Origin of the sequence: Pseudomonas sp. Pseusp16, from assembly GCF_047324915.1 — a bacterium.
GTDB lineage: Bacteria > Pseudomonadota > Gammaproteobacteria > Pseudomonadales > Pseudomonadaceae > Aquipseudomonas > Aquipseudomonas fluorescens_CD.
The window spans coordinates 4,723,259-4,780,183 of the sequence record NZ_CP168522.1 but is presented as its reverse complement, the minus strand read 5'-3'; the positions used below and the strand labels follow the sequence as shown (position 1 = coordinate 4,780,183).

Below are 56,925 nucleotides of genomic sequence, written 5' to 3'. Positions count from 1 at the left end.
CCCACATTGGATTCCGGGTGACTGTTTACTAGTCTGAATCACCGGATATGCCCTGATTCAGGGCCGCTTAGGGATATCGACCATGCAATGGATTTTCATGCTGACAGGGCTGGTGCTCGGCTGGATGCTCGACGAGTCATTCAGTGATGCACTGCTGGGCGCATTACTCGGATTGGGTATCGGCCAGGCCATTCGCATTGCTCGCCTGGACCTTCGGGCAGTCGAGCAACAGCGTGTGCTACAGGCGGTCGAACAACGGCTGGCAGCGCTCGAAGCATCGGGCGTCAAGGCGCCGGAAAGCCGCGAACCGCTGGTATCACCTGAAATCCTCCTTGAAGAAGCCCCTGCGGCTACCCCGGAATTGATCTGGGAGCTGCCACCCGAACTCGAGCCGATCCCCGCAGCGGCCAGCGAAATCAGTCGTCCGACTATCGATGCCTGGAAATCCGAGACGACCGCTCGCCAAGCGCAACCGCCTGTCACACCGCGTGGCCCGAATCTCATCGAGCGCGCGATCAGCTGCGCCCGGGCCTGGCTGTTCGGCGGCAATACCGTGTTGCGGGTCGGCGTGGTGTTGCTGTTCCTCGGCCTGGCCTTTCTGCTGCGCTACGCCACCGAAGGCATGGTGGTGCCGCTTGAATTGCGTTACGCCGGCGTAGCGGCCGCAGCATTGGGCTTGCTCGGATTGGGCTGGTGGTTGAGGGCCCGCAACGGCAGTTACGCATTGATCCTGCAAGGCGCCGGGATTGCCGTGTTGTACCTGACGGTGTTTGCCGCGATGCGCCTGCATCCGCTACTCGATCCTTCGGCGGCGTTCGGCCTGCTGGTGGCGGTGACCGTCTGTTCGGCGATCCTCGCCATTACCCAGGACTCCCTGGGGCTGGCCGCAGCTGCCGCACTGGGTGGATTCGCCGCGCCCATCCTGGCCTCCACCGGTGCCGGCAGCCACGTCGCGCTTTTCAGCTACTTTGTCCTGCTTGACGCCGGCATCCTCGTCATCGCCTGGTTCAAGGCCTGGCGGCTGTTGAATGTCATCGGGTTCACCGGCACCTTCGGCATCGGTTTCGCCTGGGGCCTGCGTTCCTACTCGCCCGAGTTGCTCTGGAGCACCGAGCCGTTCCTGATTGTGTTTTTCCTGATGTACCTGGCCATTGGTCTGCTGTTCGCCCGGCGCAAGCTGATGGAGCTGAGCGATCCGCCGGCAGAGGGCAGTCGTGAAGCGCTGCTGCAGTGGTCGGCGCGCAAGGGTGACTACGTCGACGGCACGCTGCTGTTCGGCCCGCCGCTAGTGGGTTTCGGCTTGCAGTTCGCACTGGTACAGCATCTGGAGTTCGCTGCGGCGTTCAGTGCCTTGGCGCTGGGCATGATCTACATGGGGCTCGCCCGTTGGCTGATGGTCGGTCGCACCGTGTTATTGGGGGAAACCTGCCTGGCCTTGGGCGTGATCTTCGCCAGCCTGGCGATTCCGCTGGGGCTCGATGCACGCTGGACGACGGCGGCGTGGGCGGTGGAAGGCGCGGGGATCTTCTGGCTCGGTCTGCGCCAGCAAAGGCCCTTGGCCCGGGTCTTTGCCTTGCTGCTGCAATTGGGGGCGGCGCTGGCATTTCTCGGCGAGTTGCACAGCAGCGAGAACAGCCTGCTTGGCGGTGTTCCGTTAGGCGCGCTGCTGTTGGGCGTCGCGTTGCTGTTCAGCTTCTACCAATTGCGTAAAGCCTTGCCGGAACAGATCAGGCCTTGGGAGCTGAAAGGCCTGCCAGTCCTGGCTTGCCTCGGGCTGGCGTTTCTCTATTTGCTGGCACCGTTGTTTTTCTTCAGTCACGGTACGGTGATCAGTTGGGCCTTGGCCGGGGCGCTGACGTTGCTTGCGGGATTGCACCTGGCATCGCGCACGTTCGTGTACACCGCGCTTGCTGTGCAATTGTTGGGTGGCGCGCTGTTCCTGACGACAGGACCGTTGTTCAGTGACGACCCGCGCGCCCTGGCCCATGGCGGGTTCTGGGCGCCGCTGATGCTGGGGCTGGCTGCGATGGTCGGGGCCTGGCGTTTGCAGGTGGGGCATGCGCGTGGAGCGCTGGCGGGGCCGAGTCTGTCGCTGTTGTCCCAGGCGCTGCTGGTGTGGGGCGCAGGCTGGTGGGCGTTGGCCTGGGTCATCGACGTGCTGCATTTTGCGCCGTTGCCGGTGCAGGCGACCTTGTTGTTGAGCATCGCCGCCGCGAGTGTTGCGCTGTGGACGGTATTGGCGCTGCGCCTGAGTTGGCCGTCATTGGGAGTGCTCTGCACGGTGTTGATTCCAGCGGCGGCGCTGGTGCTGCTCGCGGCCTGGCACCCGCGTTATCACCCGGCGGCCAACTTCGGCTGGCTGGCGTGGGCTGCGGTGTTCGTTGTGCATTTCATGTCCCTGCGACGCCTGGCGACCATGCTGCCGGCGCTCGTGCCAAGCGTCGCCCATGTGCTCGGCTGCTGGCTGTTGATGGGGGTGCTGGCTCTGGAATTGCGTTATGGCTTGCTGGTGTTGTCCGAGCAATACAACGCCTGGCGCTGGCTGGGCTGGGCGATTCTGCCAAGCCTTTATCTGGTTTTGGCGGCGGCACCTCGTGCGTGGCCGTGGCCAGTGTCGACGTATTCGCGGCAATACCGTGTATACGCTGGCGCACCGCTGGCTTTGCTGATGCTCGGCTGGTTCTGGCTGGCGAATGTCGCCAGTGACGGCAACGCCGAGCCACTGCCCTACGTGCCATTGATCAACCCGCTGGAACTGGGCCTGTTGTTTGCGTTGTTCGGTGTCTATGTCTGGTCCCGCAGCGCAATGACACAACTGGCGGTCCCCGAGCATTACGCCACTAAAATCACGCAAGGGGTCGCTGGTGCCTCGCTGTTCCTGTTCTTTACCGCCTTGGTCATGCGTACGGCGCACCACTGGAGCGGGGTGCCGTTCGAGTTGGGTCCGTTGCTGGAGTCGATGCGTGTGCAGGCCGGCCTGTCCATCGTCTGGACCTTGATGGCCCTGAGCCTGATGATCGGCGGCCATTTGCGTCGCCGCCGTGAAGTCTGGCTGATCGGTGCTGCCTTGATCGGTGTGGTCGTGGCCAAGCTGTTCTTTATTGAATTGAGCAATCGCGGCGGGCTGGCGCGAATCGTGTCGTTTATCGGAGTCGGCGTGTTGCTGCTGGTGGTGGGCTATTTCGCCCCGCTGCCACCCAAACGCGCCGAAGCTGTGCCGGATACCGAGAAACCGGCCCCGGAATCCGAAGGAGTGTCGTCTTGAGTCAGAAGCTGAAGCTGAAGCTGGGTTGGCTGGGCGTTGTTGCAATGGGTGTTGTGTTGTCAGCGGTTGCCCAGGAAAAACCGGCGGACTTCACCTCCCAGGTGCCCTTGGCGGTGGCGGGCGAAGGCCCTTGGTATCGCCTTGAACTGCCCCTGAGCGTACAACTGAATGCACGGCAGGCTGACCTGAGCGATGTGCGTGTGTTCAATGCCGTGGGCGATGTTCAGGCTTATGCCTTGGCCCGGGAGTCGGCGCAGAGCCGCGAAACCCGCACCTTGAACGAGGTGAAATGGTTTCCGTTGTACAGCTCGGTGGATGCGCCTGAAACTGCGCCGGGCGTGCGGGTGCAATCGAACACCAATGGCACCTTGGTCGAGGTGCAGCCCTCCAGCCAGCTGGAGCCGGGTGAGGAGGAGTTGCGCGGCTGGTTGCTCGACGCGTCCGCGATCAAGGCGCCGTTGCAGCAATTGATTCTCGACTGGACCAGCGAGCGCGACGGCTTCCAGCGTTTCACACTCGAAGCCAGCGACGATTTGCAGCATTGGCAATCCTGGGGCGAAGGGCAGGTGGCGCGCCTGAGTTTTTCCGACGAGCGGGTCGAGCAGCATGAAATCGGCCTGCCGGGCCAGCCGGCGCGCTACTTGCGATTGCTGTGGATCACGCCGCATTCGGCACCGACACTGACCTCGGCGCAACTGCAAAGCAGCAGTACCCGCAGCCTGCCGTTGCCGTTGGTCTGGTCCCAGGCGTTGGCCGGCAGCAGCGTGAAGGCGGGTGAATACACCTGGCAGTTGCCGATGGGGCTGAACGTCGAGCGAGTGCAGATCGAGTTGAGTCAGCCCAACAGCCTGGCGCCGGTGAGCCTGGCCGGTCGGCGCGACAGCAGCCTGCCATGGCAGTCGCTGGGCAACGGTCTGCTCTATCGCCTGACCCAGAACGGTCAGGATGTGGTGCAAAACGAATTGCAGTTGTCAGGGCAAATCGTCCAGCAATTGAAACTGACCGTGGACGAACGCGGCGGCGGCCTGGGTGATCAGGCACCGATGCTGAAGTTTGCCGTGCGCGCCACGCAATTGGTGTTTCTGGCGCGTGGGCCAGGGCCTTACACCCTGGTCGTGGGGAGTTCGACGGCGAAGGCGGCGAACTTGCCGCTGTCGACGCTGATTCCGGATTACAGCCCGGCGAAGCTCGCGACCCTGGGCCGGGCCATGGTGGATGTCGGGGCGGTGGCTGCGAAGCCGTCGACAGGCACCACGACTGCGCCGATCGACACCAACTGGAAAAAATTCGGCTTGTGGGCGGTGTTGTTGCTCTGCGTGGTGTTCCTGGTGGCGATGGCGTTCAGCTTGCTGCGCAAGCCGCCGGTCAAACCCTAGGCTTGCCCGCGATAGCGGTATATCAGTCAGTAAAAAATGCTGATATGACCGCTACTTTCCGGCTCGCACCCAGCCCTTTTCCATCTACGCTCATCCCCGCACATGAACTCTCTTCAGTCGATCACGTCTGATAGGAGGAAATGCGCCCCGACTCGCGCTAAACTGCGCGGGTTTTTAGCCCCCCCATTCCACCGGAGCCGTCCATGTCCCGCGTTACCTTGAGTCGCTATTTGATTGAGCAGACCCGCAGCAACAACACTCCTGCCGATCTGCGCTTCCTGATCGAAGTGGTGGCGCGTGCCTGCAAGGAGATCAACCACGCCGTGTCCAAAGGCGCCCTGGGTGGCGTTCTGGGCAGCATGGGCACTGAAAACGTCCAGGGCGAAGTGCAGAAGAAGCTCGACGTGATCTCCAACGAGATCCTGCTCGAAGCCAACGAATGGGGCGGTCACCTGGCCGGCATGGCGTCCGAAGAAATGGACAACGCCTACCAGATCCCGGGCAAATACCCGAAAGGCGCCTACCTGCTGGTATTCGACCCGCTGGACGGTTCGTCGAACATCGACATCAACGCCCCGGTCGGCACCATCTTCTCTGTGCTGCGTTGCCCGAACGAATACCTGAGCCAGAACGAGCCCTTGAATGAAAAGGCCTTCCTGCAGCCAGGTACCCAGCAAGTAGCCGCCGGTTACGCGATCTACGGTCCGCAGACCATGTTGATCCTGACCCTGGGCGACGGCGTGAAAGGTTTCACCCTGGACCGTGAAATGGGCAGCTTCGTACTGACTCACGAAAACATCACCATTCCTGAAGCCACCCAGGAATTTGCCATCAACGCATCCAACCAGCGTCACTGGGAAGCACCGGTACAGCGCTACGTCGGCGAATTGCTGGCAGGCGATGAAGGCCCGCTGAAAAAGAACTACAACATGCGCTGGGTCGCTGCGATGGTCGCCGACGTGCACCGCATCCTGACCCGCGGCGGTCTGTTCATGTACCCACGCGACAGCCGCGAGCCATCCAAGCCGGGCAAACTGCGCCTGATGTACGAAGCCAACCCGATGTCGTTCCTGGTGGAACAGGCGGGCGGCGCATCCACCGACGGTCACCAGCGCATCCTCGACATCCAGCCGGAAGGCCTGCACCAGCGTGTTGCGGTGTTCCTCGGTTCGAAAGAAGAAGTTGCCCGCGTCACGGCTTACCACAAGGAATAAACCATGACCGCGCCCTGGCAGCCGTTGCTTGATTGGTGGTTCGGAAGCTCCGGATCGGCGAGCGAAGTGGCGGCGCAGAAGGGCAGGTTATGGTTCGGCAAGCGCGACAGCCAGGACCTCGAAGCGCGCGAGCGTTTCGGGGACTGGACCGAGCAGGCACTGGCCGGCGGATTGACCGAGTGGATGCAACGTCCCGAAGGTTGGCTGGCCCTGGTGCTGTTGCTCGATCAAATCCCGCGAATGATCTTTCGCGATACTCCCAAAGCCTTTGCAGGCGACCTCCGGGCGCAGAAGCTGGTAGCCCAAGGCATTGCCGCAGATTTCGACCGGCAATTGCAGCCGATTCAGCGGGTATTCATCTTCCTGGTGTTCGAGCACAGCGAAAACCTCGCGGTGCAGAACGAAGGCGTCTCGCGCTACCTCGAACTGGTGGAGCGGCAGCCGGAGGCTGATCGGGCACTGTTCAGCGATTACCTGGACTATGCCGAGCGGCATCAGAAAGTGATTGCGCAGTTTGGACGGTTTCCGCATCGCAATGCGGTGTTGGGGCGGGAGTCTACGGCTGAGGAATTGGAGTTTCTGTCGAAACCCGGTTCAAGGTTCTAGCTCTTCTTTGCGGCCGATGCCGTCTTCGCGAGCAAGTCCGCTCCCACAAGGGATTCGTGAACGACACAGATCCACTGTGGGAGCGGGCTTGCTCGCGAAGAGGCCCGAGAGAGCAATCAGATCCTGAAACTACCCACCAACTGCTTCAACCGCGCCGCCTGCTGCTCAAGATCGGCACACGCTCGCAAGGTCGACTGCAGGTTCTCCACACCCTCCTGGTTCAGCGTGTTGATCTCGGTGATGTCGACGTTGATCGACTCCACCACGGCCGTCTGTTCTTCAGTCGCGGTGGCGACCGACTGGTTCATGCCATCGATCTCACCGATGCGCTGGGTCACGCTGCCCAGGCGCTCACCAGCCTGGTTGGCGATACCAACGCTGCTTTCGCTCTGACGCTGGCTGTCGGTCATGATGCCCACCGCTGCCCGGGCGCCGACTTGCAGCTCTTCGATCATCGTCTGCACTTGCTGCGCCGAGTCCTGGGTGCGGTGAGCGAGGTTGCGCACCTCATCGGCCACCACGGCAAAACCACGACCGGCTTCACCGGCCCGCGCTGCTTCGATGGCGGCGTTGAGTGCCAGCAAGTTGGTTTGCTGGGAGATGCTGGTAATCACTTCCAGAATCTGTCCGATGTTGACCGTGTTGCTGTTGAGGGTTTCGATGTTGCCGCACGAATCGCTGATCTTGGCCGAAAGCTGCTGCATCGCCGCGATGGTTTTATCCACCACCTGTTGGCCGTCTTCGGCCAGGCTGCGGGCATCGCTGGAATGTTGCGAAGCCAGGGCGGCGTTCTGGGCGATTTCCTGGGCGGCGGCCCCGAGCTGGTTGATGGCCGCTGCCACGCTGCTGGTGCGCGAGGCTTGCTGGTCGGAGTTGTACATCGACGAGTTGGAGGCTGCGACCACGCGCAACGCCACCTCGTTGACCTGGCCGGTGGCCGAGGACACTTCGATGATCGAGGCATGGATGCGCTCGACGAAGCGGTTGAAGGACAGTCCCAGCGCACCGAATTCGTCGTGGCCGTGAATGGTCAGGCGTTTGGTCAGGTCACCTTCGCCTTCGGCGATGTCGTGCATGGCGCGGCCCATGGTCAGCAGCGGCTGCATCAGCAGGCTGATCAGCATGCCCAGCAAGGCGATGATGATCACCACGGCAATCACCATGGCGATGATTGCCGAGGTGCGGAATTCGCTGAGCATCGAGAACGCCGTTTCCTGGTCGAGCACCAGCGCCACATACCAGTCCGCCGATGGCACGCCGTTGACGTGGGTGAAAGAGATGAACTGGCGCTTGCCGTCGATCTCGACTTCTTTCATGCCCGCGCTGACTTTGGGTGTGTCGCCCGGATAGGCCTCGGCCAGGCTCTTGAGCACCAGCTTGCTGTCGGGGTGAATCAGGATCTTGCCGTCGGCACCGACGATGAACGCATGACCGTGGCCGCCGAAGTTCAACGAATTGATGATCGCGCTGACGCTGGACAGGTCGATGTCGGCGCCGGCGACGCCGATCATCTGGCCCTGGTGCTGCACCGGGGTGGCCACGGTGATGACCAGCTTGCCGGAAGACGCGGCAATGTACGGTTCGGTGACGATGCTCTGTTGGGCGCTATTGGCCGCCTTGTACCAGCCACGGGCGCGTGGGTCGTAGTCCGCCGCGCGGTTGCCCGCCGGGACCGAGAACATTACGCCGTCGGCGCCACCGAAGTAGCTCAGCTGGAAATTGCCGGTGTAGGCGGGCAGGTCGATGATCCGTTTCAGGCCAGCGGGAGCATTACCATCGGCGGTGATCTGTTGGGCCATCGACTGTAGCAATTGCATGCGGCTTTCCAGCCAGGTCTTGATGTTGCTGGTGGTCAGGCTGCCGAGTTCCTGCATCGAGGCTTCGGTGCTGTTGCGCAAGGTTTCGCGCTGGCGATAGTCGTTGAACAGGATGAAACAAGCGAATGCGACAGCCACCACGAGGGCGGCAGCCAACAAGATCTTGTGGCTGAACTTCATGTTTCTGGTCATGGGTGAGCTACCGCAGAGGGTCAGGTCTACAAAAGGGGGGAGCAAATGCCAACGACGTGGCTTTGCGTTGCATGTATGTCGACTGAACGGCGCCAAAGATTAGGCAGATTTGCTGAAAAACGACGAAATGCTCGATTAACAAGGGAATTGGTTGATTTTCGGCAAAAGGTAGACGAGTGGCCCGATAAATAGCCTGCCGGGCACGGAACCACACAGGGGTTTTCTCTTCTAAGCTTCAGCTTGGCAGCCATGCCAATCCCTTACGCCCCCCCGGAGTTTCACCATGTCGTTGCGTTCCATCGCCCTGCTTTCGTTCTGTGTGTTGCTGGCTGCCTGCAGCAAGGTCAATCAGGAAAACTACTCGAAGCTCTCGTCCGGCATGGCCAAGGCCGATGTGGAAACCCTGTTGGGCAAACCCGCCGATTGTTCAGGCGCGCTCGGCATGTCCAGTTGCACCTGGGGCGACAAGAACAGCTTTATCAGCGTGCAGTTCGCCGGTGACAAAGTGCTGATGTTTTCCGGCCAAGGCCTGAAGTAAACCGGGGCGTTTGCCCGCGGGAGAAAAATAATGAAGCAGTTATTGATCATCCTTTTCGCCGGCCTGATGTTGGCCGGTTGTGCCACGCCTGGCCAGGATCCATTGGCCCCCAAGACTGTCAAAAGCGTCAACCTCAAGCGCTACCAGGGCACCTGGTACGAGCTGGCCCGCATGCCGATGTACTTCCAGCGCGACTGCGCGCAATCCGAAGCCCATTACACGCTCAAGCCTGACGGCAACATTGCCGTGTTGAACCGCTGCCTGACGGCGCAGTGGCAATGGGAAGAGGTCAAGGGCACGGCTTATCCACAGGAGCCCGGCAAGAACGACAAGCTGTGGGTCGAATTCGATACCTGGTTCTCCAGGCTGATTCCGGGTACGGCGAAGGGTGAATACTGGGTGCTGTACGTCAGCGATGACTACAAGACCGCCATTGTCGGGGATCCAAGCCGCAAGTATTTGTGGTTGTTGTCGCGCAGCCCGACCGTGAACGGTGTGGTGCGTGAGGAGTTGCTGAGCAAGGCGCGTCAGCAGGGTTACGACACCACGCGGCTGATCTGGCGGGCGTCGGAACAGCAGATGGCCAAGACCTCGGACTGACCGTACAAACCCTTGTAGGAGCGAGCTTGCTCGCGATGGAGTGTCAGTCGACGCCAAGGCGCCTGATACACCATCGCGAGCAAGCTCGCTCCTACAGTATTGTTTCGGTGTCAGCCTAGAAGGTCGTGCAGTACCTGGGTGAACGCACGGCTGCTTTCTTCTTCGCCGGCATGCCGCCCATCCCGCACCACCCACTGGCCATTGACCAACACATCCCGCACCTGACGATCGCCGCCGGCAAACAGCCAACGATTGAGAATTCCGTCGCCGCTGGCTGTCGCCAGATACGGATCGTTGCCGTCGAGCACCAGCCAGTCGGCGCGCTTGCCGACTTCCAGTGCACCAATCGGCTGACCCAGCGCCTGAGCACCGCCGTCCAGCGCTGCATCGAACAACGTGCGGCCGACCATTGGCTGATCCGCGCCATACAAACGATTACGCCGCTGGTCGCGCAGACGCTGGCCGTATTCCAGCCAGCGCAATTCTTCCACCACGCTCAATGACACATGGCTGTCGGAACCGATACCCATGCGGCCGCCCTGGGCGAGGAAATCCACCGCCGGGAAAATCCCGTCCCCCAGGTTGGCTTCGGTGGTCAGGCACAGGCCGGCGATGGCGCGACTCTTGGCCATCGAGGTGACTTCTTCCGGGTTGGCGTGAGTCGCGTGGACCAGGCACCAGCGCTGATCGACGTCGATGTTTTCGTACAGCCATTGCAGCGGGCGACGACCGCTCCAGGTCAGGCAGTCGTCGACTTCTTTCTGCTGTTCGGCGATGTGGATGTGCACCGGGCATTGCTTGTCGCTGGCCGCCAGCACTTCGCTGATCTGCTGCGGCGTGACCGCGCGCAGCGAATGGAAGCACAGGCCCAGGGCCTGCGCCGGCTGTTGCGCCAGGACCGGTTGCAGGCGCGATTGCAGCTTCAGGTAGTTTTCCGTGCTGTTGATAAAACGGCGCTGACCGTCGTTCGGCGCCTGGCCACCGAAACCGGAGTGACTGTAGAGCACCGGCAGCAGGGTCAATCCGATACCGGCGGAACTGGCAGCCTGGCTGATACGCAGGGCCAGCTCGGCCGGATCCGCGTAAGGCTGACCATTGCTGTCGTGATGCACATAGTGAAATTCTGCGACCGAGGTGTAACCGGCCTTGAGCATTTCGATGTACAGCTGACGAGCGATGACGCCGAGTTGCTCCGGGCTGATTTTTCCGACGAGACGATACATCAGGTCGCGCCAGGTCCAGAAACTGTCGTTCGGATTGCCTGCCACTTCCGCCAGCCCGGCCATGGCCCGCTGGAAGGCGTGGGAGTGCAGATTCGGCATGCCCGGCAGCAGCGGGCCGCTCAACCGCTCGGCGCCATCTGCATGGGAATCGGCCTGGATATGGGTCAATACGCCGTCGGCGTTGACCTCAAGACGTACATTGTTGGCCCATCCACTAGGCAGCAGCGCGCGTTCGGCAAAGAAGGCGGACATGGTTCAGCACCCCATCGTGTGTTATTTGTATATACATATACAGACGTTTGCCTGCCCGGTAAACTCCGGCAAGCTAGCAATCTCTTTTCAACGAACAAGGATTAACCGTGCCGACTCCGCCTCCAGTCTCTCCGTTGGCCGCGAACATGGGCGACAGTCCGGCGCCCTTGTACGCCCGCGTCAAACAGATGATCACCCAGCAAATCGACAGTGGAAACTGGCCGCCGCACTACCGCGTGCCGTCGGAAAGCGAGCTGGTCAGCCAGCTGGGCTTCAGTCGCATGACCATCAACCGCGCGCTGCGCGAGATGACTGCCGACGGTCTGTTGGTGCGCATGCAAGGCGTCGGCACATTCGTCGCCGAGCCGAAAAGCCAGTCCGCACTGTTCGAAGTGCACAACATCGCCGACGAAATCGCCTCTCGCGGTCATCGCCACACCTGCAAGGTCATCACCCTTGAAGAAGAGGCCGCCGGTTCCGAGCGCGCCCTGGCCCTGGACATGCGCGAAGGGCAAAAGGTGTTCCACTCGCTGATCGTGCATTTCGAAAACGATATTCCGGTGCAAATCGAAGACCGTTTCGTCAATGCGCTGGTGGCGCCGGACTACCTCAAGCAGGACTTCACCCTGCAAACGCCATACGCCTATCTGAACCAGGTCGCGCCACTGACCGAAGGCGAGCACGTGGTCGAGGCGATCCTGGCCGAGCCGTCCGAGTGCAAGTTGTTGCAGATTGAAAAGGGCGAGCCGTGCCTGCTGATCCGTCGCCGCACCTGGTCCGGTCGCCAGCCGGTGACCGCCGCCCGCTTGATCCACCCCGGTTCCCGTCATCGTCTGGAAGGTCGGTTTCACAAATGAATGAGCTGAAAGTTTTACGCGCCAAGGATTACCCGCGCATGCCGTGGAAAAACGGCGGCGGCAGCACCGAAGAAATCACCCGCGATGCCGGCACCGGCCTGGATGGCTTCGGCTGGCGCCTGTCGATTGCCGACATCGGTGAATCGGGCGGGTTTTCCACGTTCGCCGGTTACGAGCGGATCATCACCGTGTTGCAGGGCGACGGCATGACCTTGTCGGTTGACGGCCAGAGCACGCGGCCACTGTTACCGCTGGACCCGTTTGCCTTCAGTGGTGAAAGCAAGGTTTCCTGTACGTTGCTCGGCGGTCCGATTCGTGACTTCAACCTGATCTACGCACCGCAGCGTTACAGCACGCGGTTGCAATGGCTGAGCGGTGAGCAGCGGTTTTTCAGCGAGGCCGGGACTGTGCTGGTATTCAGTGTCAGCGATTCGCTTGAAGTGAAGGTCGGTAACAGTGCTTCACAACTGGGTCGCCATGATTGCCTGCAACTTGTCGGTAACACTGGCCTGCTGGAAGTCACCAGCAATGCTGCCTGCTGCGTGATTGAACTTTCTGCACGCTGATACACCATCCCTGTAGGAGCGAGCTCGCTCGCGAAAAAACCAAATTCGCCGCTGGGCATCTGGTTCTACGCGTTATCGTTCACGACCATCGCGAGCAAGCTCGCTCCTACAGGGAGCGTGGTTTGCCCGCGATGTTGTTTTATCCCTCAGATCGTTTCCCTCCGCGCACCACTTTGTTACCGAACGCCCCAGCGTGGCGCAAAACCACGCTCAAGTAACAACCCGCCTATCCTCCAAAAAAACCCCTCGAAAAATTTCATCTACGCCAAAACCCTTGTTCCAGGCGCTCTGCAGCCATTTCAGAATTTTTCTTGAATGCTCATCCAGCAAGTTGGCCGCTTGATTGCATATGCTTGTATGTACAAGTAAAGACGTATGTGTATGAGTCGCGAGGACTCAACCATCGTCCACTGATTCGCCGGTGTGCACTGATGCCCATTGGCTTGCTCGCCCACTGCCTGGGTTGGTTTGGATTGATTGCTGAGGAGTTCTTTTCGTGACTGACAATAAACCTACTAAGTTTCGTGACGTTGAAATCCGTGCTGCCCGCGGTAACAAGCTGACCGCCAAGAGCTGGCTGACCGAAGCGCCGCTGCGCATGCTGATGAACAACCTCGATCCGGAAGTTGCCGAGAACCCTAAAGAACTGGTGGTTTACGGTGGTATCGGTCGTGCGGCACGTAACTGGGAATGCTACGACAAGATCGTCGAAAGCCTGACCAACCTGAACGACGACGAGACCCTGCTGGTGCAATCCGGCAAGCCGGTCGGCGTGTTCAAGACCCACAGCAACGCCCCGCGCGTGCTGATCGCCAACTCCAACCTGGTACCGCACTGGGCGAGCTGGGAACACTTCAACGAACTGGACGCCAAAGGCCTGGCCATGTACGGCCAGATGACCGCCGGCAGCTGGATCTACATCGGCAGCCAGGGCATCGTCCAGGGCACCTACGAAACCTTCGTCGAAGCCGGTCGCCAGCACTACAACGACAACCTGACCGGCAAGTGGGTACTGACCGCTGGCTTGGGCGGCATGGGTGGCGCTCAGCCACTGGCTGCAACCCTGGCCGGCGCTTGCTCGCTGAACATCGAATGCCAGCAGGTCAGCATCGATTTCCGTCTGAAAAGCCGTTATGTCGACGAACAAGCCAAAGACCTCGACGACGCGCTGGCCCGCATCGCCAAATACACCAAAGAAGGCAAAGCGATTTCCATCGCCCTGCTGGGCAACGCGGCAGAAATCCTGCCGGAACTGGTCCGTCGCGGTGTGCGTCCGGACATGGTCACCGACCAGACCAGCGCCCACGACCCGCTCAACGGCTACCTGCCGGCTGGCTGGACCTGGGAAGAGTACCGCGCTCGTGCCAAGACCGAGCCGGCAGCTGTGATCAAAGCAGCCAAGCAATCGATGGCCGTGCACGTCAAGGCGATGCTGGAATTCCAGAAGCAAGGCATCCCGACCTTCGACTACGGCAACAACATCCGCCAGATGGCGCAAGAAGAAGGCGTCGAAAACGCATTCGACTTCCCTGGCTTCGTACCGGCCTATATCCGTCCACTGTTCTGCCGCGGCATCGGTCCGTTCCGTTGGGCGGCACTGTCGGGCAACGCTGAAGACATCTACAAGACTGACGCGAAAGTAAAAGAACTGATCCCGGACGACGCCCACCTGCACAACTGGCTGGACATGGCTCGCGAGCGCATCAGCTTCCAGGGTCTGCCGGCACGTATCTGCTGGGTTGGCCTGGGCCTGCGTGCCAAGCTGGGTCTGGCGTTCAACGAAATGGTGCGCAGCGGTGAATTGTCTGCGCCAATCGTGATCGGTCGCGACCACCTGGACTCCGGTTCGGTATCGAGCCCGAACCGTGAAACCGAATCGATGCAGGACGGTTCCGACGCCGTGTCCGACTGGCCACTGCTCAACGCCCTGCTCAACACCGCGAGCGGCGCGACCTGGGTATCCCTGCACCACGGCGGCGGCGTCGGCATGGGCTTCTCCCAGCACTCGGGCATGGTGATTGTCTGCGACGGTACTGACGAGGCGGCCGAGCGTATCGCTCGCGTTCTGCACAACGACCCGGCTACCGGTGTCATGCGTCACGCCGATGCTGGTTACCAGATCGCCATCGACTGCGCCAAGGAACAAGGGCTGAACCTGCCGATGATTACTGGCAAATAACGCCAAACCTGTGGCACCGCTTTACCTGTGGGAGCGGGCTTGCTCGCGAAGAGGCCGGCACATTCAACATCTGTGCTGGCTGATACATCGCTTTCGCGAGCAAGCCCGCTCCCACAAAAAAGCAGTTCCACACAAAGCGGTTTCACAGCAAATACCAATAACAATCCACAGAGGTTGAACCATGGCTGTTAACAGCGAACGTGCAGGCAGCAAACCGTTGATCGAGAAACGCTCGATCGACTACATCCCGGAAGCGGAAAGACACGGTCGTCTGTTTAGCCAGTTCACCCTGTGGATGGGTGCCAACCTGCAAATCACCGCGATTGTCACCGGGGCCTTGGCCGTGGTGCTGGGCGGTGACGTGTTCTGGTCGTTGATCGGACTGTTGATCGGGCAACTGCTCGGCGGTGGCGTCATGGCGCTGCATGCCGCGCAAGGTCCAAAGCTTGGCCTGCCGCAGATGATCTCCAGCCGTGTGCAGTTCGGCGTTTATGGCGCGGCCATCCCGATCGTGCTGGTCTGTCTGATGTACCTCGGTTTCACTGCAACGGGCACCGTGCTTTCCGGCCAGGCGCTGGGCCAATTGTTTGGCGTCAGTGACACCGTCGGCATCCTCCTTTTCGCCAGTGTCATCGTGCTGGTCACGGTGCTCGGTTATCGGGTGATCCATTGGATCGGCCGTGTTGCCAGTGTCATTGGCGTGATTGCCTTTGTTTATCTGTTCAGCCGTCTGATGAGCCAGGTTGACGTTGGCGCACTGTTGCAAATCCGCCACTTCAGCTGGAGCAGTTTCTTGCTCGCGGTGTCGCTCGCGGCATCCTGGCAGATCGCCTTCGGCCCTTATGTGGCTGACTATTCTCGCTACCTGCCGAGCAAGATTTCCGCGGTGAAAACTTTTTTTGCCGCGGGCGCAGGTTCGGTCATTGGTGCGCAGGTGGCAATGGTCCTCGGCGTGTTCGCTGCCGCTTCGGCCAACGGGCAATACGCCGGCCACGAAGTGGCCTACATCGTTGGTCTGGGTGGTACCGGTGCCACCGCTGCGCTGCTGTACTTCAGCATCGCGTTCGGCAAGGTCACCATCTCCACGCTGAACTCCTATGGCAGCTTCATGTGCATTGCGACCATCATCAGCGGTTTCCGTGGTGACCTGAAGGTAACGCGCTTGCAGCGTCTGGTCTTCGTGCTGGTCATCGTCGGTGCTGCGACCCTGATGGCGTTGCTCGGACAGCACTCGTTCCTCGGCGCGTTCAAGTCTTTCATCCTGTTCCTGCTGGCGTTCTTTACCCCTTGGAGCGCGATCAACCTGGTGGACTACTACTGCATCACTCGCGAGCGCTATGACGTACCGGCTCTGGCCGATCCGAATGGTCGCTACGGTCGTTGGAACCTTCTCGGTATCAGCGTCTATGTGTTCGGTGTGCTGGTGCAACTGCCGTTCATTTCCACCAAGTTCTATACCGGTCCGCTGGTGGCGGCCCTGGGTGATGTGGATATTTCCTGGGTCATCGGTCTGGTGCTTCCCGCCGCCCTGTATTACGTATGCGCAAAAAAATGGCACGGCACAGTGCCTGATCGTTTGATCCTGCCGGTCGAGCAGGGCGCGATCACCGAACAAAAGCTGAATGTGGGTCGCGCTGCGGCGCAGGCCTGATTGGACGTGGACAGGGCTGGATGCCTCTTGACTGCCGTAAGCCAATTCATGATTAGGAGCGTCACTACAATGAAATCGAACAAGACCCTGCTGACCACATTGCTTTCCATGGGCCTGCTGGCCAGCGCTGGCGCCACTCAGGCGGCGGGTTGGTGCGAGTCGGGCAAACCGGTGAAATTTGCCGGCCTGAACTGGGAAAGCGCCATGCTCCTGACCGACGTGCTGCAAGTCGTGCTGGAGAAAGGCTACGACTGCAAGACCGACAGCCTGCCGGGCAACTCCATCACCATGGAAAACGCCCTGAGCAGCAACGACATCCAGGTGTTTGCCGAAGAGTGGGTCGGCCGCAGCGAAGTCTGGAACAAGGCTGAGAAGGCCGGCAAAGTCGTCGGTGTCGGCGCGCCAGTGGTGGGTGCCGTCGAAGGCTGGTACGTACCGCGCTACGTGATCGAAGGCGATGCCAAGCGCAAGCTGGAAGCCAAGGCGCCAGACCTGAAAAACATTGCTGACCTGGGCAAGTACTCGGCGATTTTCAAGGACGCCGAAGAGCCCTCCAAGGGCCGTTTCTACAACTGCCCGGCTGGCTGGACCTGTGAGCTGGACAACAGCGAAATGCTGAAAAGCTACGGTCTGGAAAGCACCTACACCAACTTCCGCCCAGGCACCGGCCCGGCGCTGGATGCCGCCGTACTGTCGAGCTACAAGCGTGGCGAGCCGATCCTGTTCTACTACTGGTCGCCAACCCCGCTGATGGGCCAGGTCGACGTGGTGAAACTCGAAGAGAAGCCGGGCGTGGACAAGACCGTGACCATCAAGGTCGGCCTGTCCAAGACCTTCCACGACGAAGCCCCGGAACTGGTGGCCGTGCTGGAAAAGGTCAACCTGCCGATCGACCTGCTGAACCAGAACCTGGGACGCATGACCAAAGAGCGGATCGAGTCGCCAAAACTGGCCAAGATCTTCTTGAAGGAACATCCTGAAGTCTGGCACGCATGGGTGAGCGACGACGCAGCCAAGAAAATCGACGCGGCCTTGTAGGTTGGGCCTCTCCGACTGCCGGTAGCGGCAGTCGGATGCTTGATCGCAACCCCTTGATTGAGAGTCTCTTATGTTTCCCGAAAGCTTTACCTTTTCCATCGCCGACTGGGTCAACAGTTGGGTCGATTCGCTGGTCACCAACTACGGCGACGTGTTCCGGCACATCTCCGACACCCTGTTGTGGGCAATCGTCAATCTTGAAGGCCTGCTGCGCGCAGCGCCCTGGTGGCTGATGCTGGCTATCGTGGCGGGCGTGGCCTGGCACGCGACCCGCAAGGTCGTGACCACGGCGGTTATCGTCGGCCTGCTGTTCCTGGTGGGTGCGGTCGGCCTCTGGGACAAGCTGATGCAGACCCTGGCGCTGATGATGGTGGCGACGATCATCTCGGTGCTGATCGGCATTCCGCTGGGCATTCTCTCGGCACGCAGCAATCGCCTGCGTTCGGTGCTGATGCCTTTGCTGGACATCATGCAGACCATGCCGAGCTTCGTGTACCTGATCCCGGTGCTGATGCTGTTTGGCCTGGGCAAGGTCCCGGCGATTTTCGCCACGGTGATCTACGCCGCACCACCGCTGATCCGCCTGACCGATCTGGGCATTCGCCAGGTCGACGGTGAAGTGATGGAAGCGATCAACGCCTTCGGTGCCAACCGCTGGCAGCAACTGTTCGGCGTGCAACTGCCGCTGGCCCTGCCGAGCATCATGGCCGGGATCAACCAGACCACCATGATGGCCCTGTCGATGGTGGTGATCGCCTCGATGATCGGTGCCCGTGGTTTGGGTGAAGACGTGCTGGTGGGGATTCAGACCCTCAACGTCGGACGTGGTCTTGAAGCCGGTCTGGCGATCGTGATTCTGGCTGTGGTGATCGACCGCATTACACAGGCGTATGGTCGCGCACGGCATGAGGTGAGCAAATGAACAACGCAACCGTGAGCAAGATCGAAGTCAAGAACGTCTTCAAGATTTTCGGCAACCGCGCCAAGGATGCGCTGGCCATGGTCGGCCAGGGCAAGACCAAGGACCAGGTACTGGCCGAAACCGGCTGCGTGGTCGGCGTGAACGACCTGTCGCTGAGCATCGGTAGCGGCGAGATCTTCGTGATCATGGGCCTGTCCGGCTCCGGCAAGTCGACCCTGGTGCGCCACTTCAACCGCCTGATCGACCCGACCAGTGGCGCGATCCTGGTGGACGGCGTGGACATCCTGCAATACGACATGGAAGCCCTGCGCGAATTTCGTCGGCGCAAGATCAGCATGGTGTTCCAGAGCTTCGGCCTGTTGCCGCACAAGACTGTGGTGGAGAACGTCGCCTACGGCCTGAAAATCCGTGGCGAAAGCAAAGCCATGTGCGCCGAGCGTGCTCTGCACTGGATCAACACCGTGGGCCTCAAGGGCTACGAAAACAAATACCCGCATCAGCTCTCCGGCGGCATGCGTCAGCGTGTGGGCCTGGCCCGCGCCTTGGCGGCGGACACCGACATCATCCTGATGGACGAAGCGTTCAGCGCCCTCGACCCGCTGATCCGCGCGGAGATGCAGGATCAGTTGCTGGAACTGCAAAAGACCCTGCACAAGACCATCGTCTTCATCACCCACGACCTCGACGAGGCCGTGCGCATCGGCAACCGCATCGCGATTCTCAAGGACGGCCGCCTGATCCAGGTCGGCACGCCGAGAGAGATCCTGCATTCGCCGGCGGATGAGTATGTCGACCGCTTTGTGCAGCGTCGGGCGGCGGTGGTTTAAAGAGATTTGCAGTGTTTGAGCTGGCCTCTTCGCGAGCAAGTCGAATCGTCGCACCGCCGCTCCCACAGTTGATCGCATTCCAATGTGGGAGCGGGCTTGCTCGCGAAGGCGGCGGTAGAGCTGCATCAATATTCAGGTTGTACGCACGAGGTTAATGATGTCCCAGGCTGAAAAAATCGTTATCACCGAGGCGCAGGTCACTTGGCGGGATGTGGTCGCCGTGGCGCGTCATGGCGCACAGCTTGAGCTGTCGGCGCCGATCTGGGCACGTATCGAAAATGCCCAGGCCATCGTCCAGCGCATCGTCACCAGCGGCGAACGTGCCTACGGCATCAACACGGGCCTGGGCGCGCTGTGCAACGTCTCGCTGCAGGACGAACAACTCAGCCAGTTGTCGCGCAATACCTTGCTCAGCCACGCCTGTGGCGTTGGTGCGGTATTGAGCGACGAGCAGACCCGCTCGATCATGTGCGCGGCCATCGTCAACTACAGCCACGGTAAATCCGGCCTGCACCGTCAGGTCGTCGAAGCACTGCTGGCACTGCTCAACCGTGGTATCACCCCGCAAGTGCCGTCCCAGGGTTCCGTGGGCTACCTGACCCACATGGCGCACATCGGCATCGCGCTGCTGGGTGTTGGCAATGTCAGCTATCGCGGTCAGGTGGTTTCCGCGCAGCAGGCCCTCGCCGAAGAAGGCCTGCAACCGGTTCGCCTCGGTGCCAAGGACGGTTTGTGCCTGGTCAACGGTACGCCCTGCATGACCGGCCTGAGCTGCCTGGCGATTGCCGATGCCACGCGCCTGCTGGAATGGGCCGACGTGATCGGTGCAATGAGCTTCGAAGCCCAACGCGGTCAGATTGACGCGTTCGACGCCGAGATCATTGCACTCAAGCCGCACCCGGGCATGCAACAGGTCGGGATCAATCTGCGGGCCTTGCTCGACGGCAGCGAAGTGATCGCCCAGAGCAAAGGCATTCGCACGCAGGATGCCCTGAGCATTCGTTCGATCCCGCAGGTGCACGGCGCCGCTCGCGACCAATTGGTGCACGCGACCAAGCAAATCGAAACCGAACTCAACGGTGCCACCGACAACCCGCTGGTGCTGGGCACCGCGGACAATTACCGCGTGGTGTCCCAGGCCAACCCTCATGGCCAGTCCGTGGCAATGGCGGCGGACCTGCTGGCGATTGCCATGGCGGAAATCGGCTCCATCGCCGAGCGTCGCCTGGACCGTTTGATCAACCCGCACGTCAGTGGTCTGCCGGCCTTCCTGGTGGCCAACCCGGGGGTAAACTCGGGGATGATGATCGTGCAATACGTGGCGGCTTCGCTGTGTGCGGAGAACCGTCAACTGGCGCAACCGGCGGTGCTGGATAACTACGTGACTTCAGGCCTGCAGGAAGATCACCTGAGCCTGGGCACTAACGCCGCGCTGAAGCTGCACCGCGCTCTGGAAAATTGCACGCAGATCCTCGCCATCGAGTACCTGCTGGCGGCCCAGGCGTTCGAATTCCTCAAGGAACAACGTTTTGGCGCCGGCACCGATGCGGCGTGGCGTCTGCTGCGCGAGCGGGTTCCTGCCTACGACCAGGACCGCTGGCTGGCACCGGACATCGCCGCTGCTGCGGGCGTTTTGAAAGACCCGGCCTTGCTGCAGAAAGCTTTGCCGTATTTGAACTGATTTCCACACAACACCAACGTGCCAAGGCGCGGCTCCCCAAAAGGCAGACGCGACGGACAACGGACAACTCCGGAGCGTCTGGTGAGTTAATGACAACTCTCAAAAGGAGCACAAAATGACTGCGCTAAACCTGATCCCCGGCCAACTGAGCCTGACCCAACTGCGTGACGTCTATCAGCAGCCGGTGAAACTGACCCTCGACCACAGCGCTGCGGCCCAGATCGAGGCCAGCGTGGCCTGCGTGGAGCAGATCCTCGCCGAGAACCGCACCGCCTACGGGATCAACACCGGTTTCGGCCTGCTGGCCTCGACCCGCATCGCCAGCGAAGACCTGGAAAACCTGCAGCGCTCGCTGGTGCTGTCCCACGCCGCCGGTGTTGGCCAGCCGATCAGCGACGAGCTGGTGCGCCTGATCATGGTGCTCAAGGTCAACAGCCTGAGCCGTGGTTTCTCCGGCATCCGCCGCGTGGTGATCGACGCGCTGATCGCCCTGATCAATGCCGAGGTGTACCCGCACATACCATTGAAAGGCTCGGTCGGTGCGTCCGGTGACCTGGCGCCGTTGGCGCACATGTCGCTGGTGCTGCTGGGCGAAGGCAAGGCGCGTTACAAGGGCGAGTGGATGGAAGCGACCGAAGCGCTGAAAGTCGCCGGCCTGACCCCGCTGACCCTGGCCGCGAAAGAAGGCCTGGCCCTGCTCAACGGCACCCAGGTGTCCACCGCGTTCGCCCTGCGCGGCCTGTTCGAAGGTGAAGACCTGTTCGCCGGTGCCCTGGCCCTCGGCGGCCTGACCGTTGAAGCGGTGCTGGGTTCGCGTTCGCCGTTCGACGCGCGCATCCACGCCGCCCGTGGCCAGAAAGGCCAGATCGACGCCGCCGCCGCTTACCGCGATCTGCTGGGCGAGCGCAGCGAAGTCTCCGACTCCCACGAAAACTGCGAAAAGGTCCAGGATCCGTACTCCCTGCGCTGCCAGCCGCAAGTCATGGGCGCCTGCCTGACCCAGTTCCGCCAGGCCGCCGAAGTGCTGGCCATCGAAGCCAACGCCGTCTCGGACAACCCGCTGGTGTTCGCCGCCGAAGGCGACGTGATCTCCGGCGGCAACTTCCACGCCGAGCCGGTGGCCATGGCCGCCGACAACATGGCCCTGGCCATCGCCGAAATCGGTTCCCTGAGCGAGCGTCGCATCTCGCTGATGATGGACAAGCACATGTCGCAATTGCCGCCGTTCCTGGTGGCCAACGGCGGCGTGAACTCCGGCTTCATGATCGCCCAGGTCACCGCGGCGGCCCTGGCCAGCGAGAACAAGGCGCTGTCCCATCCGCATTCGGTGGACAGCCTGCCGACCTCGGCCAACCAGGAAGACCACGTCTCGATGGCCCCGGCGGCCGGCAAGCGCCTGTGGGAAATGGCCGAGAACACCCGCGGGATTCTCGCCGTGGAATGGCTGGCGGCGGCTCAGGGCCTGGACCTGCGCAACGGCCTGAAGACCTCGCCGAAACTGGAACAGGCCCGCGCCATCCTGCGTAACGAAGTGCCGTTCTATGAGAAGGACCGCTTCTTTGCACCGGACATCAATGCGGCGACTGAGTTGTTGGCTTCGCGCTGCCTGACCGAGCTGGTTCCAACCAAGTTGCTGCCGAGCCTGTAAGGCCCCCTCCTGTAGGAGCGAGCCTGCTCGCGAAAAACGCCTGGGCAACGCGGGCATTCAGGCAGGGCGCGTTATCGTTGAGGACCATCGCGAGCGGGCTCGCTCCTACAGTGGATTGTGTAAACCCTGTGGGAGCGGGCTTGCTCGCGAATCGATTTAGAAATTTGTGGAGACTAAGGGATGAAAATCCTCTGGCAACACTGCCACGTCGCAACCATGGCGCAAGGCGTCTATTCGATTATCGAAGACGCGGCCATCGTGACGTCCGGTGCGCTCATTGAGTGGATCGGCCCGCGCGCTGACCTGCCGGCGGGCGAGTACCCGGCGGTCAACGATTTGAACGGGGCCTGGGTCACGCCGGGCCTGATCGACTGCCACACCCATACGGTGTTCGGCGGTAACCGTAGCGGCGAATTCGAAAAGCGCCTGCAAGGTGTCAGCTACGCGGAAATCGCCGCCAGCGGTGGCGGCATCGCCAGCACCGTGCGTGCCACCCGTGCGGCCAGCGAAGACGAATTGTTCGCCAGCGCCGCCAAGCGCCTGAAAAGCCTGATGCGCGATGGCGTCACCAGCATCGAAATCAAGTCCGGCTACGGCCTCGACCTGGCCAACGAACGCAAGATGCTTCGCGTCGCCCGACGTCTCGGTGCCGAACTGCCAATCAGCGTGCGCAGCACCTGCCTGGCCGCTCACGCCTTGCCGCCGGAATACAAGGATCGCGCCGACGACTACATCGATCACATCTGCGCTGACATGCTCCCGGCCCTGGCCGCCGAAGGGCTGGTCGACGCTGTGGATGCGTTCTGCGAATACCTGGCGTTTTCCCCGGCGCAGGTCGAACGCGTATTCATCACCGCTCAGAAACTGGGCTTGCCTGTGAAGCTGCACGCCGAGCAGTTGTCGTCGCTGCACGGTTCGAGCCTGGCAGCGCGTTACCACGCACTGTCCGCCGATCATCTGGAATTCATGACCGAAGACGACGCCATCGCCATGGCCGAATCTGGCACCGTCGCGGTATTGCTGCCGGGAGCGTTCTACTTCCTGCGCGAAACCCAATTGCCGCCAATGGAAGCCCTGCGCAAGCACGGCGTGAAAATCGCCATCGCCAGTGATCTCAATCCGGGTACCTCGCCGGCGCTGTCATTGCGCCTGATGTTGAACATGGCCTGCACCTGTTTCCGCATGACTCCGGAAGAAGCCTTGGCCGGTGCAACGATTCACGCCGCTACCGCGCTGGGCATGGCCGACACCCACGGCTCGCTGGAAGTCGGCAAGGTCGCGGATTTCGTGGCCTGGCAAATCGAACGTCCGGCCGACCTGTCGTACTGGCTGGGCGGCGACCTGGAAAAACGCGTCGTGCGTCACGGCGTCGAGACAAGTCTGTAGGAGAGCAACTGTGGATAAGGTTCTGAACTTCAAACAAGGCCGCGTACCGTTGCTGATCAGCATGCCCCACGCCGGTGTGCGCCTGACTCCGGCGGTCGAGGCCGGGTTGATACCTGACGCGAAAAGCCTGCCGGACACCGACTGGCACATCCCGCAGCTTTATGACTTCGCCGCTGAACTGGGCGCCAGTACCCTGGCCGCCGAATACTCGCGATTCGTCATTGACCTGAACCGTCCATCCGACGACAAGCCGCTGTACGTGGGCGCGACCACCGGCTTGTACCCGGCCACGCTGTTCGACGGCGTGCCATTGTTCCGCGAAGGCCTGGAACCTTCGAAAGAAGAGCGTGCGACCTATCTGGAACAGATCTGGACGCCGTACCACAGCACCTTGCAGCAGGAACTGGCGCGATTGAAGGCCGAGTTCGGCTATGCGCTGCTGTTCGATGCGCACTCGATCCGCTCGCTGATTCCGCACCTGTTCGACGGCAAACTGCCGGACTTCAACCTCGGCACCTTCAACGGCGCCAGTTGCGATCCTCAATTGGCGACGCAACTCGAAGCGATCTGCGCGCGTCATGACAATTACACCCACGTGCTGAACGGACGCTTCAAGGGCGGCCACATCACCCGCCATTACGGCAACCCGGCCGAGAACATCCACGCCGTGCAGCTGGAACTTGGTCAGTGCACCTATATGGAAGAGTTCGAGCCGTTCCGTTATCGGGCGGATCTGGCGCAGCCGACGCGGGTGGTATTGAAGGAACTGCTGCAAGGCTTGCTGGCCTGGGGCGAAAAACACTACAACGCATAACCCCTGTAGGAGCGAGCTTGCTCGCGAAAAACGTCAGGTCAACGTGTGCATTCAGACAGCCCGCGTCATCGTTGTCCTCCATCGCGAGCAGGCTCGCTCCTACAAGTCGCCACCGTGCAAAACACGGTCGCCTCAGTTCGCTTTTGCCGCTCGTCTGCTGCGTAATGTTTCGGCCACGGTGCACATAGACACCGGCCCGACAATAATCCGCTGCCGCACGAGATCATCCCGATGAAAAGACTGTTCACCCGCTGTCTCTCAATCTTCTGCGGCACCGCTCTGTTGAGCACCGGCGCCATGGCCGCGGACGACGCCTCCTGCAAAGCCGTGCGCATGGGCGTGGTCAACTGGACCGACGTGATCGCCACCAGTGGCATGGCCGATGTGCTGCTCAACGGTCTCGGCTACGAAAGCAAGCAAACCAGCGCCGTGCAGCAAATCATCTTCGCCGGCATCCGCGACAAGCGCCTGGACATCTTCCTGGGTTACTGGAAACCGGCGATGGATAAGAATATCGCCCCGTTCGTGGCTGCCAATCAGGTGAAGGTCATGGATAAACCGAGCCTGGCCGATGCCCAGGCCACCCTCGCGGTCCCGGACTATGTGGCGGCGGCCGGGCTGAAAACCTTCGCGGACATCGCCCGCTTCAAGGATCAGCTCGGCGGCAAGATCTACGGCATCGAGCCAGGCAGCGGCGCCAACACCACCATCAAGACCATGATCGAGACCAATCACTTCGGCCTGAAGGACTTCAAACTGATCGAGTCCGGCGAAGCCGGGATGCTGGCGGCCGTGCAGCGGGCGGTGAATCGCAAGGAGTTCGTGGTGTTTGTCGGCTGGACCCCGCACCCGATGAACATCAACATGAACATCACCTACCTGACCGGTAGTGAAGATGTCTACGGTCCGAATGAAGGCGCCGCAACCGTCTCCAGCGTGACCGCCCCGGATTACGCCGAACGCTGCCCGAACGTCAATCGGCTGCTGGAAAACCTGACATTCACCGCAGCCCAGGAAAGCCAGTTGATGGTGCCGATCATGGAGCGCCAGACGGCTCAGGATGTCGCGAAAAAATGGCTGCGTGAGCATCCCGAGGACTTGCAGCGTTGGCTGGCGGGTGTCAGCAGTTTCGATGGCAAGGATGGCGTGGCGACGGTTCAGGCCAGTCTGAAAAACTGACACCAAAACCCTGTAGGAGCGAGCTTGCTCGCGATGAACCCGAGAACGCCGCGGGGTATCAGGTTCACAGCGTTATCGTTGACGATCATCGCGAGCGAGCTCGCTCCTACAGGGGCCATATATTCCCCTGAACGGGCACCAGGCTCATGGCTCCTTACCCGCTTTCCGAGCAGATGACGGCTTTCGTCGAGAAAACCGTCAGTTTCAACAGCACCGACAGCAGCCCCGACGGTCTACGCCAGGCCTACAGCGAGATGTGCCGGGCGTTTACCCCGGCGCGCCCGGTCGGGTTATATGTGGTCGATTTCGAGTTGGCCGGGGTTGCTGTTCGTTCCTATCAACCACCGGCCAGTGGCGCGTCGTGCATCGTTTATCTGCATGGCGGCGGCTGGGTGGTGGGGGACCTTGATTCCCACGATTTCATCTGCGCCGAATTGGCATCGACACTCGGTGTACTGGTGATCGCCGTCGATTACCGCCGGGCACCGGAGCATCCGTTTCCCGCCGCGTTCGATGATTGCCTGAAGGTCTGGCGAGCACTGCGCACCGGGCCGTTTCAACTCGACCCGGAGCGCATGCTGGTGGCCGGCGACAGTGCGGGCGGCAATCTTGCGGCGGCGCTGTGCCTGGCACTGCGCGATGCCGGTGAGCCGGTGCCGTGCGCGCAGGTGCTGATCTATCCGGGGTTGGGCGGCGATCACCGGCTGCCATCGCGCAGTGAGTGCATCGACGCGCCGCTGCTCAGCAGCAGTGACGTCGAGTGCTATCACGCGCTTTACCTGCGTGGCACCCGTCATCCGAACGCCTACGCCATGCCACTGCTCGCCACGGATTTCAGCGGACTGCCACCGGCATGGATCGCCGTGGCGCAATTCGATCCGTTGCGTGATGACGGTGTGCTGTATGCCGAGCGACTGAATGCCGCGGGCGTGGCTGCCACCCTTTATCTCGGCGAGGGCCTGGTTCATGGCTGTTTACGGGCTCGTGGGCAGGCGGTCGAGGTCGATGCACTGTACGAAACCCTGTTCGGATATCTGTCGGCAAAACTCTGACTCCGCACGGGCATGCTCATTGACGTAATTCGGGTTTATGATGCCGGACGGCAGAATAATAGAAGTCCCCCCAGGGATGACCTCGACCCCTTACGGAGTGCGCAATGCAGACTTTGTACCCGCAGATCAAACCCCACGCCCGGCACGATCTGGCTGTCGACGAAACTCACACGCTGTATGTCGACGAGAGCGGTTCACCGGAAGGATTGCCGGTGGTGTTCATCCACGGCGGCCCCGGTGCCGGATGTGATGCCCAGAGTCGGTGCTACTTCGATCCCAACCTTTATCGCATTGTCACTTTCGATCAGCGCGGTTGCGGTCGCTCCACGCCCCACGCCAGCCTGGAAAACAACACGACCTGGGATCTGGTCGCCGACCTCGAGCGGATCCGCCAGCACCTGGGTATCGACAAGTGGGTGCTGTTTGGCGGCTCCTGGGGTTCGACCCTGGCCCTGGCCTACGCGCAAACCCATCCTGAGCGTGTACACGGCCTGATCCTGCGCGGGATCTTTCTCTGCCGTCCGCAGGAAATCGAGTGGTTCTACCAGGCCGGCGCCAGCCGCCTGTTCCCTGATTACTGGCAGGACTACATCGCACCGATCCCGCTGGATGAGCGTGACGACTTGCTTACCGCGTTCCACAAGCGACTGGTCGGCAACGACCAGATTGCCCAGATGCACGCGGCCAAGGCGTGGTCCACCTGGGAGGGCCGCACCGCGACCCTGCGTCCGAACCCGATGGTGGTCGATCGGTTCTCCGAGCCACAACGTGCATTGTCGATTGCCCGCATCGAATGCCACTACTTCAGCAACAACGCCTTCCTTGAGCCGAACCAGTTGATCCGCAACATGGGCAAGATCGCCCATTTGCCCGGCGTGATCATCCATGGTCGCTATGACGTGATCTGCCCGCTGGATAACGCCTGGGAGCTGCATCAAGCCTGGCCGAACAGTGAACTGCAGGTCATCCGCGATGCCGGTCATGCCGCTTCCGAGCCGGGAATCACCGACGCGCTGGTACGTGCGGCCAATCAGATGGCCCGTCGTCTGCTGGACCTGGCGCCTGAAGAAGCATGAAGGCTCTGCTGCAACGGGTGCGTGGCGCGCGAGTCGAGGTCGCGGGCGAGATCGTCGGTGCCGTCGATCAGGGATTGCTGGTGCTGGTGGCCGTCGAGCCCGACGACACGCGGGCCAGCGCCGACAAACTTCTCAATAAGCTGCTTAACTATCGGGTGTTCAGTGACGCTGAGGGCAAGATGAATCTGTCCCTGGCGGATGTGGGCGGCGGGCTGCTGCTGGTCTCTCAGTTCACCCTGGCTGCCGATACCAAAAACGGGTTGCGTCCGAGTTTTTCGACCGCGGCCCCTCCGGCGCTGGGCGAGGAATTATTCGACTATCTATTAAGCAAAGCGAAACAGGTGCATGGCACTGTGGCATCAGGTAGATTCGGCGCGGATATGCAGGTGCATCTGGTCAATGATGGCCCGGTAACCTTCCTGTTACAGACCTGAAAGCGTTTGAAACAAGTTTTTAAGCTCATTTCGACTGAAAACAGGGTTTTTTCGCGATAAATACTTTGTTACCCCTGATGCGTTGTAACGCGGCCTACTAGATAATCGCGCGCTACGGGGATCAGCGTTCGTTGGTCCATTTTGACTTAGGTAGAGAGTTGTCCGGATCCGATTGGGGAATCATTTCGCCCCAGCGGAGTCGGAACAATGCTCGCCAACTTGGCAAGAGTGGTTTGCAAGGGCGGTTGTTTCATACCGCAGACCGTGCAGACCCTTTAACTGGCCGTTGGTTTTTTGATCTGTTTTCGGCGAGGGTTGCTCGTGATTGTTAGTCCCTGTAACGCACCAAAATTGTCTGCCAAACGGTTGCGCAGCGCCCTGGTAGCGGGCTCTGCACTGCTCTGCCTGCTCAGCGCCGGCCAGCTTTGGGCATTCAGTCTGGATGATGTATCGGCCAAGGCAAAAGAGCTGGCCGCGCAGAAATACGAAGCGCCGCGCAGTAACCTGCCGAACGAGTTCCGCGACATGAAATTCGCGGACTATCAGAAAATTCGTTTTCTGACGGAAAAAGCCGAATGGGCTGATCAGAAGACGCCGTTCAAGCTGTCTTTCTATCACCAGGGCATGCATTTCGATACTCCGGTGAAAATCAACGAAATCACCGCGAACACCGTCGAAGAGATCAAATACGACCCGAGTCGTTTCGACTTTGGCGATATGAAGTTCGATCCCAAGGCCACTGAACAACTGGGTTATGCCGGTTTCCGTGTGCTGTACCCGATCAACAAGGCCGACAAGCAAGACGAAATCATGACCATGCTCGGCGCGAGCTATTTCCGCGTCGTCGGCAAGGGGCACGTCTATGGTTTGTCCGCTCGCGGCATGGCCATCGATACCGCCTTGCCGTCCGGCGAAGAATTCCCGCGTTTCCGCGAATTCTGGGTTCAGCAGCCCAAGCCAGGCGACAAGCACCTGGTGATTTTCGCCCTGCTGGATTCTCCTCGTGCCACCGGTGCCTATCGCCTGATCCTGCGTCCGGGCAGCGACACCATCGTCGACGTCAAGGCGCAGATGTTCCTGCGTGACAAGGTCGGCAAACTGGGTATCGCCCCGTTGACCAGCATGTACCTGTTCGGCGCCAACCAGCCGTCGAAAGTGCTGAACTACCGTCGCGAACTGCACGACTCCAGCGGTCTGGCGATCCATGCCGGCAACGGCGAGTGGATCTGGCGGCCGCTGAACAACCCGAAACACCTGGCGGTGAGCAACTTCAGCGTGGAAAACCCGCGCGGCTTTGGTCTGCTGCAACGTGGCCGCGACTTCAGCCACTATGAAGACCTCGACGATCGCTACGACAAGCGCCCAAGTGCCTGGATCGAACCGAAAGGCGAGTGGGGCAAGGGCACCGTTGACCTGGTCGAGATTCCAACCGCCGACGAAACCAACGACAACATCGTTGCCTTCTGGAACCCGGAAAAATTGCCGGAACCTGGCCAGCCGCTCGATGTCGCTTATCGTATGCACTGGACAATGGACGAATCGGCCATTCACGCGCCGGACAGCGCCTGGGTCAAGCAGACCCTGCGTTCCACCGGTGACGTCAAGCAGTCCAACCTGATTCGTCAGCCGGACGGCAGCGTTGCCTACCTGGTGGATTTCGAAGGCCCGTCCCTGGCGGCATTGCCGGCCGATGCGGAGGTTCGCAGCCAGGTCAGCGTCGGCGACAACGCCGAGCTGGTGGAAAACAGCGTACGCTTCAACCCTGAAACCAATGGCTGGCGCCTGACCCTGCGGATGAAGATCAAGGATCCGGGCAAGGCCACTGAAATGCGTGCCGCATTGGTGCAGAACATTGTGCCGGCGGACCTGGCCAAGACTTCGATCCCGTCGTCGAACTCGTCGGTTGCCAAGGCCGACAAGGTTGCCGCCAAGCAACAGGAGAAAGCGGACAAGGAAGCCAAGCAAGCGGAGGCCAAGCAGGCTGAAGCGAAGCCTGTTGCAGATGCCAAGGAAAAGGCCAATAAAGACGCCAAGCAGCCTGCCGCTGCCGACGCGGCCCCAGCCACACCGGAATCGGCTCCGACTGAAGAAGTCCTGACCGAGACCTGGAGCTATCAGTTGCCTGCCGATGAGTAACTCTCAAGTACAGCCAGAAACTCTCTCCGAGTATCTGGCGCATCTGCCGATGACCGACGAGCAGCGCGCGGAACTCGCGGGTTGCCAGTCTTTCAGCGAATTGCATGAACGCCTGTCGTCATCGACGTTCGACGCCCCAACCGAAGCCGCACAGGCTTCGGTCGGCAAACGCCTGACCCTGAGCACTGCCGAAGAGCTGCAGGACGCAGAAATGCTGGCGCTCGACGCCAGCGGCCGGGTCTGCCTCAAGGCGACTCCGCCGATCCGGCGGACCAAGGTCGTGCCGGAGCCGTGGCGCACCAACATTCTGGTGCGTGGCTGGCGCCGCCTGACCGGCCGCACCAACCCGCCGAAGCCGCCGAAGGACGAACGTGTCCTGCCGGCCGCCCGCTGGCGCACCGTCGGTTCGATCCGTCGCTACATTCTGTTGCTGCTGATGCTCGGCCAGACCATCGTCGCCGGCTGGTACATGAAAGGCATCATGCCGTACCAGGGCTGGTCGTTCGTCGACCTCAACGAAGTGCTGCACCAACCGCTGCTGCAAACCGCCACGCAAGTGCTGCCGTATGCCTTGCAGACCAGCATCCTGATCCTGTTCGGGATTCTGTTCTGCTGGGTATCGGCCGGTTTCTGGACCGCGCTGATGGGCTTCCTGGAATTGCTCACCGGTCACGACAAGTACCGTATTTCCGGTGCCAGCGCCGGCGATGAACCGATTCCTAAGGATGCGCGCACCGCTCTGGTGATGCCGATCTGCAACGAAGATGTGCCACGGGTATTCGCCGGTCTGCGGGCGACCTTCGAGTCGGTTGCGGCCACGGGTGACCTGGACCGCTTCGACTTTTTCGTCCTCAGTGACAGTAACGACGCCGATATCTGTGTCGCCGAGCAACAGGCCTGGCTGGATGTCTGCCGCGAAGCCGGGGGCTTCGGCAAGATCTTCTATCGCCGCCGTCGCCGTCGCGTAAAACGTAAAAGCGGCAACCTCGACGACTTCTGCCGTCGTTGGGGCGGTGACTACAAGTACATGGTCGTACTCGATGCCGACTCCGTGATGAGCGGCGAGTGCCTGACCAGTCTGGTACGCCTGATGGAAGCCACGCCGGACGCCGGGATCATCCAGACCGCGCCACGGGCGTCGGGCATGGACACCCTGTATGCGCGCATGCAGCAGTTCGCCACGCGTGTGTATGGCCCGCTGTTCACCGCCGGCCTGCACTTCTGGCAACTGGGCGAGTCGCACTACTGGGGGCACAACGCGATCATCCGCATGAAGCCGTTTATCGATCACTGCGCCCTGGCGCCGTTGCCCGGTAAAGGCGCGTTCTCCGGCGCGATCCTGTCCCACGACTTCGTTGAAGCCGCGTTGATGCGCCGTGCCGGTTGGGGCGTGTGGATTGCCTACGACTTGCCGGGCAGCTATGAAGAATTGCCGCCAAACCTGCTCGACGAGCTCAAGCGTGACCGTCGCTGGTGCCACGGTAACCTGATGAACTTCCGCCTGTTCCTGGTCAAGGGCATGCACCCGGTGCACCGTGCGGTGTTCCTGACCGGCGTGATGTCCTACCTGTCGGCGCCGTTGTGGTTCTTCTTCCTGGTGTTGTCGACGGCGCTGCTGGCGGTCAACACGTTGATGGAGCCGCAGTACTTCCTCGAACCACGCCAGCTCTATCCGCTGTGGCCGCAATGGCACCCGGACAAGGCGATCGCGCTGTTCTCGACCACGATCGTGCTGCTGTTCCTGCCGAAACTGTTGAGCATCATCCTGATCTGGGCCAAGGGCGCGAAAGAGTTCGGCGGCAAGTTCAAGGTGACCCTGTCGATGCTGCTGGAGATGCTGTTCTCCATGCTGCTCGCGCCGGTGCGGATGATTTTCCACACCCGTTTCGTCCTCGCCGCGTTCCTCGGCTGGGCCGCGACCTGGAACTCGCCGCAACGTGACGACGACTCCACGCCGTGGAGCGAAGCGGTCAAGCGCCACGGTCCGCAAACCCTGCTGGGCTTCTTCTGGGCCCTGCTGGTGATCTGGCTGAACCCGAGCTTCCTGTGGTGGCTGGTGCCGATTGTCGGTTCGTTGATGCTGTCGATCCCGGTGTCGGTGATTTCCAGCCGTGTCGGCCTGGGCCTGAAGTCCCGTGACGAGAGCCTGTTCCTGATCCCCGAGGAATACAATCCGCCGCAGGCCTTGCTGTCCACCGATCAGTACACCCACGAAAACCGCTGGCACGCGCTGAATGACGGCTTCGTCCGTTCGGTGGTCGACCCGCAGCAGAACGCCCTGGCGTGTTCGCTGGCGACCTCGCGTCACCGCGAGGCCGAGCCGATTGAATGGCTGCGGATCGAACGGGTGCGGCACGCGATGAAAGTCGGTCCTGAAGGGCTGACCAACAACGAGCGTGTACAACTGCTCAGTGACCCGGTGGCCCTGGCCCGCCTGCATGAGCAGGTCTGGAGCGAAGGCCACGCCGAGTGGCTGGGCGCGTGGCGCAAGTCGGTCAAGGCCGACCCCCACGCACCGCTGTTGCCGCTAAAGCCGTTGAGTGTCCAGGCGCAACTGGCCTGAAAAAACTGTAGGAGCAAGCTCGCTCGCGATGGACTCAAGAACGCCGCGCTAAGTCAGTAAAAACGCGTAATCGTTAACGACCATCGCGAGCGAGCTCGCTCCTACACAAGCCCCGCTACCCGGCGGGGCTTTTTTTTGCCTGATCGTTCCCAAACCCTTGTGCAAACGGGCGAGTAGTTTAGGATCCGTCCCCGAATTGGTGTGCCCGGATAATTTTTGTCCGTATTGGTGCGTTTCCTCCCGGGGAGCCGCCATTTTTGCGCGCCTCACAACGCAATGGTTTTGGGGACTTGAAGATGAAGAAGTATCTGTCGATGCTGCTGGTCGGCGTCACGGCACTGGTTGCAGTCAGCGCGGCGCACGCCGGTGCCATCGATGACGCGGTCAAGCGCGGCACGTTGAAAGTCGGGATGGATCCGACCTACATGCCGTTCGAAATGACCAACAAGCGCGGCGAGATCATCGGGTTCGAAGTCGACATTCTCAAAGCCATGTCCAAGGCCATGGGCGTCAAGCTGGAGCTGGTGTCCACCGGTTACGACGGCATCATCCCGGCACTGCTGACCGACAAGTTCGACATGATCGGCAGCGGCATGACCCTGACCCAGGAGCGCAACCTGCGCCTGAACTTCAGCGAACCGTTCATCGTAGTCGGCCAGACCCTGCTGATCCGCAAGGAGCTGGAAGGCACCATCAAGTCCTATAAAGACCTGAACACTGCCGACTACCGCATCACCTCCAAGCTCGGCACCACCGGCGAAATGGTCGCCAAAAAACTGATCGCCAAAGCCAGGTACCACGGTTACGACAACGAGCAGGAAGCCGTGCTCGATGTGGTCAACGGCAAGGCTGACGCCTTCATCTACGACGCGCCGTACAACGTCGTGGCGGTGAACAAGGTCGGCAACGGCAAGCTGGTGTTCCTCGACAAGCCGTTCACCTACGAGCCGCTGGCCTTCGGCCTGAAGAAGGGTGACTACGACAGCATCAACTTCATCAACAACTTCCTGCACCAGATCCACGAAGACGGCACCTACGATCGCATCCATGACAAGTGGTTCAAGAGCAGCGAGTGGCTCAAGGACATGGAGTAACTCGGTCAGCCAGATCGAGTCGTCCCATTCACGAGCAAGCCCGCTCCCACATTAGACCGAGATCAAATGTGGGAGCGGGCTTGCTCGCGAAGAGGCCCTCCAGGGCAACACAAAAACCGGAACCTGCAATGAAACAGAAAAAAGCCCAATGGCCCTGGCACGTGCTGACCGTGCTGGTGCTGATCGGCCTGGCCGGCGCGCTGTATTACGCCACCTCGCTGATGTCCTACGAATGGCGCTGGAACCGTGTGCCGCAATACTTCGCTTACCACGCCGAAGAATCCCAGCGCGCCGCCGACATCTCCACCGTCAGCGAACTGGTGCGCAAGGGCGACAGGGCTGAAGTCACCCTGCGCAACGACGCGGGTGATGAGCAGCACCTGACCGTCGACGAAAACAGTCTGCAAGTCGCCCAGGGCGATGACGTAGCCGAAGGCGACGTCGTTGGCGTGACCCGCCATTGGGCCGCAGGACCACTGATGTGGGGCCTCTGGACCACCTTGTGGCTGTCCGTGGTGTCCGGCGTTCTCGGGCTGCTGATCGGTCTGGCCACCGGCCTTTGCCGGTTGTCGAACAACCCGACCCTGCGCGACCTTTCGACCATTTACGTCGAACTGGTGCGCGGCACGCCGCTGCTGGTGCAGATCTTCATTTTCTACTTCTTCATCGGCACCGTGATGAACCTGTCCCGGGAATTCGCCGGGATCGCCGCGCTGTCGCTGTTCACCGGTGCCTATGTGGCGGAAATCATCCGCTCCGGCGTGCAATCCATCGCCCGTGGCCAGAACGAAGCCGCACGCTCGCTGGGTTTGAGCGCAGGCCAGTCGATGCGCCATGTGGTGCTGCCGCAAGCCTTCAAGCGTGTGTTGCCGCCGCTGGCCGGGCAGTTCATCAGCCTGGTGAAAGACACCTCGCTGGTGTCGGTGATCGCGATTACCGAGCTGCTTAAAAGCGGCCGCGAAGTCATCACCACCTCGTTTTCGCCGTTCGAGATTCTGTTCTGCGTCGCCGGTCTGTACCTGTTGATCAACCTGCCGCTGTCGAAAATCGCCAGCCGGCTTGAGCGGAGGCTCGCGCAAAGTGATTGAAGTCCGCGATCTGGTAAAAGTCTTCGACACCCGTGGCCAGGTGGTACGCGCGGTGGATAACGTCTCCACCATCGTTGCCAAGGGCGAAGTGCTGGTGGTGATCGGCCCGTCCGGCTCCGGCAAGTCGACCTTCCTGCGCTGCCTCAATGGCCTGGAAGAGTTCGACTCCGGCTCGGTGAGCATCGACGGCCTGCAACTGGCTGATCCGAAAACCGACGTCAACGCCTACCGTCGCGAAGTCGGCATGGTGTTCCAGCACTTCAACCTGTTCCCGCACATGACCGTGCTGGAAAACCTGTGCCTGGCGCAGAAAGTCGTGCGCAAGCGTGGCAAGAAAGAGCGCGAGGCCAAGGCCATGGCACTGCTGGAAAAGGTCGGTATCGCCCAGAAAGCCCATGAATTCCCGTCGCGCCTGTCCGGCGGCCAGCAACAACGTGTGGCGATTGCCCGGGCGTTGGCGATGGAGCCGAAGGTCATGCTGTTCGATGAGCCGACCTCGGCACTCGACCCGGAAATGGTCGGCGAAGTGCTGGATGTGATGAAAAACCTGGCCATGGAAGGCATGACCATGGTTTGCGTCACCCATGAAATGGGCTTCGCCCGGGAAGTGGCGGACCGGGTGCTGTTCTTCGATCATGGCAAGTTGCTGGAAGATGCTTCGCCAGCGGAGTTCTTCGATGCGCCGAAGGATCCTCGGGCGCAGGCCTTCCTGCGGCAGGTTTTGTAACTTCGGCGTCTGACAGACCGCTTTCGCGAGCAAGCCCGCTCCCACATTGGAATGCGTTCTCCTGTGGGAGCGGGCTTGCTCGCGAAGGCATCACCTCAAACCTTGAATTTGCCCACCAGCATCTGCAGATGCGTCCCCAGCCGCGCCAGCTCAACGCTGGAGGCTGCCGTCTCTTCACTCGCTGCCGAGGTCTGATCCGACACATCCCGTACGTTCAGCACACTGCGGTTGATCTCTTCGGCCACGGCGCTTTGCTGTTCGGCGGCGGCGGCGATCTGCTGGTTCATCGCCTGGATCGCCGAGACGGTGCGGGTGATGCTTTCCAGTGAGCCACCGGCGCGGCGGGTCAGTTCGACACTGCTGTCGGTCAGGGTGCGGCTGTTGTCCATGATGGTCGCGACTTGCTGCGTGCCGTTTTGCAGGCCGACGATCAGCTCTTCGATCTCTTCGGTGGACTTCTGGGTGCGCTGGGCCAGGCTGCGGACTTCGTCTGCCACCACGGCAAAACCACGGCCGGCTTCACCGGCGCGGGCGGCTTCAATTGCCGCGTTGAGCGCCAGCAGGTTGGTTTGCTGGGCCACGGATTTGATGACGTCGAGCACGCTGCCGATCTTGTCGCTTTCGCGCTTGAGTTCGCCCATGGCCTCGGTGGAGTGACCGACTTCCGCGGCCAGGCGTTCGATCTGGGCGATGGCCTCACCTACCACTTTGTCGCCTTCACGGGCTTGCTGGTCGGCGGCGACGGCGGCTTCGGAGGCCTCCTCGGCGTTGCGCGCCACTTCCTGCACGGTGGCGGCCATTTCGTTCATGGCAGTCGCGACCTGATCGGTCTCGACCTTCTGGCTGTTGACCCCGGCGCTGGTCTGCTCGGTGACGGCGGACAGCTCTTCGGCGGCGCTGGCAATCTGCGTGACACCATCGCTGATGCCGCCAATCAGTTCACGCAGCCCCTGGGTCATGCTCTGCATGGCGCGCTGCAACTGGCCGAGTTCGTCGCGGCGCAGGGAGACCAGGTTGTGGGTCAGGTCGCCGGCGGCCACGCGCTCGGCCACGGCCAGGGTCTGGTTCAAAGGAACGATGATCTGCCGGGTAATGGCCCAGGCGGCCAGCAGGCCGAAGGCGATGGCCAGCACCGTGGCGAGGGTCAGCATGTTCTTGGCGTGGGCGGCATCGGTGTCGCGCACGACGGTTTGCGAGACGGTGAGTTTTCGGCTCATGTCCAACAGGATCTCGCCTTGGGCAGACATGCGTGCCAGGGCCTTGGCGCTGGCCACCTGGGAGTCGCGGAACTGGCTGACAGCGGCGCGGTAGGCCTTCAGCGAATCCGTCGCCTGTTGCAGGTTGGCGATGTGTTCTTCAGGCAGTTTGGCCGGCAGGCTTTCGAGGTTCTTCAGGGCGTTGTCGATGGCGTCGAGGGCTGGCTGTTCGGCTTCGCTCTTGCCGCTGTAGGTGTAGCCGCGAACCTGGAAGCGCGCCTGCTGGATCAGTTTGCTCAGGTCTATCACGCTGTTGAAGGCTGCGACGCTGTCGCCTTGCAGCATGGATTTTTCCACTTCGGCGACGCGGGCCACGGCGTTATCGGCGGTGGCGCCGAGTTTGCTGCGGGCGTCTTCGCGCTGGGCGCCGGCCTGGGTCATGTCGCCGAATGCACGACGGTATTCGGCGACAGCAGCCAGTTGTTGCTCGACCATGGCCGTATCAGCCGGTTGCTCGATCAGGCCGCGGGCGGTCTGCAGGCCGCTTTCGAGTTTGCCCAACAGATCGTTGACGGCGCCGGGACCTTGTTCGCCGCGACGCATCTCGTAATCCAGGCGTGCAATGCGCAGGTCCTTGGTCAGGTCGTTGAGGCTGGCGATGAACCCCAGTTTATCGCCACGGCTGGTCACGCCGCTCAGGCCGCTCCAGCCGGTGAAGGTGATCAGCAGGGTCAGCAACAGTACCAGACCGAAGCCGATCCCCAGCTTGCGTTTGACGCTGACGTTTCCCAGATTCTCGGCTAGCCATTGATACATGCTGAAACTCCCCGGACCGCAATTTGGTTTTATGGGGGGTATATCGGCAGGGGAACCTGAATCTGTAGGCACTGCCCGATATACGGGCGGATGATTATCTTGAGTAGAAGTTGGACCTGTGGGAGCGGGCTTGCTCGCGAAAGCGGTATTTCAAACGCAGATAATGCATTGAATGTACCGGCCTCTTCGCGAGCAAGCCCGCTCCCACAGGGGAATTGTGTCGGGGTTTAGAAAAGGCGTGCCAGCAGCGCGGTCACGGCGGTTTCGACGCGAAGAATGCGCTCGCCCAGTTGCACCGGTTGCAGGCCGGATTTGCCCAGCAGGTCGATCTCGTAGGGAATCCAGCCACCTTCGGGGCCGATGGCCAGGGTCACCGGTTCGCTGAGTGCGCGAGGGCAGGGCGGGTAATTGCCCGGATGCCCCACCAGGCCGAGGGTGCCTTCGGTGATCGCCGGCAAACGGTCTTCGACGAACGGCTTGAAGCGCTTCTCGATGACGACTTCCGGCAGTACGCTGTCCCGCGCCTGTTCCAGGCCGAGGATCAACTGCTCGCGAATCGCCTCAGGCTCCAGGAATGGCGTCTGCCAGAAGCTCTTCTCGACGCGATAGCTGTTGACCAGCACGACCCGTGGCACACCCATGGCCGCCACGGTCTGAAACACCCTACGGAGCATCTTGGGCCTTGGCAGGGCTAATACCAGGGTCAATGGCAGCTTGGCAGGAGGTGGCTGGTCGAGGGTGACACGCAACTCTGCCTCGTCGGCGTCCAGGCGCAGCACTTCGGCTGAGCCCATCAGCCCGCCAATCCGCCCGACGCGCATGCTGTCGCCGACTTCGCAGCGGTGGACTTCCTGCATGTGGGTCAACCGGCGATCACGCAGGACCACCCGGTCGGCCGCAATGAAGTCGGCATCGATGAGGAGCAGCAGGTTCACGCTTGGGTCGCTGGCGGCTGGTCGTTGTGATCGTCAGCCGGCTGGTCTTCCTGATGGTCGCTGCGCTTGCTGATCAGGCTGCCGAACAGGATGCCGATCTCGAACAGCAACCACATCGGCACAGCCAGCAGGGTCTGCGAGAAGATGTCCGGCGGCGTCAGGATCATGCCGACCACGAAGCAGCCGATGATCACGTACGGGCGGATTTTCTTCAGGTATTTGACGTCGACCACGCCGATCCACACCAGCAGCACCACGGCCACCGGGATTTCGAACGCCACGCCAAAGGCGAAGAACAGCGTCATGACGAAATCGAGGTAGCTGGTGATGTCGGTCATCATCTCCACCCCGGCCGGGGTGGCCGCGGCGAAGAACTTGAAGATCAGCGGGAACACCAGGTAATAGGCAAACGCCATCCCGGTGTAGAACAGCGCGATGCTGGAAATCAGCAACGGCACGGCAATGCGCTTCTCGTGCTTGTACAGGCCTGGCGCGATGAAGCCCCAGATTTGATGCAGGATCACCGGGATTGCCAGGAACAGCGAGACCATCATGGTCAGTTTCAGCGGCGTCAGGAACGGCGACGACACGTCGGTGGCGATCATCGTCGCGCCGGCTGGCAGGTATGCCCGCAGCGGCGTCGAAACGAAGGTGTAGATCTGCTGGGTGAAAGCAAACAGGCCGGCGAAGATGATGAAAATCGCCGCTACGCAGCGCAGCAGTCGGGTACGCAGCTCGGTGAGGTGCGAAACCAGCGGCATGTGCTGGTCGTTTTCAGGAAGATCGCTCATGGGGCTCGCGGCGGCAGTGTTGGGTCATGAGGGGCTGGCGCAACAGGCGCAGCCGCAGGTGTGACAGGTTCAACCGGTATGGCTGCAACAACGGGTGCAGGTTCCGCCGCTGCCGCAGGTGTTGCGACGCTGGCGGCGGGAGCCTGAATCGTCTGCTCTCCCACATGCTCCACCGGCGTCGGCTCCTGCTGGGTCGGCGTGAAGATTTTCCGCGCCTCCTGCTCAAGCGACAGGATGTGTTCGTTGTGCAGTTGCCGACGAATCTCGTCGGCACCGATTTCACGTTCAACTTCCTGTTTGATCGCGTTGAAGCTGCGCTTCAGACGCCCGACCCACAGGCCAGCGGTGCGCGCAGCGCCCGGCAGGCGCTCGGGACCCAGCACCAGCAGGGCGACGAGGCCGACGAGCAGCAGTTCAGAGAAGCTGATACCAAACATTAGTCAGTGCTCACACGTCTTTGCGGATCGGCTCTTCGACTTTTTGCGCCTGCACGTCGATGGTGTGCGGCTGGTTCACCGAGGCCTGTGGCTGAACAGGCGGAACCGGTTGGGTCGGGGTCGCTGCCGGATCGGCCGGTTTTTCGTCGTCGTTCATGGCTTTCTTGAAGCCCTTGATCGATTCGCCGACGTCGGTACCGAGGTTTTTCAGTTTCTTGGTGCCGAAAACCAGTACCACGACAACCAGGATGACGATCCAGTGTTTCCAGTCAAAAATGCCCATGCTGCTGCTCCTCTCTAATAGTTATTCAGGCGGACGGGCGCGAGGCTTTCTCGGCGTGTCCGGAGAGACCGAAACGACGGTCCAGTTCATCGAGTACAGCCTGTGGATGCTGCCCCAATTGGGCGAGCATGACCATGCTGTGGAACCACAAATCGGCGGTTTCGTAGATCACATCGCTGCAGTCACCGCTGATGGCGGCATCCTTGGCGGCAATGATGGTTTCGACCGACTCTTCGCCGACTTTTTCCAGAATCTTGTTCAAGCCCTTGTGGTACAGGCTGGCGACATACGAGCTGTCGGCAGCGGCGCCTTTGCGCTCTTCCAGTACCTGTGCCAGACGGGTCAGAGTGTCACTCATGTTTATGCCCTGCGGAATAGATGGCGTGCGGATCCTTGAGGACCGGGTCGACGGTTGTCCAGTCGCCGTTCTCGAAAACGCGGTAGAAGCAGCTCTGGCGGCCGGTATGGCAGGCGATATCGCCGATCTGCTCGACCATCAGGATGATGACGTCGGCGTCACAGTCCAGGCGCATCTCGTGCAGGGTCTGCACATGGCCGGACTCTTCGCCCTTGCGCCACAGCTTGCCACGGGAGCGCGACCAGTAAATGGCGCGGTTCTCGGCAGCGGTCAGTTCCAGTGCTTCGCGGTTCATCCAGGCCATCATCAGGACGCGCCCGGTCTTGTGGTCCTGGGCAATCGCTGGCACCAGGCCGTCGGCGTCCCACTTGATCTCGTCCAGCCAATTCTTCATCAACGACTCCGATACGGGCCCGCACTTCAAAAATCGGGGGCCTGCGTTCAATGCAGCGTCCAAACAGTGTGCCAGCGTGTTGCGCGACTGGCTATCGGCGAACGACCAGATACAAACCGACCGCCATCATGATGCCAGCCGGCCAGTAAGCCAACTGGTTCAGCGGGCCGCCAGCGGCAAGGATGGCGCCCCCGGCCAGGTGAGCCGTGCCAAGCAGGCGCAGGAACCAGTCGTCCCGGCGTCGATGCCATGTTGGAGGCGGATCGTTGGCATGGGGCTGGGACAGGCGTTCGAGCAGGTCACGCGTCATGTTGGCCAGGTGCGGGATCTGTTCGATCTGGCTCTGCACGTTGCCAAACAAGGTTTTGGGGCTGACGCGCTCGCGCATCCAGCGTTCGAGGAACGGTTGTGCGGTGTTCCACAAATCGAGGTCCGGGTACAGCTGGCGGCCCAGGCCTTCGATGTTCAGCAAGGTTTTTTGCAGCAGGACCAACTGCGGCTGCACTTCCATGTTGAAGCGCCGTGCGGTCTGGAACAGGCGCATCAGCACCTGACCGAAGGAAATATCCTTTAACGGTTTTTCGAAGATCGGCTCGCACACGGTACGGATCGCTGCTTCGAATTCGTTGAGTTTGGTTTCTGCCGGCACCCAGCCCGAATCGATGTGCAATTGCGCCACGCGGCGGTAATCACGCTTGAAGAAGGCGAACAGGTTGCGCGCCAGGTAATCCTGGTCTTCCGGGGTCAGGCTGCCGACGATGCCGCAGTCGATCGCAATGTATTGCGGGCTCCAAGGCTGCACGGTGCTGACGAAGATGTTGCCGGGATGCATGTCGGCGTGGAAGAAGCTGTCGCGGAACACCTGGGTGAAGAAGATCTCCACGCCGCGCTCGGCGAGCATTTTCATGTCGGTGCGCTGGTCGGCCAGGGTCGCCAGATCGGTGACCTGGATGCCGTAGATGCGCTCCATCACCAGCACCTTCGGCCGGCACCAGTCCCAATAGACTTGCGGCACGTACAGCAGCGGCGAGCCGTCGAAGTTGCGCTTCAACTGGCTGGCGTTGGCCGCCTCGCGCAGCAGGTCGAGTTCGTCGTAGATGGTTTTTTCGTAATCGCTGACCACGTCCACCGGGTGCAGCAGGCGCGCATCGGCAGACACTCTTTCGGCAGCGCGCGCGAGAATGAACAGCCACGCCAGATCCTGCTTGATGACCGGTTTGAGGCCCGGGCGGATTACCTTGACGACGACTTCTTCACCGGTTTTCAGTTGCGCGGCATGCACCTGTGCCACCGAGGCCGAGGCCAGCGGTTCAACGTCGAAACGGCTGAACACGTCACTGATTTTCTTGCCCAGCTGCTCTTCGATCAGCTTCACCGACACCTGCGAATCGAACGGCGGCACCCGATCCTGCAGCTTCATCAGTTCATCGGCGATGTCTTCCGGCAACAGGTCGCGGCGAGTGGACAGGATCTGCCCGAACTTGATGAAGATCGGCCCCAGGTCCAGCAACGCCAGGCGCAAGCGCGCGCCACGGCTCAGGTCCAGCGGCTTGCGCGGGAACCAGCGCCACGGCAAGGCATAGCGCAGCGCCATCAGAAACCAGGGCAGTGGCAGATCGAACAGCAGGTCATCGAGGCGGTAGCGGATCACGACGCGCTGGATGCGCAACAGACGGCGGACGGCAAGCAGCTTCATGCGTTATCGCTTGGGTCGAGGGATCGGGAAAGGCGCTCGAAACGCGCCTCGAGACGTTCCAGATCGAGCTTGATCTGGTCCAGTTCACTGAAACGGGCTTCGGCTTCACGCTGACCGACAAGGGTGCGCGACTCTTCGGCCAGGTATTCGCCCAGGTTCTGGCCCAGGCTGGCAAAGCCTTGCTGATACCAGCGGGCGCGGCTGCGCAGGTGACCGCTGACCAGTTGCGTGGGCACCGGCCCCAGCCAGCGCGAGAGTTCGTACTCCCAGTCCAGCTCCAGGTCCTGGAGGATCGCCGACAGTTCCAGCAGCACGCCGCTGTCACCGTCGAGTTCGACTTCAGGGCTGTGCAGGATCGAGGTCTTGTCCTTGCTCATGGCCAGCTTCAACAGGCTCGAAGCCGGTGCACGCAGGGTGCAGTCGGCGCCGGTTTCCCACTGGGAGGCGAGCATCAGGCCTTCGTCGCTGGGCAGGATGAACAGTTGCAGCGCCGGGCTGCGGCAGTCGACGGCAATCACCTTGCCGGTCAGATGCGCCAGCCGCGGCAGCGCCGTACTGTCGAGACGCAGCACCCGGTTGAGGCCGAGCTCAACGCTGGCGAGCAGGCCGGCGAGCAGCATCAGGGCTTGATGCCGCGGTGCAGGGCAACGATGCCTGCGGTCATGTTGTGATAGGTCACGCGGTCGAAACCGGCCTCGACCATCATCGACTTCAGGGTTTCCTGGTTCGGGTGCATGCGGATCGATTCGGCCAGGTAGCGATAGCTTTCCGAGTCATTGGTGATCAGCTTGCCCATCAACGGCATGAAGGCGAACGAGTAGGCGTCGTAGGCCTTGGACATCAGCGCATTGGTCGGCTTGGAGAACTCCAGCACCAGCAGACGGCCGCCAGGCTTGAGCACGCGCAGCATCGAACGCAGGGCATCTTCCTTGTGGGTCACGTTGCGCAGGCCGAAGGCGATGGTCACGCAGTCGAAATGGTTGTCGGGGAACGGCAGTTTTTCCGCATCGGCCTGGACGAATTCGACATTGCCGGCCACACCGAGGTCCAGCAGGCGGTCACGACCGACCTTGAGCATGGATTCGTTGATGTCGGCCAACACGACCTGGCCGGTCGGGCCGACCAGGTGCGAGAACTTCCTGGTCAGGTCGCCGGTGCCGCCGGCGATGTCGAGTACGCGATTGCCGGCACGAACGCCCGACAGTTCGATCGCGAAACGCTTCCACAGACGGTGCATGCCGCCCGACAGAAGGTCGTTCATCAGGTCGTACTTGGCGGCTACGGAGTGGAAAACCTCAGCGACTTTTTCCGCTTTCTGGCTTTCCGGAACGTTTTTGAAGCCGAAGTGAGTGGTGGGTTCGGCATCGCTGCCTTTGCGCTGATCAGTCATATCGCTGTCACCAAAAGAGAATGCGCGACATTCTAATCCCCAAGGCATGCTTTGTCTTGGCAAGGCTGAAGGTAAGATGGGTAACCATCGGGACGTTTTGACGCAGCAGAGGTCAAGACGCCTCGGGAAAGCATCCATAAAGCAGGAGTCATTTGATGGCCCGTATTAGTGTTGAACGTGCCCATGGCCTGGGTAAGGAAGCGGCTCGCGAGAAGGCCGACAAGCTGGCGCAAAAACTTTCCGATCAGTATGGCCTGGAGCCGCAGTGGTCCGGCGACACCCTGAACCTCAAACGCCCGGGTGTGAAGGGCGCGGTGCATGTCGCCGACGATTCGATTCGCGTCGAAGTGGAACTGGGCCTGATGATGTCGGCCATGAGCGGCATGATCAAAGCGGAAATCGAAAAGGCCCTCGACAAGGCCCTGGCCTGATTTCCGATTGAAATCACATCCCCTGTGGGAGCGGGCTTGCTCGCGAAAGCGGTATGTCATTGAACATTTATGTCGACTGACCCACCGCCTTCGCGAGCAAGCCCGCTCCCACATTTGTTTTGTGGTGCCTTTGCTGTTCATGTCAGTTGTTAGGGTGCCGTTTCTAATTTTTCTCCCTACTTTGTGCCAGAGCCCGACACTTATCCGGGCAGTTCCTCAAACCTTCTGCGCGTGAGGTGCACCATGGCCAAAGTTATTTTGAAGAAAAAAACCGACGCGTCGACCAGTACGCTGAGCGACGTCAAAAGCTATGCCCGCAAGATCTGGCTGGCAGGCCTGGGTGCCTACACCAAGGTCGGCCAAGAGGGCAGCGAGTACTTTCAAGAGCTGGTCAAAGCGGGTCAGGTTGTTGAAAAGAAAGGCAAAAAGGTAGTCGCTGAGAAGCTTGAAGCGGCCAATGCCGAGATCGATGAAGCCAAGAGTGAAGTCAGCACTTTCAAAGGCAAGGTCGAAGTTCAACTCGACAGGGTCGAGAAGGCGTTCGATACGCGTGTCGCAAGTACCTTGAATCGTATCGGCATTCCGTCTAAACATGACGTTGAGGCACTCTCTGCTAAGCTCGATGAGCTGACGGCATTGCTCGAACGCGTCGCGCGTAAATCTTAAGGAGAACGGGATGGCTGTTAAAAAGAAAACCGAAAAAGAAGGCAGCTCGTGGATCGGGAAGGTTGAAGATTACTCCCGAAAAATCTGGCTGGCTGGTTTAGGCGTGTACTCGAAGATCGACACTGACGGCAGCAAACTCTTCGATGCATTGGTTAAGGACGGCGAGAAAGCCGAGAAGCTCACCAAGAGCGCCGTTGGCAAGACAGTCGACGCCGCCAAAGACTCCGCTTCTTCGGCCAAGTCGCGCATCAGCGGTGTGAAAGATCGCGCACTGGGCAAGTGGGATGAGCTGGAAGGCGCTTTTGACAAGCGTCTGAACAGCGCCATTTCGCGTCTGGGCGTACCGAGCCGCAACGAAGTCAAGGCACTGCACAGCAAGGTCGATACCCTGACCAAGCAAATCGAAAAACTGACCGGTGCCAAGGTTGCGCCTGTCGCGGCGAAAACCGCAGCTGCCAAACCTGCTGCCAAGACTGCCGCCGCCAAGCCGGCAGCCAAGACTGCTGCCAAACCACTGGCAAAAGCGGCAACCAAGCCTGCGGTTAAAACCGCTGCTGCCAAACCTGCAGCGGCCAAGCCGGCAGCTAAACCGGTCGCCGCAAAAGCCGCCGCCAAACCAGCGGCTAAACCGGCAGCCAAGCCAGCAGCAAAAACTGCAGCGGCCAAGCCAGCGGCCAAACCCGCTGCGGCGAAAAAACCTGCAGTGAAAAAGCCGGCAGCTCCAAAAGCCGCCGCGCCAAAACCAGCAGTGGCTGCTGCCAAACCGGCAACGCCGGTAACGCCAGCAGCTCCGGTCAGCGCATCGAACTCCGCTGCCGCGCCAACCCCTGCTGTCACCCCGACTGTCGCGCCAACTCCATCGACGCCAACCAGTCAGTCCTGATTTTCAGGGCTCAAGAAAACGCCCGGCCTGTGAAGGTCGGGCGTTTTTGTTTGTGCGCAATTCGAGAGCACCACTGACCCCGTGTAGGAGCGAGCTTGCTCGCGAAAAAGGTACAGCCGACGCTACACAGCGCCTGCAATACCATCGCGAGCAAGCTCGCTCCTACAGGGGGGGTAGAGGGGTTATTCGTGTTCCTTGAGATACTCCATCGCCATCTGCTCGGTCGCTGCCTTGATCGGCGCCAGAAGGTGTGGCGCAACCAGCATCATGATCTGGTAAACCACTAGCCGCACCTCGCCTTCACGATCGAGAATCCGCTGGTAATCCAGAGAGAACAGCAGGGTCATGGTGATCTGCTCCACCAATTGCCCCAGTGCCTGGGTATCGCTGACCAGCAGCCCTTGCGCCTGCAATCGTGCGAGCAACGACGCCAGTGTGCGCTTGAGTGCATTGAGCAGATTGCGAATGCCCTTGGCCAGTTTCGGCAGGCGCCCGGCGAGGTTCGACAGGTCCTGGAAGAGAAACCGGTAGTGGGACAGGCGTTCGACGATCAGGTGCAGGAACAGCCAGTAGTCCTCAGGCGCCAGTTCGACATCGGCCGGTGGATCGAGCAGCGGGGCGAGTTCGCCCTGAAAGCGCTCGAACAGCCCGAGAATCAGCGGTTCCTTGCCGTGGAAGTGGTAGTAGAGGTTGCCCGGGCTGATGCCCATTTCATTGGCAACTTCCATGGTGGAGACATTCGGTTCGCCCTTTTGATTGAACAACTGCAGGGCACATTCGAGGATCCGGTCGCGGGTTTTCATCCAGTCTTCTTAATGTTCGTGCCAGGCCAACCTCCAGTCCTGTAGGAGCGAGCATGCTCGCGATGGTCGTTAACGATTACGCGGGCTACCTGATTACCCGCGGCGTCTGGATATCCATCGCGAGCATACTCGCTCCTACCGGGTCGGAGACTGACTGCGGCATTTTTTTAGGTTCAGCGCACACGTACGTAGGTACCGGGCGCAGCTTCCATCGGTGGATAGTTCTGGTTGCCGAGCGCCATGTGGGTTTCCTTCTGTGCGCCGGAGCGTTCCTGAACCCAGCTCAGCCATTGGGTCCACCAACTGCCGTCGACATGCCTGCCGTCGTAGTACCAGGCGCGGGGGTCGCTGCTCAGTTTGCCGTTTTCGACGTAGTTGGCTTTCGGGTTGCTCGGCGGGTTGAGGATGCTCTGCACATGACCGCTGTTGGATAGCACAAAGCGCCGCTCGCCACCGAGCAACAGCGTCGAGCGATACACCGCATCCCACGGCGTGATGTGATCGTTGATGCCGGCGACGCTGAAGCTGTCGACGGTGACCTTCTGCAAATCGATCGGCGTGCCACACACTTCCAGGCCGCCCGGGTGGGTCAGCGGGTTGTGCTTGAAGAAGTCCAGCAGGTCGCCATGCAGGGCGGCCGGCAGGCGCGTGCTGTCGTTGTTCCAGTAGAGGATGTCGAACGCCGGCGGCTCCTTGCCCAACAGGTAGTTGTTGACGAAGTAGCTCCAGATCAAATCGTTGGGGCGCATCCAGGCGAAGACCTTGGCCATGTCGCGGCCGTCCAGCACACCTTTCTGATAGGAGCGGCGCTTGGCGGCCTCCAGAGTCTGCTCGTCGGCGAACAGCGAAGCGGGGCTATCCAGCTGGCTGTCGAGCAGGCTCACCAGATAAGTCGCACTGGACACCCTGCGCAGTTGCCGCTTGGCCTGCAAGTGGCCTTGCAACGCGGCAATGGTCAACCCGCCGGCGCAGGCGCCCATCAGGTTGACCTCGCGTGCGCCGGTGATCGCCCGGCACACATTCATGGCCTCTTCCACGGCTTCCACGTAGGTCGAGAGCCCCCATTCACGGTGACGCACATCCGGGTTGCGCCAGCTGATCATGAAGGTCTGCAGGCCGTTTTTCAGCGCGTACTGGACGAAGCTGTTGTGGGGGCTCAGGTCGAAAATGTAGTACTTGTTGATTTGTGGCGGCACCACCAGCAGGGGCTTGGAATACTGCTTTTCGCTCATCGGCTTGTACTGGATCAACTCCAGCAGTTCGTTGCGAAACACCACGGCACCGGTGGTGGTGGCGACCGTCTTGCCGACCTCGAACGCTTGCTTGGTGACTTGCCGGGGCAAGCCATCGTTGTGCAGCAGATCGTCCACCAGATGGCCGATGCCACGCACCAGGCTGTTACCACCGGAATTGAAGAGCTCCTTGACCGCCAATGGATTGAGCAGGGTGTTGGAGGGCGATACGGCGTCGTTGAGCAAGGCGAAAGCGAAGTGGGCGCGGGCGCGGTCGTCCGGGCTCATGTCGCTCTCGTCGATCCAGCTTTTGACCTGCTTCTGCCAGCTCAGATAGGCCTGCAGGCTGCGCCGGTAAAACGGGTTGAGGCTCCACGCCGGATCGGCGAAGCGAGTGTCCTGCGGGTTGGTCGGGTGCAGGGTTTCACCCAGCAGCACACGACCAAGCTGGCCGCCGAGTTTGAGGGCATGTCGGGCACTGTGCACCGGATTGCGCAAGCCATGGGCGGCCACACTGCGCAGGGTCGATAACAGATCCCGACCGCGCAGGCCGGTAATCGCACTCTGTGCATTGATGAACGCGGCGGGAGTCGGTAACGAATCCCTCGCTGGTTTCTCGCGCATGAGTCAACACTCCTTCGTCTTCAGGCTAAAAACAAACACACCGAACCAGAACACCATAGACGCTGTAACGGGTTGTTGCGCGGCGTGGCGTCCTGCCGGCCGCTGATGCAGCGGTTTAGCTGCCCAATGGCGCCGGACGCGGATGCATCACCGCGCGCTGGCGCTCCTCTTCCAGGAATTTCATGATGATCGGGGCCACAGCTTCGGCCCGGGTAATCAGGAACAAATGCCCGTCATCGATGATGTGCAGCTGGGCGTTGGGAATCCGCCAGGCCAGCAAGCGCATGTTGACCAACGGGATCAGCGGGTCATCGTCGCCGGCCAGTACCAGGGTCGGCTGACGGATCTTGTGCAACCAGTGGATGCTGGTCCAGCCGAGGCCGGCGAACAGCTGCCAGTAGTATCCGAGCTTGCCCGCTGAACGCACCTTGGCCGCATGGCTCGCGGCCAGCGTCGGGTCGCGACGGAAAGCGCCGCCGTAGATCATCGGCGCAATGCGAATTACGTGGGACGGTTGGATGTAACGTCGCGGACTGGCCATCATCCACAGCACTTTCGGCTTGCCCGGTACCATCACCGCACCTGCCGCCGTCGCCGCCAGCACGAGTTTCTTGCAGCGCTCCGGATAGTCGTAAGCGAACTGTTGGGCCAGGGCGCCCCCCCAGGACACGCCGATGACATTGACCTGCCCGTAGTCGAGATAGTCGAGCATCCGCGCCGTGAGCTTGGCCAGCCCCGGAAAACGATACGGCCGGTTCGGTGTCGACGAACCGCCGACGCCGGGTACGTCGAAAGCGATGACTTCCAGGTCCGGGTCCAGCGCCGCGATGAACGGGAACACCAGCTCCAGGTTGGCGCCAATGCCGTTGAAAATCAGCAGGGGCGTCAAGTGAGGCTTGCCGGGGCGTACCGCCGTGCGGAGCGTCTGGCCATCCAGCTCGACGGTACGGAATATGAAGGGTTGCGGCATGCTTCTGGCCCTGTGGGTCGCTCTCTTGAATTCTTCCTCATCCCCTGTAGGAGCGAGCTTGCTCGCGAAAAACGCGAGGACGACACGTTAACCAGGCAGTGCTCGTTATCGTTGACGTCCATCGCGAGCGAGCTCGCTCCTACAGTAGGGCGAGGTGTGTCAGTTACCGCTCATGCACGTAAGTGCCCGGTGCGGCTTCCCCTGCCGGGTAGGCCTTGTTGCCCAGTTTTGCCGGTGCTTTTTTCAGGTTGCCCGAACGCTGTGCCTGCCATGCCTGCCAGTGCAGCCACCAGGAGTCGGCGTGCTTGGTCGACTCTTCCTGCCAGTCATCGGCATCGGCGGGCATTTGGGTGCTGGTCATGTAGCGCGATTTCGGATTGCCCGGCGGGTTCAGAATGCTCTGGATGTGCCCGCTGCTGGACAGCACGAATTCAACGTTGCCGCCGAACAGTTGCGCCGACTTGTAGCAGGAGCGCCACGGCGTGATGTGGTCGCTGGTGCCGGCCAGCGAGAAGATGTCGGCGGTAACCTTCTTCAGGTCGATCGGCGTGCCGCACACTTCCAGTGCATCGGCGCGGGTCAATGGATTGCTTTTGAACATTTCGATCAGGTCGCCATGGAACGCCGCAGGCAACCGGGTGGTGTCGTTGTTCCAGAACAGAATGTCGAAAACCGGCGGTTCGTTGCCCAACAGGTAGTTGTTGACCCAGTAGTTCCAGATCAGGTCGTTGGGGCGCATCCAGGCGAAGACCTTGGCCATGTCGCGGCCTTCCAGCACGCCGGCCTGGTACGATTGGCGCTTGGCGGCTTCGAGGGTCTGCTCGTCGACGAACAGGGCCACGTCGCTGTCCAGGGTGGTGTCGAGCACGCTGACCAGCAGGGTCAGGGCGTTGACCTTGTTCTCGCCGATTGCTGCGTAGTGGCCCAGCAGCGCGGTGCAGGTGATGCCGCCGGAGCAGGCACCGAGCATGTTCACGTCTTTGCTGCCGGTAATGGCGGTGACCACATCAACCGCTTCCTTGAGCGCTTCGATGTAGGTCGACAGGCCCCACTCGCGCTGCTCCTTGGTCGGGTTGCGCCAGCTGACGATGAAGGTCTGCACGTTGTTGCGCAGGCAGAACCGCGCCAGGCTTTTTTCCGGGCTCAGGTCGAAAACGTAGAACTTGTTGATCTGCGGCGGTACCACCAGCAGTGGGCGTTCATGCACCTGCTCGGTGATCGGCTTGTACTGGATCAGCTCCAGCACGTCGTTGCGAAAGACCACTGCGCCCTCGGTCACACCAAGGGTCTTGCCGACCTCGAATGCGCCCATGTTGACCTGGCTCGGCATGCCGCCGTTATGCACCAGGTCCTTGGCCAGATGCGAGAGGCCATCGAGCAGGCTTTTGCCACCGGTTTCGAAGAAGCGCTTGACCGCCGCCGGGTTGGCCGCCGTGTTGGTCGGGGCGAAGGCTTCGGTCATGAGGTTGATCACGAAATGCCCGCGGCTGACGTCCTTGGGCGGCAGGTTGCTGTCGCCGATCCAGTCGTGGAGTTCCTTGCGCCACGCCAGGTAGGTTTGCAGATAACGTTTGTAGAGCGGGTTCTGGCTCCAGGCCGGATCCGCGAAGCGACGGTCATCGCTGGTCGGTAGCAGCTCGGATTTGCCGAGCAGCACGTTCTTGAGTTCAAGGCCGAAATGCGCAACATGCCTGGCGCTGTGAATCGGTTGTTTGATGGCCTGCCTGAGTACCATGCGAGCAGAAGCCAGTAGATCCTTTCCACGCAGTCCAACGACAGGATTCAGCCCCAAGGTGTTTTCCGAGGCTTGATTCTTCAAGTCATCGTTATTCTTGTTACTCATCTACGACGCTCCATTGTCCTGAGACGAGTACCGGGTCCTGCTGTGTAGTCACACAGCCAATGCCAGGTACTACTGCTCGGGGTGACCGTTAATACTGCATCGCTGCTTTTTTAATGCAGAGAGCACTGCAGGGAACTTGCCAGTTCCATTGGTTACCCGAGTTTAATTTTTTTCGCAAGCAGGCCGATCGGCGGCCCTGGAGCGGAGCATTCAAACAGATGAAATTAGAAAATGCCCTCTAAAGAGCAAGAGGCTCAGGCTAGAGCATCAGTTTGACGACGGATTCGTTCGGATCGCGGGTTTTTCCAGCCGCTTTCAGTTCGGCCAGATAGTCATCCCAGAGTGCGTCATAACGTCGCGCCAGTTCGTAGAGGTATTCCCAGGTAAACAGACCACTGTCGTGACCGTCATCGAAGGTCAGTTTCAGTGCGTACTGACCGGCCGGTTCTACCTTGGTCAGGCCTACGTTGATCTTGCCAAACTGCAGGATGGGTTTGCCGTGGCCCTGGACCTCGGCGGAAGGAGAATGCACGCGCAGGAATTCGGCGGGCAGGGTGTATTCCTCGCCGGACGCGTATTTCAGCGACAGGGTTTTCGAGGCTTTGTGCAGCTTGATGTCAGTGGGGAGTTGGGTCATGGCCTGAAGTCCGTTATGTGGCAGACCCCGATTTAAATGTGGGAGCGGGCTTGCTCGCGAAGAGGCCATGACATTCAACATCAATGTCGAATGTCAGACCGCTTTCGCGAGCAAGCCCGCTCCCACAGGGGCCGCGATTACCGTAAGTATGGCTTACAGGATATAACGGGAAAGGTCTTCGTTCTGCGCCAATTCGCCCAGGTGGCTGTTGACGTAGTCGGCGTCGATCTGGATCACCTTGTCGTCATGGGCGCTGGCCAGGTCGCCGGCGCTGAACGACACCTCTTCGAGCAGGCGCTCGAGCAAGGTGTGCAGGCGACGGGCACCGATGTTTTCGGTTTTCTCGTTGACCTGCCAGGCAATCTCCGCGATGCGCTTGATGCCGCTCGGCTGGAACTCGATGCCCAGGCCTTCGGTTTTCAGCAGCGCGCAATATTGCTCGGTGAGCGAGGCGTGCGGTTCGCTGAGGATGCGTTCGAAGTCTTCTGGCGAAAGGGCCTTGAGTTCGACACGAATCGGCAGGCGACCTTGCAGTTCCGGCACCAGGTCGCTCGGCTTGCTCAGGTGAAACGCACCGGAAGCGATGAACAGGATGTGGTCGGTCTTGACCATGCCCAGCTTGGTGTTGACGGTGCAGCCCTCGATCAGCGGCAGCAAGTCGCGCTGCACGCCTTCGCGGGATACATCGACGCCACCGGTATTGCCACGCTTGGCGACCTTGTCGATTTCGTCGATGAACACGATGCCGTGCTGCTCGACCGCTTCCAGGGCCTTGGCCTTCAACTCTTCATCGTTGACCAGGCGGCTGGCTTCTTCGTCGCGCACCAGCTTGAGCGCTTCCTTGACCTTGAGCTTGCGGCTCTTGCGCTTGCCCTTGCCCATGTTGGCGAACAGGCTTTGCAGCTGGTTGGTCATTTCTTCCATGCCCGGTGGCGCGGAGATATCGACGCCGGCCATTTCGGCGACTTCGATTTCGATCTCCTTGTCGTCCAGCTGGCCTTCGCGCAGGCGCTTGCGGAACAGCTGACGGGTATTGGAATCCTGGGTCGGGGCATCGTCGCTGCTGAAACCCATGCGTGCCGGCGGCAGCAGGGCGTCGAGGATGCGCTCTTCGGCAGCGTCTTCAGCGCGGTGGCGTACCTTGACGATTTCCTGTTCGCGCAGCAGCTTGATCGCGGCATCGGCCAGGTCACGAATGATCGATTCGACGTCGCGGCCGACATAGCCGACTTCAGTGAACTTGGTCGCTTCGACCTTGATGAACGGTGCGTTGGCCAGTTTCGCCAGGCGTCGGGCGATCTCGGTTTTACCGACACCGGTCGGGCCGATCATCAGGATGTTCTTTGGCGTCACTTCAACACGCAGTTCTTCAGGCAGCTGCATGCGGCGCCAGCGGTTGCGCAGGGCAATGGCTACGGCGCGCTTGGCATCGTCCTGGCCGATGATGTGGCGGTTGAGTTCGTGGACGATTTCACGGGGAGTCATGGGCATGATATTCAGTGGACCTCAAGCAAGAATGGGCCGTGGTGCGGTGGGCGGCACGGGCTTACTCGGCGCAGTCCTGCTCCTCAATGGTCTGGGTGTGGTTGGTGAATACACAGATGTCGCCAGCGATACCGAGGGCGGTTTCGACGATTTCCCGGGCCGACAGGTCGGTCTTTTTCAGCAGGGCGCTGGCGGCGGCCTGGGCGTAGGCGCCACCGGAACCCATGGCGATCAGGCCTTCTTCTGGCTCGACCACGTCGCCGTTGCCAGTGATGATCAGGGAGGCGTCTTTGTTGGCGACCGCGAGCATGGCTTCAAGGCGGCTCAGGGAGCGGTCGGTGCGCCATTCCTTGGCGAGTTCGACAGCGGCGCGCACCAGGTGGCCCTGGTGTTTTTCAAGCTGGCCTTCGAAGCGTTCGAAGAGGGTAAAGGCGTCAGCGGTGGCACCGGCAAACCCGGCGATGACCTGGCCGTGGTACAGGCGACGAACTTTTTTCGCGTTGCCTTTCATCACGGTATTGCCGAGGGAAACCTGGCCGTCGCCGCCCATGACGACTTTGCCGTGGCGGCGAACTGAAACGATGGTGGTCAAGGGAAGAGTCTCCACGCAGCGGGGCGAAAATGCCTTATCCCAACACATATGGGGGTGGTGGAAAGGATTTCAACTGCGGAGCGGGAGAGGGGACGAGCGGTGGCTTGGTCGAGGGTCTTGTGGTGTCTGTTCTGACGCCTTCGCGGGCAAGCCCGCTCCCACAGGGGGCGCGTAGACCTTGTGGGAGCGGGCTTGCTCGCGAAGAACGATGACGCGGTGGTCCTGAAGGGCTCAGCGGTTCTGGCGTTGTTGTAACAACAGATTACTGAAGCCGGCGCCGGCCAGTTGTTTCTGGGCGGTGGTCAGTTGTTCGCGGTTGCTGAACGGTCCGACCAGAACCCGATACCAGGTTTCGTCCTTCACCGTTCCGGACTCGACCGAGACGGCCTGGCCCAGCAGGATGATCTGCGCCCGGACCTTGTCCGCATCGGCCTCCTTGCGGAACGAACCGGCTTGCAGGAAGAATCTGGTCACTGGCGCCGCCTTGACCGGAGGTGCTGGCGGAGGCGTGATCCCGGCCAGGGCTGCCTGGGCACGAGCCGTGTCGATCTTCGCCGCTTCGGCCGGGGTGACCGGCGTTGTCGGGATGGCTGGCACTTGCGGCGTCGGCAGGGTCTTTTCCGGTACGGCATCGGGCGGCACGATGACTTCCGATTCCGGCAGCAAGGTGTAGAAGTCGTACTTCGGCTTCACCGGCTGCGTCGGGCTCGGCGGGGTCTTGTTGGCCTCGGCGATCTTGCTGGCTTTCTGTTGTTGCTGTTGCTCGACCTTTTCACGCTTGACCGTGTCGCTGCCCTTGCCCGGTTCCAGTTTCATCAGGAACACGATGAACGCGCCGACCGTCAGGCCAATGGCCATCCATAGCCAGCCCGGGATCGGTTGTTTTGCAGGAGCTTGATAACGGCTGGCGCCACGCTTGGGTGCAGGTTTTTTCTTGGCAGCCAACTTACATACGCTCCAGAGTTTCCAGGCCCAAGAGTTCCAGGCCTTGCTTGAGAGTGCGTCCGGTCAGCGCGGCGAGGCGCAGGCGGCTCTGCATTTGTGCCGGGGTATCGGCGGCGAGGATCGGGCAGTTCTCGTAGAAGCTGGAGAACAGGCCGGCAACGTCGTACAGGTAAGTGCAGAGGATGTGCGGGGTGCCTTTTTCGGACACGTTGTTCAGGATTTCACCGAACTGCGCGAGTTTCGCCGCCAGTTCGTGTTCGTGCGCCGCTTCCAGAACGATCTGGCCTTCGACTTCGCTGAAGTCCTTGCCGAGTTTGCGGAACACACCGGCCACGCGGGTGTAGGCGTACAGCAGGTACGGCGCGGTGTTGCCTTCGAAGTTGAGCATCAGGTCGAAGTTGAAGCTGTAGTCGCTGGTGCGGTGCTTGGACAGGTCGGCGTATTTCACCGCGCCGATGCCCACGACCTTGGCGATGTTGCGCAGCTCGGCTTCGGCCAGCTCCGGGTTCTTGTCCTTGACCAGGGTGTAGGCGCGTTCCTGGGCTTCGGTCAGCAGGTCGATCAACTTCACGGTGCCGCCATCACGGGTCTTGAACGGACGGCCGTCAGCGCCGTTCATGGTGCCGAAGCCCATGTGTTCCATTTCCATCGGATGGGTCACGAAACCGGCCTTGCGCGCCACGGCGAACACTTGCTGGAAGTGCAGGGCCTGACGCTGGTCGACGAAGTACAGCGCGCGATCGGCCTTGAGCTTGCCGCTGCGGTAGCGCACGGCTGCCAGGTCGGTGGTGGCGTACAGATAGCCGCCATCAGCCTTGACGATGATCACCGGCAGCGGGTCGCCGTCGGCGTTCTTGAACTCGTCGAGGAACACGCACTGGGCGCCGTTGCTTTCGACCAGCATGCCCGCGGCCTTGAGGTCGTTGACCACATTGATCAGGTCGTCGTTGTAGGCACTTTCGCCCATCACATCGGCCATGGTCAGTTTGACGTTGAGCAGTTCGTAGATCTTCTGGCAGTGCGACAGCGAGATGTCCTTGAACTTGGTCCACAGCGCCAGGCAATCGGCATCGCCGGCCTGCAACTTGACCACCAGGCCACGGGCGCGGTCGGCGAACTCTTCGGATTCGTCGAAGCGTTGCTTGGCGGCGCGGTAGAAGTTTTCCAGATCCGACAGTTCGTCGCTGGTGATCGGGTTTTCCTGAAGATAAGCCATCAGCATGCCGAACTGGGTGCCCCAGTCGCCAACGTGGTTCTGACGGATCACGGTGTCGCCGAGGAACTCCAGAACACGGGCCACGCCGTCGCCGATGATGGTCGAGCGCAGGTGGCCGACGTGCATCTCTTTGGCCAGGTTCGGAGCCGACAGGTCGACCACGGTGCGCTGTACCGGGCCGGCCTTGCGCACGCCGATGTTGGCGTCGGCCAGGGCGGCGTCCAGGCGTGCGGCCAGGGCGTCGGTGTTCTGGAAGAAGTTCAGGAAGCCAGGGCCGGCGATTTCGGTCTTGGAGACGTTT

The 56,925-nt window shown here is 61.1% G+C and carries 50 protein-coding genes and 2 pseudogenes (1 of these 52 running past the window's edge); 29 read left to right on the top strand and 23 right to left on the bottom strand.

Translation table 11 applies throughout. From position 1 onward, the window contains the following. Positions 1-82 precede the first annotated feature (82 nt). From ACEN8Q_RS21640 to ACEN8Q_RS21625, 4 genes are all read left to right on the top strand, one after another. Entirely contained in the window at positions 83-3,265 is a 3,183-nt protein-coding gene (locus ACEN8Q_RS21640; RefSeq protein ID WP_413703720.1) for a DUF2339 domain-containing protein, read from the top strand. A gap of 44 nt (positions 3,266-3,309) precedes the next feature. Next, the gene (locus ACEN8Q_RS21635; RefSeq protein WP_413423473.1) at positions 3,310-4,641 is read left to right on the top strand and encodes a DUF3999 domain-containing protein; all 1,332 of its coding nucleotides are present in this window, start codon (positions 3,310-3,312) and stop codon (positions 4,639-4,641) included. A 203-nt stretch (positions 4,642-4,844) separates the two neighbouring features. Continuing rightward, on the top strand, positions 4,845-5,855 hold the full coding sequence (locus ACEN8Q_RS21630; RefSeq protein WP_015093094.1) for a class 1 fructose-bisphosphatase: 1,011 nt from the start codon (positions 4,845-4,847) through the stop codon (positions 5,853-5,855). Between the two features lie 3 nt (positions 5,856-5,858). Further along, a complete protein-coding gene (locus ACEN8Q_RS21625; protein ID WP_413703719.1) occupies positions 5,859-6,461 on the top strand; it encodes a DUF924 family protein in 603 nt (200 codons plus the stop codon). A gap of 116 nt (positions 6,462-6,577) precedes the next feature. Here ACEN8Q_RS21625 and ACEN8Q_RS21620 read toward each other — a convergent pair whose 3' ends face one another. Together ACEN8Q_RS21620 and ACEN8Q_RS21615 are read right to left on the bottom strand one after the other, a co-directional pair. Then, complete coding sequence (locus tag ACEN8Q_RS21620) at positions 6,578-7,342, bottom strand: methyl-accepting chemotaxis protein (protein WP_404942359.1); 765 nt, start codon at positions 7,340-7,342, stop codon at positions 6,578-6,580. A gap of 90 nt (positions 7,343-7,432) precedes the next feature. Beyond that, positions 7,433-8,458: pseudogene (locus tag ACEN8Q_RS21615) on the bottom strand (cache domain-containing protein); the annotation flags it as partial. A 295-nt stretch (positions 8,459-8,753) separates the two neighbouring features. On the opposite strand from ACEN8Q_RS21615, the gene ACEN8Q_RS21610 reads away from it, so the two are divergent. Continuing rightward, positions 8,754-9,008, top strand: a complete 255-nt coding sequence (locus tag ACEN8Q_RS21610; RefSeq protein WP_008018937.1) for a hypothetical protein — start codon at positions 8,754-8,756, stop codon at positions 9,006-9,008. Between the two features lie 30 nt (positions 9,009-9,038). Further along, entirely contained in the window at positions 9,039-9,608 is a 570-nt protein-coding gene (locus ACEN8Q_RS21605) for a lipocalin family protein (RefSeq protein ID WP_413423375.1), read from the top strand. Positions 9,609-9,718: 110 nt separating this feature from the next. On the opposite strand, the gene ACEN8Q_RS21600 is transcribed toward ACEN8Q_RS21605, so the two are convergent. Further along, entirely contained in the window at positions 9,719-11,083 is a 1,365-nt protein-coding gene (locus ACEN8Q_RS21600; protein WP_413703718.1) for a formimidoylglutamate deiminase, read from the bottom strand. Between the two features lie 146 nt (positions 11,084-11,229). On the opposite strand from ACEN8Q_RS21600, the gene hutC reads away from it, so the two are divergent. From hutC to ACEN8Q_RS21500, 20 genes are all read left to right on the top strand, one after another. Then, positions 11,230-11,940 (top strand): histidine utilization repressor, encoded by a 711-nt coding sequence (gene hutC, locus ACEN8Q_RS21595; protein WP_162135916.1) that lies wholly within the window; start codon positions 11,230-11,232, stop codon positions 11,938-11,940. Continuing rightward, positions 11,937-12,506: a HutD family protein gene (locus ACEN8Q_RS21590; protein WP_413703717.1), complete on the top strand. Its 570-nt coding sequence runs from the start codon at positions 11,937-11,939 to the stop codon at positions 12,504-12,506. The genes hutC and ACEN8Q_RS21590 overlap by 4 nt, the downstream gene beginning before the upstream one ends. 496 nt (positions 12,507-13,002) lie before the next feature. Next, positions 13,003-14,685 carry a urocanate hydratase gene (gene hutU, locus ACEN8Q_RS21585; RefSeq protein WP_008018930.1) on the top strand — a complete coding sequence of 561 codons (1,683 nt, stop codon included), beginning with the start codon at positions 13,003-13,005 and terminating at the stop codon, positions 14,683-14,685. A 181-nt stretch (positions 14,686-14,866) separates the two neighbouring features. Further along, entirely contained in the window at positions 14,867-16,336 is a 1,470-nt protein-coding gene (locus ACEN8Q_RS21580) for a purine-cytosine permease family protein (protein ID WP_413423369.1), read from the top strand. Between the two features lie 69 nt (positions 16,337-16,405). After that, positions 16,406-17,374, top strand: a complete 969-nt coding sequence (locus tag ACEN8Q_RS21575; protein ID WP_111286787.1) for an ABC transporter substrate-binding protein — start codon at positions 16,406-16,408, stop codon at positions 17,372-17,374. Positions 17,375-17,444: 70 nt separating this feature from the next. Continuing rightward, positions 17,445-18,296 (top strand): ABC transporter permease, encoded by an 852-nt coding sequence (locus ACEN8Q_RS21570; RefSeq protein WP_008018927.1) that lies wholly within the window; start codon positions 17,445-17,447, stop codon positions 18,294-18,296. Then, on the top strand, positions 18,293-19,123 hold the full coding sequence (locus ACEN8Q_RS21565; protein WP_008018926.1) for a quaternary amine ABC transporter ATP-binding protein: 831 nt from the start codon (positions 18,293-18,295) through the stop codon (positions 19,121-19,123). The genes ACEN8Q_RS21570 and ACEN8Q_RS21565 overlap by 4 nt, the downstream gene beginning before the upstream one ends. A gap of 157 nt (positions 19,124-19,280) precedes the next feature. Continuing rightward, on the top strand, positions 19,281-20,804 hold the full coding sequence (gene hutH, locus ACEN8Q_RS21560) for a histidine ammonia-lyase (RefSeq protein WP_413703716.1): 1,524 nt from the start codon (positions 19,281-19,283) through the stop codon (positions 20,802-20,804). Positions 20,805-20,919: 115 nt separating this feature from the next. Next, positions 20,920-22,452, top strand: a complete 1,533-nt coding sequence (gene hutH, locus ACEN8Q_RS21555; protein ID WP_413703715.1) for a histidine ammonia-lyase — start codon at positions 20,920-20,922, stop codon at positions 22,450-22,452. Positions 22,453-22,632: 180 nt separating this feature from the next. Next, on the top strand, positions 22,633-23,838 hold the full coding sequence (gene hutI / locus ACEN8Q_RS21550; protein WP_413703714.1) for an imidazolonepropionase: 1,206 nt from the start codon (positions 22,633-22,635) through the stop codon (positions 23,836-23,838). A 10-nt stretch (positions 23,839-23,848) separates the two neighbouring features. After that, positions 23,849-24,652 carry an N-formylglutamate deformylase gene (gene hutG / locus ACEN8Q_RS21545; RefSeq protein ID WP_413428250.1) on the top strand — a complete coding sequence of 268 codons (804 nt, stop codon included), beginning with the start codon at positions 23,849-23,851 and terminating at the stop codon, positions 24,650-24,652. 231 nt (positions 24,653-24,883) lie between these two features. Next, entirely contained in the window at positions 24,884-25,831 is a 948-nt protein-coding gene (locus ACEN8Q_RS21540) for a choline ABC transporter substrate-binding protein (RefSeq protein ID WP_413428249.1), read from the top strand. Between the two features lie 146 nt (positions 25,832-25,977). Continuing rightward, positions 25,978-26,883: an alpha/beta hydrolase gene (locus tag ACEN8Q_RS21535; RefSeq protein WP_413428248.1), complete on the top strand. Its 906-nt coding sequence runs from the start codon at positions 25,978-25,980 to the stop codon at positions 26,881-26,883. Positions 26,884-26,987: 104 nt separating this feature from the next. Further along, a complete protein-coding gene (gene pip, locus ACEN8Q_RS21530) occupies positions 26,988-27,959 on the top strand; it encodes a prolyl aminopeptidase (RefSeq protein WP_413703713.1) in 972 nt (323 codons plus the stop codon). After that, positions 27,956-28,393, top strand: coding sequence for a D-aminoacyl-tRNA deacylase (dtd, locus tag ACEN8Q_RS21525; protein WP_413428246.1), 438 nt, complete (start codon positions 27,956-27,958; stop codon positions 28,391-28,393). The genes pip and dtd overlap by 4 nt, the downstream gene beginning before the upstream one ends. A 321-nt stretch (positions 28,394-28,714) precedes the next feature. After that, on the top strand, positions 28,715-30,529 hold the full coding sequence (locus ACEN8Q_RS21520) for a glucan biosynthesis protein (protein ID WP_413428245.1): 1,815 nt from the start codon (positions 28,715-28,717) through the stop codon (positions 30,527-30,529). Further along, on the top strand, positions 30,522-33,092 hold the full coding sequence (gene mdoH, locus ACEN8Q_RS21515; RefSeq protein WP_413428244.1) for a glucans biosynthesis glucosyltransferase MdoH: 2,571 nt from the start codon (positions 30,522-30,524) through the stop codon (positions 33,090-33,092). The genes ACEN8Q_RS21520 and mdoH overlap by 8 nt, the downstream gene beginning before the upstream one ends. Positions 33,093-33,388: 296 nt before the next feature. Further along, a complete protein-coding gene (locus ACEN8Q_RS21510; RefSeq protein WP_413428243.1) occupies positions 33,389-34,186 on the top strand; it encodes a transporter substrate-binding domain-containing protein in 798 nt (265 codons plus the stop codon). Between the two features lie 128 nt (positions 34,187-34,314). Then, positions 34,315-35,274 (top strand): amino acid ABC transporter permease, encoded by a 960-nt coding sequence (locus tag ACEN8Q_RS21505; protein WP_413703712.1) that lies wholly within the window; start codon positions 34,315-34,317, stop codon positions 35,272-35,274. Further along, complete coding sequence (locus tag ACEN8Q_RS21500) at positions 35,267-36,001, top strand: amino acid ABC transporter ATP-binding protein (protein ID WP_413428241.1); 735 nt, start codon at positions 35,267-35,269, stop codon at positions 35,999-36,001. Before ACEN8Q_RS21505 ends, ACEN8Q_RS21500 begins: the two co-directional genes overlap by 8 nt. Positions 36,002-36,096: 95 nt before the next feature. Here ACEN8Q_RS21500 and ACEN8Q_RS21495 read toward each other — a convergent pair whose 3' ends face one another. The 11 genes and pseudogenes from ACEN8Q_RS21495 to ubiE all read right to left on the bottom strand — a co-directional run bounded on the left by ACEN8Q_RS21495 (position 36,097) and on the right by ubiE (position 44,297). After that, a complete protein-coding gene (locus tag ACEN8Q_RS21495; RefSeq protein WP_413428252.1) occupies positions 36,097-36,810 on the bottom strand; it encodes a methyl-accepting chemotaxis protein in 714 nt (237 codons plus the stop codon). 141 nt (positions 36,811-36,951) lie between these two features. Further along, a pseudogene (locus ACEN8Q_RS21490) lies at positions 36,952-38,013 on the bottom strand (methyl-accepting chemotaxis protein); the annotation flags it as partial. Between the two features lie 227 nt (positions 38,014-38,240). Beyond that, positions 38,241-38,948, bottom strand: a complete 708-nt coding sequence (locus tag ACEN8Q_RS21485) for a 16S rRNA (uracil(1498)-N(3))-methyltransferase (protein ID WP_413428240.1) — start codon at positions 38,946-38,948, stop codon at positions 38,241-38,243. Then, positions 38,945-39,739 (bottom strand): twin-arginine translocase subunit TatC, encoded by a 795-nt coding sequence (gene tatC / locus ACEN8Q_RS21480; protein ID WP_413703711.1) that lies wholly within the window; start codon positions 39,737-39,739, stop codon positions 38,945-38,947. The genes ACEN8Q_RS21485 and tatC overlap by 4 nt, the downstream gene beginning before the upstream one ends. After that, positions 39,736-40,176, bottom strand: a complete 441-nt coding sequence (gene tatB, locus ACEN8Q_RS21475; protein WP_008017049.1) for a Sec-independent protein translocase protein TatB — start codon at positions 40,174-40,176, stop codon at positions 39,736-39,738. Before tatB ends, tatC begins: the two co-directional genes overlap by 4 nt. A 10-nt stretch (positions 40,177-40,186) precedes the next feature. After that, entirely contained in the window at positions 40,187-40,459 is a 273-nt protein-coding gene (locus ACEN8Q_RS21470; protein ID WP_008017048.1) for a twin-arginine translocase TatA/TatE family subunit, read from the bottom strand. A 25-nt stretch (positions 40,460-40,484) separates the two neighbouring features. Then, the gene (locus ACEN8Q_RS21465; protein WP_007899279.1) at positions 40,485-40,817 is read right to left on the bottom strand and encodes a phosphoribosyl-ATP diphosphatase; all 333 of its coding nucleotides are present in this window, start codon (positions 40,815-40,817) and stop codon (positions 40,485-40,487) included. Continuing rightward, on the bottom strand, positions 40,810-41,211 hold the full coding sequence (gene hisI, locus ACEN8Q_RS21460) for a phosphoribosyl-AMP cyclohydrolase (protein WP_046816940.1): 402 nt from the start codon (positions 41,209-41,211) through the stop codon (positions 40,810-40,812). The genes ACEN8Q_RS21465 and hisI overlap by 8 nt, the downstream gene beginning before the upstream one ends. 91 nt (positions 41,212-41,302) lie before the next feature. Continuing rightward, on the bottom strand, positions 41,303-42,907 hold the full coding sequence (ubiB, locus tag ACEN8Q_RS21455) for a ubiquinone biosynthesis regulatory protein kinase UbiB (RefSeq protein ID WP_413428765.1): 1,605 nt from the start codon (positions 42,905-42,907) through the stop codon (positions 41,303-41,305). Continuing rightward, a complete protein-coding gene (locus tag ACEN8Q_RS21450; RefSeq protein WP_413428764.1) occupies positions 42,904-43,527 on the bottom strand; it encodes an SCP2 domain-containing protein in 624 nt (207 codons plus the stop codon). The genes ubiB and ACEN8Q_RS21450 overlap by 4 nt, the downstream gene beginning before the upstream one ends. After that, positions 43,527-44,297: a bifunctional demethylmenaquinone methyltransferase/2-methoxy-6-polyprenyl-1,4-benzoquinol methylase UbiE gene (gene ubiE / locus ACEN8Q_RS21445; RefSeq protein ID WP_007975568.1), complete on the bottom strand. Its 771-nt coding sequence runs from the start codon at positions 44,295-44,297 to the stop codon at positions 43,527-43,529. The genes ACEN8Q_RS21450 and ubiE overlap by 1 nt, the downstream gene beginning before the upstream one ends. Positions 44,298-44,452: 155 nt before the next feature. Between ubiE and ACEN8Q_RS21440 the strand changes: the two genes are divergently transcribed. The 3 genes from ACEN8Q_RS21440 to ACEN8Q_RS21430 all read left to right on the top strand — a co-directional run bounded on the left by ACEN8Q_RS21440 (position 44,453) and on the right by ACEN8Q_RS21430 (position 46,277). Continuing rightward, entirely contained in the window at positions 44,453-44,728 is a 276-nt protein-coding gene (locus ACEN8Q_RS21440) for a polyhydroxyalkanoic acid system family protein (RefSeq protein ID WP_413428763.1), read from the top strand. 243 nt (positions 44,729-44,971) lie between these two features. Further along, positions 44,972-45,394 (top strand): phasin family protein, encoded by a 423-nt coding sequence (locus ACEN8Q_RS21435; protein WP_085717304.1) that lies wholly within the window; start codon positions 44,972-44,974, stop codon positions 45,392-45,394. Positions 45,395-45,404: 10 nt separating this feature from the next. Continuing rightward, positions 45,405-46,277, top strand: coding sequence for a phasin family protein (locus ACEN8Q_RS21430; protein ID WP_413428762.1), 873 nt, complete (start codon positions 45,405-45,407; stop codon positions 46,275-46,277). A gap of 182 nt (positions 46,278-46,459) precedes the next feature. Here ACEN8Q_RS21430 and ACEN8Q_RS21425 read toward each other — a convergent pair whose 3' ends face one another. From ACEN8Q_RS21425 to argS, 9 genes are all read right to left on the bottom strand, one after another. Then, positions 46,460-47,080: a TetR/AcrR family transcriptional regulator gene (locus ACEN8Q_RS21425; RefSeq protein WP_111289461.1), complete on the bottom strand. Its 621-nt coding sequence runs from the start codon at positions 47,078-47,080 to the stop codon at positions 46,460-46,462. A gap of 173 nt (positions 47,081-47,253) precedes the next feature. Beyond that, on the bottom strand, positions 47,254-48,936 hold the full coding sequence (gene phaC / locus ACEN8Q_RS21420; protein ID WP_413428506.1) for a class II poly(R)-hydroxyalkanoic acid synthase: 1,683 nt from the start codon (positions 48,934-48,936) through the stop codon (positions 47,254-47,256). Between the two features lie 115 nt (positions 48,937-49,051). Next, a complete protein-coding gene (phaZ, locus tag ACEN8Q_RS21415) occupies positions 49,052-49,906 on the bottom strand; it encodes a poly(3-hydroxyalkanoate) depolymerase (RefSeq protein WP_008017034.1) in 855 nt (284 codons plus the stop codon). Positions 49,907-50,069: 163 nt separating this feature from the next. Further along, positions 50,070-51,749 (bottom strand): class II poly(R)-hydroxyalkanoic acid synthase, encoded by a 1,680-nt coding sequence (gene phaC / locus ACEN8Q_RS21410; protein WP_413428505.1) that lies wholly within the window; start codon positions 51,747-51,749, stop codon positions 50,070-50,072. Positions 51,750-52,008: 259 nt separating this feature from the next. After that, positions 52,009-52,386, bottom strand: a complete 378-nt coding sequence (locus tag ACEN8Q_RS21405) for a gamma-butyrobetaine hydroxylase-like domain-containing protein (RefSeq protein WP_008017032.1) — start codon at positions 52,384-52,386, stop codon at positions 52,009-52,011. A gap of 153 nt (positions 52,387-52,539) precedes the next feature. Continuing rightward, complete coding sequence (hslU, locus tag ACEN8Q_RS21400; protein WP_413428504.1) at positions 52,540-53,877, bottom strand: ATP-dependent protease ATPase subunit HslU; 1,338 nt, start codon at positions 53,875-53,877, stop codon at positions 52,540-52,542. A gap of 55 nt (positions 53,878-53,932) precedes the next feature. Next, positions 53,933-54,463: an ATP-dependent protease subunit HslV gene (gene hslV, locus ACEN8Q_RS21395; protein WP_008017029.1), complete on the bottom strand. Its 531-nt coding sequence runs from the start codon at positions 54,461-54,463 to the stop codon at positions 53,933-53,935. 231 nt (positions 54,464-54,694) lie between these two features. After that, positions 54,695-55,408: an SPOR domain-containing protein gene (locus ACEN8Q_RS21390; RefSeq protein WP_322615501.1), complete on the bottom strand. Its 714-nt coding sequence runs from the start codon at positions 55,406-55,408 to the stop codon at positions 54,695-54,697. Position 55,409: 1 nt separating this feature from the next. After that, positions 55,410-56,925 carry the 3' portion of an arginine--tRNA ligase gene (gene argS, locus ACEN8Q_RS21385; RefSeq protein WP_413428503.1) on the bottom strand. 221 nt of this gene lie beyond the right edge of the window, so only the last 1,516 of its 1,737 coding nucleotides appear in the window; its start codon lies off the right edge, out of view; the stop codon is at positions 55,410-55,412.

What these genes read in the sequence shown, in the direction of transcription:
- ACEN8Q_RS21640 (WP_413703720.1), top strand. Translation starts at nt 83, where the DNA reads ATGCAATGGATTTTCATGCTGACAGGGCTGGTGCTCGGCTGGATGCTC.
- ACEN8Q_RS21635 (WP_413423473.1), top strand. Translation starts at nt 3,310, where the DNA reads ATGGGTGTTGTGTTGTCAGCGGTTGCCCAGGAAAAACCGGCGGACTTC.
- ACEN8Q_RS21630 (WP_015093094.1), top strand. Translation starts at nt 4,845, where the DNA reads ATGTCCCGCGTTACCTTGAGTCGCTATTTGATTGAGCAGACCCGCAGC.
- ACEN8Q_RS21625 (WP_413703719.1), top strand. Translation starts at nt 5,859, where the DNA reads ATGACCGCGCCCTGGCAGCCGTTGCTTGATTGGTGGTTCGGAAGCTCC.
- ACEN8Q_RS21620 (WP_404942359.1), bottom strand. Translation starts at nt 7,342, where the DNA reads ATGTACAACTCCGACCAGCAAGCCTCGCGCACCAGCAGCGTGGCAGCG.
- ACEN8Q_RS21610 (WP_008018937.1), top strand. Translation starts at nt 8,754, where the DNA reads ATGTCGTTGCGTTCCATCGCCCTGCTTTCGTTCTGTGTGTTGCTGGCT.
- ACEN8Q_RS21605 (WP_413423375.1), top strand. Translation starts at nt 9,039, where the DNA reads ATGAAGCAGTTATTGATCATCCTTTTCGCCGGCCTGATGTTGGCCGGT.
- ACEN8Q_RS21600 (WP_413703718.1), bottom strand. Translation starts at nt 11,083, where the DNA reads ATGTCCGCCTTCTTTGCCGAACGCGCGCTGCTGCCTAGTGGATGGGCC.
- hutC (WP_162135916.1), top strand. Translation starts at nt 11,230, where the DNA reads ATGGGCGACAGTCCGGCGCCCTTGTACGCCCGCGTCAAACAGATGATC.
- ACEN8Q_RS21590 (WP_413703717.1), top strand. Translation starts at nt 11,937, where the DNA reads ATGAATGAGCTGAAAGTTTTACGCGCCAAGGATTACCCGCGCATGCCG.
- ACEN8Q_RS21580 (WP_413423369.1), top strand. Translation starts at nt 14,867, where the DNA reads ATGGCTGTTAACAGCGAACGTGCAGGCAGCAAACCGTTGATCGAGAAA.
- ACEN8Q_RS21575 (WP_111286787.1), top strand. Translation starts at nt 16,406, where the DNA reads ATGAAATCGAACAAGACCCTGCTGACCACATTGCTTTCCATGGGCCTG.
- ACEN8Q_RS21570 (WP_008018927.1), top strand. Translation starts at nt 17,445, where the DNA reads ATGTTTCCCGAAAGCTTTACCTTTTCCATCGCCGACTGGGTCAACAGT.
- ACEN8Q_RS21565 (WP_008018926.1), top strand. Translation starts at nt 18,293, where the DNA reads ATGAACAACGCAACCGTGAGCAAGATCGAAGTCAAGAACGTCTTCAAG.
- hutH (WP_413703716.1), top strand. Translation starts at nt 19,281, where the DNA reads ATGTCCCAGGCTGAAAAAATCGTTATCACCGAGGCGCAGGTCACTTGG.
- hutH (WP_413703715.1), top strand. Translation starts at nt 20,920, where the DNA reads ATGACTGCGCTAAACCTGATCCCCGGCCAACTGAGCCTGACCCAACTG.
- hutI (WP_413703714.1), top strand. Translation starts at nt 22,633, where the DNA reads ATGAAAATCCTCTGGCAACACTGCCACGTCGCAACCATGGCGCAAGGC.
- ACEN8Q_RS21540 (WP_413428249.1), top strand. Translation starts at nt 24,884, where the DNA reads ATGAAAAGACTGTTCACCCGCTGTCTCTCAATCTTCTGCGGCACCGCT.
- ACEN8Q_RS21535 (WP_413428248.1), top strand. Translation starts at nt 25,978, where the DNA reads ATGGCTCCTTACCCGCTTTCCGAGCAGATGACGGCTTTCGTCGAGAAA.
- pip (WP_413703713.1), top strand. Translation starts at nt 26,988, where the DNA reads ATGCAGACTTTGTACCCGCAGATCAAACCCCACGCCCGGCACGATCTG.
- dtd (WP_413428246.1), top strand. Translation starts at nt 27,956, where the DNA reads ATGAAGGCTCTGCTGCAACGGGTGCGTGGCGCGCGAGTCGAGGTCGCG.
- mdoH (WP_413428244.1), top strand. Translation starts at nt 30,522, where the DNA reads ATGAGTAACTCTCAAGTACAGCCAGAAACTCTCTCCGAGTATCTGGCG.
- ACEN8Q_RS21510 (WP_413428243.1), top strand. Translation starts at nt 33,389, where the DNA reads ATGAAGAAGTATCTGTCGATGCTGCTGGTCGGCGTCACGGCACTGGTT.
- ACEN8Q_RS21505 (WP_413703712.1), top strand. Translation starts at nt 34,315, where the DNA reads ATGAAACAGAAAAAAGCCCAATGGCCCTGGCACGTGCTGACCGTGCTG.
- ACEN8Q_RS21495 (WP_413428252.1), bottom strand. Translation starts at nt 36,810, where the DNA reads ATGAACGAAATGGCCGCCACCGTGCAGGAAGTGGCGCGCAACGCCGAG.
- tatC (WP_413703711.1), bottom strand. Translation starts at nt 39,739, where the DNA reads ATGAGCGATCTTCCTGAAAACGACCAGCACATGCCGCTGGTTTCGCAC.
- tatB (WP_008017049.1), bottom strand. Translation starts at nt 40,176, where the DNA reads ATGTTTGGTATCAGCTTCTCTGAACTGCTGCTCGTCGGCCTCGTCGCC.
- ACEN8Q_RS21470 (WP_008017048.1), bottom strand. Translation starts at nt 40,459, where the DNA reads ATGGGCATTTTTGACTGGAAACACTGGATCGTCATCCTGGTTGTCGTG.
- ACEN8Q_RS21465 (WP_007899279.1), bottom strand. Translation starts at nt 40,817, where the DNA reads ATGAGTGACACTCTGACCCGTCTGGCACAGGTACTGGAAGAGCGCAAA.
- hisI (WP_046816940.1), bottom strand. Translation starts at nt 41,211, where the DNA reads ATGAAGAATTGGCTGGACGAGATCAAGTGGGACGCCGACGGCCTGGTG.
- ubiB (WP_413428765.1), bottom strand. Translation starts at nt 42,907, where the DNA reads ATGAAGCTGCTTGCCGTCCGCCGTCTGTTGCGCATCCAGCGCGTCGTG.
- ACEN8Q_RS21450 (WP_413428764.1), bottom strand. Translation starts at nt 43,527, where the DNA reads ATGCTGCTCGCCGGCCTGCTCGCCAGCGTTGAGCTCGGCCTCAACCGG.
- ubiE (WP_007975568.1), bottom strand. Translation starts at nt 44,297, where the DNA reads ATGACTGATCAGCGCAAAGGCAGCGATGCCGAACCCACCACTCACTTC.
- ACEN8Q_RS21440 (WP_413428763.1), top strand. Translation starts at nt 44,453, where the DNA reads ATGGCCCGTATTAGTGTTGAACGTGCCCATGGCCTGGGTAAGGAAGCG.
- ACEN8Q_RS21435 (WP_085717304.1), top strand. Translation starts at nt 44,972, where the DNA reads ATGGCCAAAGTTATTTTGAAGAAAAAAACCGACGCGTCGACCAGTACG.
- ACEN8Q_RS21430 (WP_413428762.1), top strand. Translation starts at nt 45,405, where the DNA reads ATGGCTGTTAAAAAGAAAACCGAAAAAGAAGGCAGCTCGTGGATCGGG.
- ACEN8Q_RS21425 (WP_111289461.1), bottom strand. Translation starts at nt 47,080, where the DNA reads ATGAAAACCCGCGACCGGATCCTCGAATGTGCCCTGCAGTTGTTCAAT.
- phaC (WP_413428506.1), bottom strand. Translation starts at nt 48,936, where the DNA reads ATGCGCGAGAAACCAGCGAGGGATTCGTTACCGACTCCCGCCGCGTTC.
- phaZ (WP_008017034.1), bottom strand. Translation starts at nt 49,906, where the DNA reads ATGCCGCAACCCTTCATATTCCGTACCGTCGAGCTGGATGGCCAGACG.
- phaC (WP_413428505.1), bottom strand. Translation starts at nt 51,749, where the DNA reads ATGAGTAACAAGAATAACGATGACTTGAAGAATCAAGCCTCGGAAAAC.
- ACEN8Q_RS21405 (WP_008017032.1), bottom strand. Translation starts at nt 52,386, where the DNA reads ATGACCCAACTCCCCACTGACATCAAGCTGCACAAAGCCTCGAAAACC.
- hslU (WP_413428504.1), bottom strand. Translation starts at nt 53,877, where the DNA reads ATGCCCATGACTCCCCGTGAAATCGTCCACGAACTCAACCGCCACATC.